Raw genomic sequence first — 52,325 nt, forward strand, 5'->3', positions numbered from 1 at the left:
TCACACTCACGGCATACCCATTTAGGGTAGATGTGACGCTCAATATAAAACTGCTTAGGGATAATGCCAAGTTTGTCTTGTTTATCCTCCCCAATTCGCATCATTTGACAGCCGCAGTCACAAACGGTGGTAAGTGGTTCATGAACCTGGGTTTTCACCTCAAGGTTGTCAGGAATCACTGTGTATTTGGCACGCTTTGTTTTTTTAGGCTGATCAGTAGCTGAAGCTGGCAGCTCATCTGTGATCTCTTTGGCGGCTTTAAGCTCAGCCTCATCAATGAGGGTTTCTGCCTCAGTACGATCAATAGCAGGCAGCTTGGCAAGCTCCTCTTTGCTTAAGCCACTCCGGTAGTCATCTCGGATTTGTTCAAGCTGCGCTAAGTCCTCTTGCGCCGCCTCATAGTTTAAGTGGGTTTGTCTGGCAGTGATGCCTTCGCTTTTTTGTCCATAGAGCCGGTGAATAAGCTGCTTTTGTTTTTCGATGAGTTCAAGCACTTGTTCATATAGCTTGTGGTTTTCTTCAACCACTTGGTTAAAAAGCTGCTGTAGTTGATCGTGACTTGTGTTTGTTTGAACAAGCTGTTGTTGCAGGTGCTCATTACGCTGTTCAAGCAGGTGGATTTTCACCAGAAGCTCGGCGTAAGTGGGGTCTTTTGATAAGTCGGATAAGTTGGCAACAGTCATGGCGATATGTTGCCAGAGTTTTATTTGCCTGTCATCTGCTATTTATAGGATGGGGGTTAATTTATCTTTGCCCATGTTACGCCAAGGCAGTCCACTGATTAAGGCATTAAATTGTTCACGGTTGATGCTGATGCCAGTTTGAGTGGTGGCAAGCTGTTTGGTTAAGCCATGAAATTTATTGTCATCAAGCTGACGGCTACAAAGCCACACCCCAAGACCATCATGAATGAATACTTTTAGGCGTGTGCCTGCTTTGTTGTAAAACAGGTAGGCACAGTGAGGACGAATGCTTTGGTGTTCGGTGATGATGTGGGCCAGTAGTTTGCCACTACCACATCGCATGTCCATGGGCGTGGTGGATAGCCAGATGTGAGTGATGGGTATCATTGCAGCCCTCGTAGTAGGTCAATCAAGCTTTGAGTGTCTATTTGGCTAATGTTGAGGTTTATCGTCCCAGATGCTCGAGCTGTGATTTGCAGTTTGATGTTTTGTATGACGGAGGCTGAGCGTAAATGCGCACCTTCAGGCTCAAGATGGATTGGGATAAAGTGCGGGTTTGTTGGATCATCTGGTCTGCTTATAGCGCCAGGTAATGTATCAGCTTGAGCATGTGCCCGCTGATACTGGCGTTTCCAGTTATGTAGAAGGTTTTGGTTGATGCCATGCTCTCGAGCGATACTGGCAATTGATCGACCTGAGTCTGTCGCTTCTTTTACTAAAAGCGCTTTAAACTCGGCGCTGTAAGTTCTTCGTTTGGGTGTATTAGGGGGTTGTGTTGTCATGTTAGTGTCCACGATTATTTGTTCATGGACACTATCTCGCATTTTTTAATAGAAAAAAAGATGGGATGGTCGGATGCTTACGGTGGTTTTACGGCGACTGGTGATAAAAATCCCGCCAAACTATTGGCGGGATTTTTTATGGGTCTAGCCAGCCTTTCTTTATCGCATACTGCAACTGCTCAGGGGTGTCAATATCGAGACTTAGCTTAATATTATCAACCACGCTCAGATCCTTACTGGATAAGCCTCGAATTAAGTGCCGCAGCCCCTTATCGCCGTTAAGTAATGGCTGCCATTGAGTCAATAACTGGTAATCAATATTGATAGGCAGACCGATAATCCGTTTCTCATTATCTGAAATATCAGTATTTGAAGTTTCAGTTATTAGACGTTCAATATGGGATAATTCGTTTTCAAAAATCTTGTATGAACTAGAATAACTACTAGCGATAACTTTCTTGCAACCGCTAGCTTTAGCGTAGCCGGACTGCTCTGTCTTTTTATCCGCATTAAAACCGGCCAACAAATTACTTAGATGATTAATGTGGAGTAAGACTTGATCAACCCCCAGTATTATTACCCGCTGTATCGCTAAACCATTAGCTACTTTACGGTTTAACTGAGTAATCGCCAAACTTAAACTGTGCGCCATACCTTGTTCAGGCTGGGTATTTATAACAGGCGTCACCACATCATGCTGTGCCGCTAAGGTCTGGCTTAATTGGATAGTTTCACTCTGTGAACTAGCGATAACCAATAAAATGGCACTGGGGTTAATGGTCAAGGCTAGGTTTGTCATTACCTCAAGCAGAGGTCGAGACTGCTTCTTTAATAGTTGCTTAGGCTGACCTAAACGCTGACTTAATCCGCTAGCCAGTATAATCACAGCATGAGATTGTTGCAGTAATTTTAGGTCTTTATTGCCAACGTTCTGCTTTATCATTAATTAAACACTTCAAATCGTGTGTTAGCCACATGAGGTGAATCACCTTGTGAGCGATGCGCAGGCTGTTTGCTAATTATATTGCCTGAGTTTACAGGGCTTAGGTCTACCTCGTGCATAACTGCATTTATTTCTGCCATAATACCTAACGCCAGAGCTTCTGGCCCCTCGCCGCCAAGCTTATAACCAATTGGATAATGTAACTGCTCAATACCGGCCCGAAGCTCATCGACATTACCGTCATACGCTTCGGTAATCTCATCAATCAAACGTTCAGTACGGTATTTTGGTCCCAATTGACCCAGATAAGCAGGGGGATGTGCAAACAACACTTTAAGTCGGGCTCTATCTTGAGTCAGACTATGAGACATCACTGCCACCGCGGCATTACGACTAAGCTCAATAAGAGTTTCACTGTCCTCTAATGGCAAACACATTACTTTGTCGGCCTGCATAAACCGAGAGCGAGTAGCATAATGACTGCGGCTATCAATAACGGTAACGTGCCAATCTTGCATTTTGGCCATCGTGACTAAAGGCGTTACATCATTACCTGCTCCACAAATCAGCAACTTAATCTGGGGTTGTAAACGGCGTACCAACCACTGGGTCTGTACCCGCTGCTGTAATGAATTATCGACTGTGCCTAATAGTGTGACGAATTGCGCCGGCTTCTGTTGATATTGTTCTAAACACAACGTGTTTATAGCTTGGCTCAGTATAGGATCATGTATCGAATCATTGAGGCTTGGTGCACTGAAGTCATTTACCCCCATGCTGTCTTTATTTAGCGCAAACTTATCTAAATTGACGTGTAGACCAATGGGGTGATCAGATGACTCAGAACGGACTAAAGTGGCCACCGTCATAGGCTCACCACTAAGGCGCACCTGCTTAATACACTTAAGTAACTGCGCCGCAGAAGCCAATCGTTCAAACAGCACGTGCACTCGGCCATTGCAACCTAAACCAAAATTAAGCTCAAGCTCGCTGTCCATGCTATTTTCAATATCATGTTCATCACTATAACTTTTAGTATTACTCTCATCTTTATCGACAATACCCTCACCCGTTTGATAGACCTGAACCACCGAACCTTGACGAGTAAGCCAAAACGCTTTTTTGATAATGTGGGGCTCCAAGCAGCCCCCACTAATCATACCTGCGAATCGGCCATCAGCGCAGATCAACATCATTGCTCCAGCTTTACGATAGGCAGAACCTTCGGTATGCACCACAGTTGCCAAAACCGCCTCAATCTGCTCGCTTTGAGCTTGGTCAGCAAGTTTTAAAATGTCGGAGACGTTATTCATAAAGGGGCCTTATATTAATCTGGCAATTGGTCAATAAGCTTATCTAAGGTAATAGGGAAATCGTAAATTCTTACCCCTACTGCATTATAGATAGCATTGGCAATGGCAGCAGCAGCTCCTGAGATAGCAGTCTCACCGATACCTTTGATGTGCATAGGATTGGTATAAGGATCATCTTCTTCCACCAAAATCACCTCAAGTTGAGGCACATCAGCATTCACCGGAAGATGATATTCTGCTAAATCATGATTACACAGTCTACCGTCACGTTTATCATGTATGACCTCTTCCATTAATGCAGCACCAATACCAAATACCATACCGCCATAACACTGAGAGGTGGCTAAGTTATGGTTAAGAATACGTCCAGCAGTGAAAGCACCGGTCATATTTTTCACTCGGACTTCACCAGTGACACGATGAACCGCAACCTCAGCAAAGTTGGCCCCATAACAAGCTTGACGATGCGACTTACCATTTTTACCTGGGGCAATCTGTCCTTTAGCGCTTAACTTTTTATCCTCTAGTTGGCTGATAATATCTGCCAAAGGATAAGTTGCAGAGTCACTAAAGTCATATTGCTCAGGATCAATATTGTTAGAGCCTTTCATTGAAACTGATAAGCCTACTTTTTCAGTGGCATCCTCTACTTTATCTACTAAGGCATCTAAAGCCTTTTTGCCAGCTTCTACTGCACGTTCAGCCACGCCAGCCTGATGTTCACCGGTTTTGGATACTTGACCTTCACCCAATTGAATCGTATCGGCATGTAAGCCCACTCGTTTAGCGATCTGCTCTCTAAGCTCGGCACAAGCCAGATAAATACTACTTCCGGCACTGGCCGCCCCAAAGCTACCGCCTGATCCAGGGCTTGAGGGAAAACGACTATCACCAAGTTGCATATCAATATGATCAATTGGCAGGCCTAATAGATCGGCAGCCACTTGCGAGAACACGGTATAAGAACCGGTACCAATATCAGTCATATCTGATTCGATGACTGCTTTTACCCCTAAGGTTTTGCTAGGGTCTAATTGTAAGGTAGCCCGTGCTTCTGATGGCATAAGTTGGTTGCCTCTTGAAGCCACAGCCATACCAGTACCAATCCACCAATCGCCTTCTAGATAGCTGGCAGGTTCGCTACTGTGTTTTTCTTCCCATCCAAAAGCTTTCGATCCTTGCTCCAAACAAGCCAATAACTGTCTGGTTGAAAAAGGAATTTGTTGTGAAGGATCTTCTTCAGGTTCATTACGGCGACGCAGCTCGATAGGATCCATACCCAGCTGGCATGCCAGTTCATCCATGGCACATTCTAAGGCAATTTGCCCAACCGCCTCACCAGGAGCCCGCATAGAACCTGATAGCGTCCAGTTCATATCGACCTGCTCGTAGTTGACCCTACGATTCTCACCGCGATATAAGTAATGGGTAGACAGGCCAGCCGGTTCAAAGAAACTCTCATTAGGCAAGTTACTCGATATGGTGTCATGAATAATAGTGTTCAACACCCCATTTTCATCACAGCCTAAAGCTATGCGCTGACGGGTATTAGAGCGACGAACGGTCGACTCCATCACTTGAGGACGAGTCATCATTACCAGCACCGGTCTGTCCAGCTCTTTGGCTGCAATGGCAGCAGCTATTGATTCAGGAGAAATTCCTAACTTACTACCAAAACCGCCTCCCACATAGCGAGAGATAACGTTGACGTTGTCATTGTCGATCTCTAACGCGTCGGCAATTTGCTTTTGGCTAAAGGCAACCATCTGATTTGAGGTATAAATAGTCAGTTTATCGCCTTCCCAATATGCCAAACTGCTATGCGGCTCCATTGGGGAATTGCTTTGACTCGGGGTGGTATAGACTCGGTCTAAAGTCACTGCAGATTGCTGCAACCCTTTTTCAGGATCACCGTGTTCGCTATTTTTATCAGAACCTTCCTTCTCATTGACTTCATGAGCGTTTTTCAGCTCTTGTTTGAAGTCTAAAGCCGCTTCATCGGTCTCATCTTCATAGCTCACCACTAAGGCTTTAGCGCCTTCCGTAGCCGCCTCAAAAGTTTCCCCGACAACTATTGCTATGGGTTGGCCATGATAAGCAATGTCTATTGCCCCTTGGGTCGGCGCTTTCATCTTGCCGCCCTGCTGTGAGTTACGTAAGAAATGCTTAGCATCGGTAACCACTTTGATCACCCCTGGGATATCAGCCACTGACTCGGTATCAATGTTGGTCACTTTACCGTTGCTAATAGTCGCCCCGGCTAACACACCGTAGACCCTATTGTCTTTATAGAATTCTGCAGAATAAGGGGCTTGGCCACTAACCTTGAGCGAGCCATCCACTCGGGTAACGGGCTTACCAACCAGTTTGCTTGAAGTCTTATCAAAAAGGGTGTCAACAGGCCCATTCATCATCATTCTTTTGGTGGGTTCAGAGCCCAAAATATCTGTATCAAAAGCAGCCATGTTTATGCATCCTCAGCGTTTACAGCACGCTCAATAATTTGTTTTAGTAATCGACGGGTTAAGGCAATTTTAAAGTCATTCTGACCCTGTCCTTGGGCGTCTGCTAATAAGATATTTGCCGCTTTAACGATATCAGGCACACTGCCTTTACTACCCTCAAGACTGGCTTCAACTACTTCATTGCGCCAAGGCTGAGAGCCGATACCGCCAAATGCCAATCTTACGCTGCTTAACGTACCTTCATCATCGACATCAATAACGGCAGCGGCTGATACCAAAGCGAAGGCATATGAGGCACGGTCACGAATCTTATCGTAAGTGTGCATGCCTTTGATCGGTGGTGGTAATACCACGTGAGTAATCATTTCACCTTGCTCCAATACCGTTTCAATATGTGGAGTGTCACCAGGCAGCTGATAAAAGTCTTTAATTCCGATACTACGGGTAGAGCCATCTGCTTTTTGGGTTTGTAATGTGGCATCTAATAATCTCATGGCTACTGCCATGTCTGAGGGATGCTGAGCGATACAATGCTCGCTAGTACCTAAGATAGCCAATCCCCGATTTTCACCGCCGATAGCAGGACAGCCACTGCCTGGCTCACGCTTATTACAAACGCTATCAGGCTGATAGAAATAAAAGCAGCGGGTACGCTGTAAGAAGTTACCGCCAGTAGTCGCTTTGTTACGCAGCTGACCAGAGGCTCCAGCTAAGATTGCTCGGGATAGCACGGGATAATTGTTAATGACTTTAGAATGAGCGGCCAAATCACTGTTGGTTACTAAAGCCCCTATGCGTAGGCCGCCTTCAGGGGTTGATTCGATTTGTTTTAATTCAAGCTGAGTAATATCGACCAGCTTAATAGGCGTCTCAATTTCAAACTTCATTAAATCAATTAAGTTGGTACCACCGCCGATAAATGACGCCCCTTCGCTACTGGCTGCCACACAAGCAGGCTTTAACTCATTGGCACGGACATATTCAAATCGTTTCATGAGTTTACTCCTGTTGATTGTGGGCGATTGGCAGTATTAGGGTTGGCAGTATTAGAATGTTGATCAGTTTTGGCGGGCGGAGATTTTAACTGGGCTTCACTAGGGGGTGGTGACCATATTCCTGTCACTGCTGAAGACAATGCCTCGTTCGAGGAATCGACCTGGTTCTGCGGTTGCTGATTCTGTGGTATTTGTTTTTCAAGAACTTCAGTAATCGCTTTAATAATATTGGGGTAAGCTGAGCAGCGACAAATATTGCCACTCATACGCTCAGCGATTTCATGAGCCATCAACGCATTGGGCTGAGTTAAGTCTTCGGTGACATAGCTGGGCCAGTTTTGTTTCACCTCTTCGATAAGAGCTGTGGCTGAACAGATTTGGCCTGGGGTGCAATACCCACACTGAAAGGCATCATTGCTTAAAAACGCTTTTTGCAAATCAGAAAGAGTCTCAGGCAAACCAATGCCTTCAATGGTAGTAATCTCGTCCCCTTCATGCATCACTGCTAGAGTAAGACAAGAGTTAACCCGCTGACCATTAATTAAAATAGTACAGGCCCCGCATTGACCATGGTCACAGCCTTTTTTAGGACCAGTAATTTGTAACTGATGGCGACACAGATCGAGTAAGGTGGTTCGAGGATCAAGGTCTTCGAATTGATAACTTTTATTATTAATACTGAGCGTTAAGTTTGTCATGCTGGCGTCCGCTGGCAGGTGGGTTTGAGTGAAATCTTATAAAACTTTTAAATAAATAGTTATTCTACTTTGCTATCTATCCTAATGAAAAATCAAAAGTTTTTTTATTATCTCGTGTTGTTTAACTGTGCTTTTTGGTAAACAGAAAGACTGTTTTGTTTTAGATGGCTTAATAAACGGTTCTGCACAAGCGCTAAACCTTTGTTTAATTTAGGGTAAATAAAAACCCCTAGCCTAGAGAACACTGAACACAAAAAACCCCACTCATAAAAAAACTGAGCATTAAAATATAGTCGTAGACAAATTAAAGAGCTACAGCGTTAACCTTACTAAGCCCGTTCTAGTAGTACTTGAGGTAGGTTGCCTCGTATCTCATTTGGTTGGCTATGACTATATCAAGCATAAAAAAGACCCTCACTACTTAAGGTGGTGAGGGTCTTTGCTTTAACATTTGCTTTTTTATATAACAAACACTATTTATACTAGGTTAATAAGCCACCGTCCACATTGATACAAGCGCCCGTGGTATAGCTTGAAGCATCAGACACCAAGTATAATACGGTGCCTGCCATCTCGGAGGGCTGTGCCACCCGCTTTAACGGTATCATTGCCAGTGCCATGTTAAGTACTTTGTCATTTGAGGTGAGCGCTGAGGCAAACTTGGTATCGGTTAGTCCTGGCAGTAACGCATTGACTCGAATATTATAAGGGCCACACTCTTTGGCAAAAGCTTTGGTCATACTGATGACTGCCGCTTTGGTAATAGAATAAATGCCTTGTTTATCGCCTGGGCTTACTCCGTTGACTGAAGCAGTGTTTAAAATAACCCCACCGCCCTGCTCGCGCATCATCTTGCCAGCCGCTGTCGACATAAAGAAATAACCCCGAATATTTACGTCAACCGTCTTATCGAACGCAGCCAGATCGGTGTCCAAGATATGACCATAATAAGGATTGGCAGCGGCATTGTTGACTAAGATATCAATACGACCAAACTCATTTTTGATGTGCTCAAATATGGCCTCAATTTGAGACATTTCACCAACATGACACGCGTAAGCTGTGGCTTTACCGCCCTCTGCTACGATACTGTCGGCCACGGCCTGACACGCGTCTATTTTACGGCTAGAAACAATGACTTCTGCGCCATAAGTAGCTAGTAAACGGGCGATAGCCTCACCAATACCGCGACTGGCGCCAGTGACTAGTGCTACTTTCCCTGTTAAATCAAATAAATCTTTCATAACTATTCCTTTAGTATACTTTATTGGCTATATTTTGATTTTGACATTAGTGTTGATTGATAAAAAAACTATAAATAATAAGCTAATTATTAGGGTTAGAACCACTGTGGCTGCATATCGCTACACACTGAATTGTTATTGGTTAATAGTCCAATATCGCGTTGAATAAGCGGTAACTCCCAATCAATGAAGTATTTTGCAGACTGTATTTTGCCGTGGTAAAAGTTTTGTTTATCGCTATCTTCAGTGAAGGCCAATAATTGCTCGGCCTTGCTGGCCTGACGGATCCAAATCCAACTTATGATAATAGTGGCAAATACATTCATCAGCGCTTGGGCGTTGGCAGTTAATGTGGTCACCTGCGGTGTGGTTAGGGTTTGACCCACATGTTGCAATAGAGGTTGCAACTGTTCAATATAAACCTTTAATTTTTTGGCAAGTTTGGCGGTTTGTGGGGTTGAGATGGCTGTTAAATCACGAGTTATTTCTTGCTGTAAAACCTTTAATCCCAGACCTTGTTGTTGCCATAATTTACGAAAGGTTAGGTCTAAGGCTTGAATGCCATTAGTGCCTTCATGAATGGGATTTAAACGGTTGTCACGCCAAAACTGCTCTGCTTGATATTCTCGGGTGTAACCTGCCCCGCCCAAGACCTGAATACCCAAGTCATTGGCTTTAGGCCCATATTCAGAAGGCCACGCTTTTAAGACGGGAGTTAATAAATCTAATAGTTCAGACAGCTCTTGCTTCTGGGTTTCATCACCACAAGTATTGATCCGGTCAATTAAGTTTGAGCCATACAGGCACAATGAAATACCACCCTCACTATAAGCTTTTTGGGCCAGTAGCATACGCTTGACATCACCATGCTCAATAATGGCTGCTGCTGGATCTTCTGGCTTTAGGTTGGGGGCGACTCGACCCTGCAGACGATCTTTGGCATAAGCCAGCGAGTACTGATAGCCACGATAGCCAATCATAGCTGCCCCAAAGCCTACGGCAATTCGTGCTTCGTTCATCATCTTAAACATATAACGCAGGCCAAAATGCTCCTCGCCAATAAGATAGCCCACACAATCATTGGCATCGCCAAAGCTAAGCGCCGTTGAAGTTGTGCCACGATAGCCTAACTTGTGTATCAATCCTGCCAAATGCACATCATTACGTTCGGCCACTTCCCCATTGGCATCTAAGCGGTATTTAGGCACTGCAAATAGTGAAATACCTTTCACGCCAGCAGGTCCTCCTGGCACTTTAGCCAATACCAGATGTACGATATTTCCAGACAATTCATGGTCACCGCCAGAGATATAAATCTTGCTACCACGGATTCGATAAGTTCCGTCTTCATGAGGGATGGCGGTAGTTTTAATATCGGCAAGAGATGAGCCTGCGTGTGGCTCGGTTAATGCCATAGTACCCGTAAACTCACCGGTTAGCATTCGGGGGACAAACGCTTGTTTGATCTCATCACTAGCAAAGTGTATCAGCACATTAATCGCCGCTGAGGTTAAAAAAGGATAGGCGGTGGTGGCCGGGTTAGCTGCCATAAAATAACCGCTTAAGGCAGTCATTACTGTCTCTGGAAGCTGCATGCCTCCGTCTTCAAAGCTATAACGCCCAGCAATAAAGCCAGAGTTTCTAAAGGCATCGAAGGCTACCTTCACCTCCTCTATCATGCTGACGTTTTGACCATCAAACTTAGGCTCATCTTTATCAGCAGTCGCGTTGTGAGGCAAAAACAAATCAGTAGCTATCTTTTTTGCTGTCTCTATCGTGGCATCAAAGGTCTGTCTTGAATGCTCAGAGAATCTATCATGCTCACACAGTTGCTCAGTATCTAGTACGTCATAAAGCTGAAACGGTAATTCAAACTCATTAATTAAGGTATTTGCGTCCATGCCACTCTCTTTATTGATTTAAGAATTGGTTTTTAAAGCATTGTCTAGAAACACTGCTTTAGCGGTTTTTTAATATTAGTCTACTTTTAGGCTTCTCCCTATTGTCATTTATGACATAATTAAGGTCATAAGTGACAAAGCCTGGCTTTACAGATACCGCTTTAGTAGATAAAAATCCAAATCAATAATGGAGACCCCATGACTCACACCGAACCATTTAATGTCATCATTGTAGGATTTGATGGGGTGCTTGGCAGTGCCCTTACTGGAGCTTTAGACTTATTTTCATTTGCAGGTGTCAGTTGGCAGCGCTTTTTAGATCAAGATATTGAGCCTAGATTTAAGGTACAAATTGCCAGTTTGAACGGAGATCCAATTCGCTGTAGCAATAGATTAATTATGCAGCCCCATTGTGATATCGCCGATGTGACGCAGTGTGATTTACTGCTTATTCCAACCATTGGGGATTCAATCGAAAAAGTACTGTCTAGCAATCATGAGCTGATTACTCACCTACAACGCTTGGCTCAGACGCAGACCGACATTGCCAGTAATTGTAGTGGTGCATTTTTATTAGCAGAAGCGGGATTATTAAAAGACAAAACGGCGACAACCCATTGGGGCTATGCCAGCAAATTCAGGCAAGACTATCCCGATGTGGATTTACAAGCCAAGCAGTTCGTTACTCAATCGGATAATATATTTTGTGCTGCAGGAGGCAGTGCTTTTTATGATTTAGCGTTACTGTTAATAGAGCGCTATTGTGGTCGCGAGTTATCGGCTCAGGTTGCCAAAACTCAGGTCATTGATAAAAAAATAGGCGATCAAAGCAGCTATACCAATGTCACTTTACACAGTCCCCACTCCGACCCTTTGGTAATGCGAATACAGCAGTTTATTGAACAAAACTATGCCCAGCCGCTCCAAGTAAGCGAGCTGGCTGACAGAGCTAATGTGACACCACGCACCCTAAACAGACGCTTTCAAGCCTGTCTGTCTATGCGCCCTATTGAGTATATTCAAGCGGTGAGAATTGAACAGGCCAAGCGGCTGCTAGAGTCTGGTGATGTCAGTATCAAAACTTTGGCCTATCAAGTGGGCTATCATGATTTATCCTCGTTTAGCCGACTGTTTAAAAGGACAACAAATTTAACGCCTAAGGCTTATCAACAAAAATTTAGTCGCAGCTTAATCTAAAACCGCCTATTAAAAACGGTCCAAGGACTTCAGTTCAAGCTCAAATTTAATTTAATTTAATTTCGCTCAATATCGAGTAACAACCGCTTTTTATCTAAGCCTCCGGTATAGCCACCTAAGCTGCCATCACTGGCCACTACCCGATGACAAGGAATGATAATGCTAAAGGGATTTTTGCCATTGGCGTTGGCTACCGCTCGGTAAGCTGTGGGTTTGCTAATGTTTTGTGCCAATTGAGCATAACTGATGGTCTGGCCATAAGGGATCTGCTGCAGCGCTCGCCACACGCTTTGCTGAAATGGAGTACCTAACGACCAATCAAGAGTCATATCGAACTGCTGACGCTCGCCGGCAAGATATTGGTCGAGCTGAGTGATAGTAGTTAATAAAAGAGCGTCAACTGGTTTTTCTTTGCTTAGGCTATTTTTATTAATAAACTTAAAATCCTCGTCACAAAGGTTATGACACTTTTTTAACGGGGCCAGTGACTTTGATTCATACCAAACTTCTCCCTCAGCCAGCCAGTCTAAGCTAACCAATTTGGCCTCTTGAGAGACAGCAGACGCAATTAGTAGCAATTTGTACTGGGCAAAAGAGGTGGTGGTAACAATCATCATCGCAGGCCTCAACATAGGTCTCAAACAAAAAAATGGCACCTTATGATGCCATTTTTTTGATATTAAAAGGTACTGTTTTATTCATCCGTTTCAAATAAAGCAGCCACAAACTGCTTCGGACTAAAGGCGCGCAGGTCATCAATAGACTCCCCTACGCCAATATAGCGAATAGGAATGTCAGTGGTATTGGCAATGTTAAACACCACCCCACCCTTGGCAGTTCCGTCCAGCTTGGTAATGGTAATACCGGTTAACGGCACCACATCATTAAATAGTTTCACCTGGCTGATGGCGTTCTGACCCGTACCAGCATCCAGAACAATCATACCTTCGTGCGGCGCAGTTGGATCAGACTTACGCATGATACGCACCACTTTTTCAAGCTCGGCCATCAAGTGAGTTTTATTCTGCAAGCGACCTGCGGTATCGGCAATCAACACATCGATGTTTTTGGCTTTAGCTGACTGCATCGCATCAAACCCTACTGAGGCACTGTCAGCACCGTGACCTTGAGCCACAACTGGGATATTATTGCGCTCTCCCCATACTTGCAGCTGCTCGGTCGCCGCGGCTCTAAAGGTGTCACCGGCCGCCAACATAACTGACTTACCTTCTGCCTGTAAGCGCTTGGCCAACTTACCAATGGTAGTGGTTTTACCCACACCATTTACACCTACTACTAAGATAACAAAGGGCTTCTTGGTGGTATCAATAATTAATGGCTCAACCTTAGGCTCTAAGATTTCAACCAACTCTTTTTGTAGTGCCTTATATAAAGAGTGTGAGTAAATCAAATCACCACGGGCAGTCTGTTCGGTTAAGCTCTTGATAATCTTATCAGTAGCTTCTACCCCAATATCTGCAACCAAAAGTTGGTCTTCTACTTCTTCAAGCAGCTCATCATCAATCTCTTTACCACCGATTAGAATGTTGGCCACACCTTCAGCTAGGTTCTTACGAGACTTGGTAAGGCCTGACTTCATACGTGAGAACCAGCTGCCACGCTTTCTACCAGACTCTTCGGTTTCCTGCTGTTGTGCAGTTGCTTGAGGCTTAGTCTCTTCAGGCACTGCTGGCGTAACAGCAGGCGTGCTAGGCTGCGGCGTCGGCTCTGTACTTAAAGCTGGAATAATTTCTTCAGGCTCTTCTTCTACTTCAACCCGCGGGGTTTCAATAATAGGAATGTCCGGCGTACTGGCCAAATCCGGGAGAGTAATGTCGTCGTCATCTAGCTCATCTAGGCTACCATCAAGGTCAATGACTACGCGAGTCGGATTGTTTGCATTATTCATGGGGCATCTCTTTATTTATAAGGGTTTTAATAATAGTTAAATAAGGATAAAAAGCAGTATTCATTAAATTATTTTATTGTGGCTTAGTTTACCATAATTGCCCCAAAGCTTGATAACCCCCTCACCTAACTCCTAAAAATCAATGAAACCCTATTTTTCAGTGGCCTAAAATTTTTAGAGATCTGATTTAAATTTATCCTTTTGGTTACTTTTATAACTTTCATTTGCATCCTTTTATCTTCACTTTTCTCACCCTGACTCGATATTCATTACCCCTACTTTGCCTTATTCCTCACACTTTACTGACTTCAAAAATCAAGTGCAACTCCCCTATTAGCTTGTGTTTTAGGGCTTATTACTCACTGGCACCCCTATCAAAATTCAGTCTTGGCATAAATTTATGACGTTGACAGCTAAGGGTTCTATCTCTACCATACGCCAACTAATAGACCAGTTGTTATAATTTTAACAAAGGATGTAGACATGAGTAAAAAACCCAAAGCAAAAGACGTTTTAATTGATACGGCATCACGCCTATTTATGGTACGCGGTTATTGCGGCGTGGGTCTAAACGACATTATTGAAGAAAGCGGCATACCTAAAGGCTCGCTGTATTACTACTTCCCTGAAGGTAAGGAGCAGTTAGCTATTGCCGCCATTGAAAATACCAAACGCTTGGTCATGGAGGACATTCAACGAGTCTTTACCGACAAGGAAAATCTGATACAAGCGCTGCAAGCTTATGTCTATACCCTAGCCCAGATGTTTGGTGAAGGCGGAAAACCCATCGGCTCTCCGATTGGCACCATTGCTGGTGAAAAGCACTCTACCAGTGAGCCTATTCGCTTGGCCTGTGAGTCTACCTTTAAGGACTGGCAAACCGTTTATGCCGAGAAATTTATAGCCGCTGGCTATGATGAGCAGCAAGCCAACAGTTTGGCCACCGTGTTTCATGCGCTAACTGAAGGCGGCATCCTTTTGGCCTTCACCATGAAAAGTGGTCAGCCTTTAGAGCAAATAGCAGAACAGATCCCGTCCCTATTTGCTGAAAAACCCGTCGAGAAATAATCTTTTTTATCCTTACTTTTTAACCTATAAACTCAATTAGCAATAAGAGAGTAAAATGTCCCACACCACTATAGATCAAAATCAGAACGTCGTTAGAGCCGTTCCAATTTTAATCTCCTTTTTGATTGCCGGCTTTATTGGACTATTTAGCGAAACCGCATTAAACATGGCTCTTGGTAATTTAATGCAAGAGTTTGATGTGGTTTCTTCCACCGTACAGTGGATTACCACCGGTTACCTATTAACAATGGGTATCCTTATTCCGGTTACTGCTTTATTAATCCAATGGCTAACGACACGCCAACTGTTTATCACATCTGTATTATTTTCAATCGCAGGTGTCGTTTTATCTGGCATGGCTCCAACCTTTAATGTTTTATTATTAGGACGAATCGTTCAAGCAATCGGCACAGGCTTGCTGATTCCACTGATGTTCCATACCGTACTCATTATCTTCCCTATTGAGAAACGAGGGCTGATTATGGGCGCTGTGGGCTTGGTAATGATGTCTGCACCCGCAGTTGGTCCAGCCGCTTCTGGACTAATTATTGAGGTATTAAGCTGGAACTGGATCTTATGGTTCATCTTGCCATTTTTGTTATTTACTTTGGTCTACGGCTATATTTATGTCCAAAACGTGACCGTATTAAGCAAACCTAAGATTGACGTACTATCCATTATTTTATCGACGCTAGGCTTTGGTGGTATCGTCTATGGCTTTAGTGTTGCCGGTCATCAAGGCTGGGCAAGCCCTATTGTAATTGCTGCACTAGTAATTGGCCTTAGCTCATTAATTGTATTTTCTATCAGACAATTTAAAATCGACAATCCCATGCTCGATTTGCGCACACTGCAATTTCCTATGTTTACCTTAGCGCTATTAAGTGTCATGGCAACCTTTATGATTATTCTATCGACCATGATCTTATTGCCGTTATACTTACAGATTGGACTGGGTTTAACCGCATTGACAGCAGGCCTTGTATTGATGCCTGGCGGTGCTATTAATGGTATTTTGTCACCCGTTGCAGGTCGAGCTTATGATATGTATGGCCCTAAGGTTCTATTAACCCCTGGCTTCTTGATCATGCTATTTATGTTGTGGAATTTGTCTCATGTCACCACAGATACCTCGATGTACACCGTAGTGCTATTGCACTCGGGGCTGATGGTTGGCGTAACCTTCGTTATGATGCCCTTGCAAACCCATGGCTTAAACGCTCTACCAGCCAACTTGTATCCAGATGGAACAGCTTTAATTAATACTTTGCTGCAGGTCTCTGGCTCTATTGGTACGGCGCTCGCCATTACCATTATGTCGGCTTCTCAAAACAGCTTCCTTAAAGGCGTAAGTAATCCATCAGACCCTGCTATGGAAAGTATTTCATTGACTGCGGGTGTTCAAACAGCCTTTATATTGGGTATTGTACTGGCAATTCTTGGGGTAATTATGTCGCTATTTATGAACAAGCCTACCCCTAAAGAACAACCTCAAACTCAATAAGAGCAAAAAAGTTAAAAATATATTTGACACACAGAAAATAGTGTATATAATACCCACCTACATTCAGAGGACATAGTAATCAAGCTAAGTTCTTTAATGTAGAGTAAAACTCAGGGTGATTAGCTCAGTTGGTAGAGCGTCTGCCTTACACGCAGAATGTCGGCAGTTCGAGCCTGTCATCACCCACCACTATTTTTAGAGAGTGGTTAAATATTCTAAAGCGACCTAAGCAGCGGTAGTTCAGTTGGTTAGAATACCGGCCTGTCACGCCGGGGGTCGCGGGTTCGAGTCCCGTCCGCTGCGCCATATTTTAAAACTTAGTTTTAGAACAAAGTTTCAACCTCAAGTATTTAATGCTTGAGGTTTTTTTGTGCCTGTTGGTTTTATACTTACCCCTTCTCATCCCTTTATTCATATAGCTTCATCGCAGTGTTAAAACTTCAGATAAGCCCTTCCCGATTTTAATTTAGTAAGCACTAGCTTGGAGCTGATTTAAAGAGAGATTGTTAACTAATACTAGTTAGTGGTTAAGCCAATCTATGGTGACTAATTACATGGTGGCTAAATAGTGACCATTTTGTGACCTAGCCTCTTATCGATATATCAAGTATGTTCATAGTAAAAAACAGCTTTTTTCACTTCTGAACTAATAACTCTGCAACTTATTGTACTCAATTTATCCTAAGCTATCTCTGCAACCATCACAAACTTTCGCGACACTCTGTGTCGTTTATTTTTTTCATATTAAAAAATCCTAAAGCCTAGGTAATATAGTAAAGTAGGCAAACACGCCCATAGTTCAGTTAAGCGAGTTTGTTGTGTTACAGCACAATCTAATGCAGAGTCGCTTTCCATTTGATTTAAAAGCCACGACATTCTTTGAAGATTTGCTAATATATTTGATTATATTTAGAGGATATATAATGATAGCTCAACCACTGAAGTATGGATGCAAGAACTTTGGGATTGGGCTGATAAACACAATATTAGAAGCCTACTACATGACGCCCAACCTTTACTTGAGGCTACAGAGATTCCAATTTATTTTGGATATAAGATAAAAGAGATTCCGGAGAGTATTGGCAAGCTTAGCAACCTACATGAAACGAGATGGTTGATCTTTTGGCTAGTAAGCTGCAAGTAGCTGAACAGGCTTCTTCATAGTTTCTAGCTAATAACCTCATACAACATTGACTATAAGCGCTTCAGACTTGTGCTTACTAAACAGTTTTATTAGGTGAGTGTTTGCAGTTTGGGGTATGAGCATAAACTGTTACATCAGATAAAGCCATATCGATACTTATTATTATACCCACCAACATCATATCGATATGGACTATTACATGAATCAAAGCTAGTCAACCCAAGGGGCCTCCACTGCTATTTGTCTAGATGTGAAAGACCCTAATATAAGTTATTTATAAGCTTAACTATTACTTCATTACTTATGGTCTGTAATACTTATATTTTCTGACCTATATCCTCATACAGCCTAGACCATGAGACTTTCAATCTTATACTTGATAAACAATTTTATCAGGTGGGTGTTTGAATGTTGAGGTTTGAGGATTTATAAGTTTCAATCCTCCGGCAGTACTATACCGAAAGATTCTGGCGGTTTCTCAAATAAACTTAAGAACCTCATTAAATCCATCTTGCTCCCGTCAATAGTCAACTCGTCAGTAAATAGTATTTTTTTAACCCCTGCTTCACCGATCAACATGTCAATAAACAAAGGATGCGTAAGACTGAGCGTAGCATTGACTTCATGTTGTAATGGAACCTTGTTATCTAATAACCGATGATGTAGAACAGCATTCTCTACCCATAATAAATAGCTTTCATTCAAATCAGTAAAATTAATCTTGATACGCCAGTCTTTATCAGTAGCGTTCTCAGATTTTAGACGAACTGCTAGGGTATCAAAGAAATTCGATACGGGTGTTTGCTCGAAAACACCTTTCATAGAAGCCATATCAATGCCTTTATTAGGAGTGCCTTGACGAAGCTCTTGCGCTGCTGTCAAATAAACATCACGCCAAGGTCCCGACTCTGCTTGATATCCAAGCTGATCGTAACTGCTAGCAAGTAGTTTTCGGGCAGCCATATTATTTGGTTCAGCAAATACCAGGTGGTTCAATAATTCAGCACTCCATCTATAGTCTCCTTTATCAAACGCAGTCTGAGACTGTGCTAGCATCTTTTCACTACCAATCATCGCTACATAAGCACTCGCTCGTTGAGAGTCAGGCAACGGATCTAGATGCGCAGGATTGGCATCATACCAACCAAGATAGTTCTGATAGACAGCGCGTGCATTATGTTTGACCGTGCCATAATACTCACGATTAGAGAATACTTTAGCTAAGCTAGGCGGTAATTTTATATCTTCCGCAATTTCACCAGGTGTCATACCCTTATTCATTCGACGTACGGTTTGGTCATGAATGAATTTATACGTATCGCGCTGTTGGGTTAAAAAGGTTTGAATTTTTTCTTGACCCCACATAGGCCAATGATGACTAGCAAAGTAAATATCAGCGTCGTCAAACAAATTTCGTGCCTCTTCAATGTAATTGCTCCATTTCAGCGCATCACGAACTTTCGCACCTCGTAACGTATAGAGATTATGCATATTGCGTGAAACTAGCTCAGCTCCGCCAAAAGCCTTGTATTTAGGCAAATAAAAGGTCAGCTCCGCGGGTGCTTCTGATTCTGGGGTATATTGAAAATTAAAATCTACCCCGTCTACTTTTAGGTTCGTAGGTGTAGCATTAACAAGTTGAGTAGGTTTAATAACACTAAACTGACCAAAGGCTGGTCCTTTACCTAAACCTGTATCAACATGACCATATTCATCTCGTGCTAAATCTTTACCATACATATAAACGGCGCGACGACTCATCGCGGTACCAGCAATAATGTTTTCACTCGTCGCTTCTTCCATAAATCCATCAGGAGCAATAATTGGAATATTCTGTTTAGCAATATCTTCTTGACTGATGATACCTAATACCCCACCGAAATGGTCAATATGACTATGGGTAAAAATAATAGCGCTAATGTTCGTCATATTTGAATAACGCGTAGCCAGATGTTTCATGGCAAAATCAAACGCGTACTTTGCCGTTTCTTTTGAAGTCATCGTATCGATTACAATCCATCCACTATCTCCTTTGATCAGGGTCATGTTAGACAAATCGAAACCACGCAACTGGTAAATACCAGGAGTCACTTCGAATAATCCCTGAATATTATTAAGCTTAGCTTGTCGCCATAGACTGGGATTAACTGTGTCTGGAGCATCGCCTTTAATAAAGTCATAAGCAGCCATATCCCAAACGTTTTTGGTAGCATCAGATGAAGATGGTATTTGCATACCGTCTATACTAGCAATTAGGCCACGACGCGCATCTTCGAAGTCCTGCTGATCCGCTATATTGAGCTCATTAGCGATTTGGCGATTGGCCTCAATAGTACTGGCTGTTGCAGCACGTTCGCCATCACTAACTGCTATTTTAGTTGTTGATGAATCATTACAGGCTACTAGCAGCATGCTACTACAAAGTAGTAGCAGTCGACTTGGTCTCAAAATACTAGAACGAGTGCTCTTTAAGAAGATGATGTTTACCATTAAAAACTCCTTTTTTTAGTAAACTTTATTAGTTTAAATTTTAATGACACAATGGTTTAAAGTTTGGAAATATTTTCTCTATTAGTTAAGCGCATAGATAAACGAGAATTAATATGCAAGACAAAAAATTTACTGTTCATAAAAGCATGGTGCTTTCTAATAGAAAGGCGCTAGCTTTATATTTATTTAAGATTAATCGTGCTGAAGATATTCCTAAGATCATGGCACTATCTGTAGATTTAGATACTTTTAGAGGTGATCGTGTTCCCTTGGAAATTGTCACCCGTGAAATTGATTTAGCCGTACAACTCCTTCAAGAAGACTACATAGGGTTAAAAATAATGGAGCTCACTGATGTAAAAGCACTACCTTTGTATAAAGGTATAAAACTGTGTATTAACCCTTTACTAGAAGCTGAAATAGAGATCCCATTTATTGTGCTTTGCCGTTTAGTTAGCCGTTACTTCAAAATTATCACCGAGTCCATACAAGTTACTTTAGTGATAGAAAAAAGCTTCTTACGGTTAGACTTTAATCCAAGTTTGCCAGACATAGCTAATAACCATCAAATTGATGGTGTCATACTCGCTGTACATAAAATCTTAGCCGAGTTCAGTACTCTACAGCCTGTAAGACTTACTATTGCGCACCGGAATTCAACACACGGCAGTGAACTATATAACAAACTTCTAGGTGTTCCAGCTGAGCTTTCTAGCAAAAGAAATAGTTTATATTATCCATTAATGAAAAATTATAACTCTCAATCAGATTTGAACTTATCGACAGGTGCTGACACATCAATTGAAAGAAGCTTTTTCATTGGGCCGTTGCACTATATGCTTGATAAAGAGTTTCCTGATTTGAGCTACGCTGAGCGCTGTCAACATATCTTGATGACTGTCATAGGAATTAGTGAAGCAACCCGTGAGACTGTAGCGCAAATTCTAAATATGAGCGTCAGTAGCTTGCAAAGACGGTTACGTGAAGAAAAAACCTCGTTTCAAAAATTACTACTACATACGAAAAAGGTAATGGCTGATGAATTCTTAGTGAAGCAGAACCTCTCAGCTACTGATGTGGCTTTCCTATTGGGGTATCAATCTCATAGTCAGTTCTTTCAAGCTTTTAAACGCTGGTATTCAATGACTCCGATGGCTTATCAAAAGTTACATCAGAGTCATGATAGATCAGAGTATTGAGCTGTAGCTACCTACCGAGATAAAGACTCATAAGCATTACACCCTAATGCCTCAAACTCGGCTTTAGTAAAGTACTCAACACTTGGTAAAAACTCTCCTAACACCTCTTTTTCGTCTCCAGGTACTGAAGTATTCTGGATAGCATTCTCAAAATCATCAGCAGGAAGCATATGTCTCATAAGTAATAGCCCATCCGTTTCATGATCTTGTCTACCAGGAACAATAGAAAAACCATCGCCTTTTTCTGACCAAGGTAGGAAGCCTACGCCACATTCATCAGTAGCATTAGCTGGACGATCTGAGGGCAAACTAGTAGCAATGGTATAGTAACCATCTGGATTAATAGTGACTTGCTCATCGTATAAACAACCCGTTACTAGCCTCGGGAGGGTTAGGATTTGGAGTAGCACCAATTGTATCTTCATTATCGTCACCACAAGCTGTCAACAATCCAAGGCTAACAATCATGGTACTGGTTAAGGTAAGTCTTTTAAGATTGAGCATAAGTACTCCTGTTCATCATAGTTACATCCTTGTTTAGCATTACACTAAATACCGACTACCGTAATGAATCTAACAGGATTATTACTTATTCAATAGATGCATTCGAGTCAATTAAATGTAGCTACTATGTCTATTCGGGTCATATGTTAATTACTGCATATTAGTTGTTAAAAAAGCCATCTAACCAATAGGTAGATGGCTTGCTTTATATTAGATATCTTTATTTATAGTTTTAGTATCAATCTACTTTGTAATCTCTCTCACTAGCCGCATCATCTTTACCTGTCTAAGGATGAGCTCAATCGTAACGATCATATTTTTCACTGACCATCTCGTAAGTTGTAGAGGCACCAAAACTAGTATAATGATTAATATCATTGATCGTCGGACCGAGCTGCTTGACCAACCCTACTTGCAATACGTTGCTATTGATATACTTATCAATATTACTATGCTTAACGCCCATTCCCTTAGGCTTTGGCTACTCCAGTTTTGCCACCTACTTATGACAATGCCTATATCGAATCTGAAGGCGACGCTATGGATGTAGATGGTGGGGTTTATGAAAATGGTACTATCAATATGTATAACGTCGGCAACAATTACTCTGTAACCCGCTATACCCTTAACACCCAAGGCAAGGTAATTAAAAAGAAAGTCTTCTCAGACTGGTATGAAGCACAAGAAGATCTTTATCGTTAAGGCCACGCTCTATCTACTTTCATGCAAATGCGCGTTTTGCTTATGATGCTTGACCATATATTTGCCAAGCAGTGGTAAGCAAAACGCCGGTAATTGAAACGCACCCAGTAAAGGCAGGAACATGGCGCCCATAAACGGAACGGTAATGGTATAAGCCAGTAATACATTACGCCCACCACATACTATGGCTGCGACAATGGCATTTTCATAACCAAAACGACGATAAATAAAGTAAGCGCTGAAATAAAAGAACAATGCCAATACAGAGCTAAGCGCTAATAATGACAGCGCTTGCCATATATCTTGATCAAAGGTCTCACGAAACCCTGCCATGAGCCCTAGGGGAAATAAAAGCAGCAGTAAAATATTAAACTGTGCAACTTTTGGATAATAACGAGAGAGAACATCAGGGGCAATGAAGCAACGTGCGGCAACGGCTAAAACCATTGGCATAATTATATATATCACTAAACGTTTGATATAAGTCGCCAAATCTAAATGGGCATTTTTATCACCAAACAGCCACAATACACCCAATAAAGTACAAGGCATAACCAGCGTTGCAGCGATGGTTTTTGCCATGGCCAGCTGCGCATCAAACCCTACCGCATTGACCAGAGCTCCACTCCCAAACAAAGGCGCTGTGGCACCAAGCCCCGCAATTGCCAGTAATAAGTCACCACGCACACCAAAGGCATAACTGATTAACACTAAAACCAGGCTCATGCCCGCACTTTGCAACACTGCAAAGCCCCACACATACTTTGTCACAATGCGCTTTAATAGTGCATATTGATCAATACCCAGTAAAGTAAAGAACATTAAGAAGAACAGCACTTCGGGTAAATACGCCAATACGGCATTGGATAAGTCTGGAAAAACAAAGCCCACAACTGCGCAAAGTGGCATGATTAAGGTGCTATGACGCGCAATAAAACGAAGCATGGCCTTTCCTAAAACTTATTTTGATCAACGCTTATTTAGCCTAATAACTGTGTCTTGAGAAGCAAAACAGCCATAGCGTCTAAATAACCCTTATTTTTCAAACGCTATGTTATACCGTTATTCTCGATGAGTTACAAATATTATAGTACCCGCTAGTCTATTTAAGGGGTTAAACGGGATAGACTCTGCCTATATTCTTACTCTTAGATAAAAATTGAAAAATATATTTGACACATAGGAAATTATGTATATAATACGCATCTACATTCAGAGGACATAGTGATGAAGCTAAGTTCTTTAATGTAGAGCAAAAGAGTAAGCTCATAGAATTTTCGGTATATGAAAATTCTCTTGCACTCGGATGAAGCAGTGCTTCATTTATTCCTCGCTCAGGGTGATTAGCTCAGTTGGTAGAGCGTCTGCCTTACACGCAGAATGTCGGCAGTTCGAGCCTGTCATCACCCACCACTACTTTAGAAAGTGGTTAAATATTCTAAAGCGACCTAAGCAGCGGTAGTTCAGTTGGTTAGAATACCGGCCTGTCACGCCGGGGGTCGCGGGTTCGAGTCCCGTCCGCTGCGCCATATTTTAAAACTTAGTTTTAGAACAAAGTTTCAACCTCAAGTATTTAATGCTTGAGGTTTTTTTGTGCCTGTTGGTTTTATACTTACCCCTTCTCATCCCTTTATTCATATAGCTTCATCGCAGTGTTAAAACTTCAGATAAGCCCTTCCCGATTTTAATTTAGTAAGCACTTGCTTGTACCTAGTCTAGAGAATTGTTATTAATCAATTCTAATTACTAGTTAAGACAATCTACGGTGACCAATTGCATTGTGACCAAATGGTGACCATTTTGTGACCTTATTAATATACAAGGGAAGATGAATCCACTAGCCAAGATTTAGTCTCATTCTTTCCCTAGGTCTATATTTTTACGAAACATAGAGTTATCTTATTTTCACACTTTACACTCTTGCTTTTTTTCCATAAATTAGAAACGTCATTAAGTGTCGCTTACAACCAATACCACTATTGTATTATTTCTTAGTTCAAGTAATATTAACTTTGTTGAAATCTATATTAACAAGAAGATGCAAACAAAGATGTGTCCAAGATAATATCGTTTTCTCCAACTTAAAAATATATACAAGGAGAATCATCATGATTGAAATTAGTATCGACGGTAATGCAGCAGAAGGTACTGCAGGTAGAATCAAATATGAAGCCTACAAATACTTCAAAGACAATAAAATTAGTATGAAGGATTATGCGCATCAAATTGAAAATGATTCCTGGCTTTCTGAAGAAGAAAAAATAGTAATACCTGAAGAGTTTGACTTCGGTGCAGATGGTCTACATGAGTGTTATGATCTATGGAGCTACGGTGGTCCACGCCTTGATGATGAAAGCTATATGACAGTGCTGGATGATGATTCGGAAACTCTATGGGAAAGCAATTTAGATCTTGAAGTACTAAAAAATGCTGGCGTTACTCTTATCAAAAAAAAATCATCTGATGATGTTTTAGCAAGTCTTGAGCCTGGTGAAGCCGCTGTCTATGGTTCGAGGTATGAAGAAGGAAATGTTTTTAAAGCAGAAGTAGAAGAAGCCATTGATTTCGACCCTTCAAAACTGACTATCTATTATCATGAGGATGATGAGGGTGTATGTTATGCATCAGAGATTATCTATGAAGACTTCGATGTAAGTAATGACTGGGGTGGCGGAACAGTTTGGGGAAGCTTTTACTCACTTTTTGCTAATGAAGCCGATGAAACGAATAAAACAGATGACTCATCTACCTCGACTGCTTTAGATAATGAAAACTCTGTTGAAATTACCGAACCTTCCATGGTTATTCGTATCAGCCAAGCTTATCGCGAAGATGTGACTCCTCAAGAGCTTTATGACGTAACACGTAGTGCTTGGAAAGTTAACTTAGACCGAGCCAATACTATCGATTATGCTTTTGCTGTATATAAGGGCGAAATTAAAGAAGTCTATAAAGTAGCGGGATGGCACGAAGCAGGCACAACTTTTGTACCCGTACGAGAAGATATTATTGGTTCTGGTCGCTTTGAGTTCGTTGGGACAGTTGCTGAAGACGCTATTAGAGACAAATATCTTAATAAGTCAGTCAAACACATGTTCAAGAAAGGTGCGGTTATTCCTACCATGTATGTTAACTGCTAGAAATAAGACAGTTAAAGTCTGAAAGCACTCAACATTGGATGAGTGCTTTCTATGCTGAAAATAACATAGACTATATAAAAGGTGATGAAATAATGACTAATAATAAAAACGCTGAACCTTGGATGCAAGAGCTTTGGAACCTAGCTGATAAATTCCAAATATCTGATGATGTTATTCCTCGCGATGCAGTAGCTTTAGAACAACTAAATGAGTTAAAACTAGAAGATCTAGACGCTGAGGCCTTTGAACTAATTAAGTTAATCTCAAAACTACCCAATCTAAAAATTCTCGACTTAAGTGGTTATAGAGGCGAATATCTACCAGATGAGATTGCGGAACTAACCTCTCTCGAACAGCTAATATTAAAATATTCGTCACTAGAGAGCCTACCTAATAAAATCTACGAGCTAAAAAATTTATCCGTTCTGAGTTTAACCGAAAACTATGAACTTGATTCTCTGCCTGAGGGTATCTCTAGGCTTAAGAGTCTTAAGTCCATAGATCTATCTGCGTGTGATGAGCTTCAAGGTTTTCCAGACGGTTTTTTTCAACTTACGCAGTTAGAGGAGCTACTACTTGATAGTACTGAGCTTTACTCAGATGAAATAGGTTCATTAAAGAAATTGAAAAAGCTATCTCTTTCAGGAGATCTATACGAAATTCCTGTCTGGATATTCGATTTAAAAGAACTTACTGAGCTGTGTTTAAATGAGGTAGCCCTATCAGAGATACCTTCAGAAATTGGTGAGCTCACAAAGTTAGAGTATTTAGACTTAGGATTCAACGAACGTATAACTAAGCTACCTGACAGCTTCGGTAACTTAACCAATCTAAAGCACCTCTCGCTAACTTGCTGTAGCTTACAAAGCCTCCCAGAAAGCTTTGTTAATTTAACCCAGTTAGAAAAGCTAGAGCTAGGTCCTAGCGACATGAACACCTTAGAACACCTATCACCAGAGGTCAGTAAATTCCTAACTCAGCTGGGTGATGTGGTTACTGGATGGGAACCTAGTACCGATGAGCAACATAATACCAAAGCTGATGATAATCAGCCTCAGGTACCCGATGATGTCAAAGATTATGTTGACCTAAATGACATAGATAGTGACGCGCTAGTACAACAGGTAATAGATACTTTAGATCAAATTATAGATAGTAATAAAGCACGCATACAGGAAGGAGACTTCGAAGTAAGACCAGGCTATGGTTATGATAAATTTTATTTAGACTGGATCGATGGGTCTTATGATATGAGCCTTCAAAGCCTGATTCATTATATTATGTATGAAGATGGTATCTATAATAAGATATTAAACACCAGTCAATATACAAGAATTTTGCACCTCATTGATGACAATCCTGAGGCGATTTTTAGTGCTGATGAATCTCTCGATGACAACTACAGCCTATTACAGTACGAATTCTTAGATAATCTCTTCTATAACCCCATTCAGTTTGTAGGCAAAAGGCTGAGCGAATTAGGTTGTGATGTATCACAAGCATTTGCTGATTACCTAGAAGATGACTTTTACGATGAAGACTACGAATCAGAAACTGAAGATGACTCATCCAATATAGCTACTTATGACTCTTTTGAAATAACGGAACCTGCGCTGATTATTCGTATCAATCTAGAAGACTCAGACAATATTAGTGCGCAAGACCTGTACAACACTACTCGCAGTGCATGGAGAATTAATCTAGAGCGTGCGAATAACGTAGAGTATGTATTATCAGTTCACCAAGGTATTGTAAAGGAGGTCTATAAAGTATCTGGGTGGTATGATGCGGGAACTACTTTTATGCCAAAACGTGAAGACATTATAGGTTCTGGGCGCTATGAATTCGTTGGGACAGTAGCTGAAGATGCTATTAGAGATAAGTATCTGAATGCATCGGTTAAGCATTTGTTTAAAAAAGGAAATGCCCAGCCTGTCATGTACTTTAACTGCTAGGCTAGCAAATCCACTGTTTACACTCAAAAAAAGGAGGTTTCTATGTCTAGTCTTTTTTCAAAAATTGCGGGCATCTTTGGCAAGTCAGAACCTAAAGAGGAGTCTAGCCAACACACAGCGCCAGAAGCTACCACAGCCAATGATGCTGTAAAAGCTGAGCCACTAACTGCATCGGACAATATTGATGATACTGATGATGTGAATATTGAAAATAGCGGCGACTCGGAAAATATAGATAATTTAGATATCACAGAGCCTGCTCTACTGATTCGTATTAGCCGTGCTTATGATACAAATATGACTGAGCAAGAGCTATACGACATTACTCGTAGTAGCTGGAAGGTAAATTACGATCGTGTAAAAAATGTAGAGTACGCATTTTCGATCTATCAAGGTCAGATATTAGAAGTATATAAGGTTGCAGGCTGGTATGGTGCAGGCACCACCTTCGCTGAACGTAATGAAGACGCCTTAGCCTCTGGTCGATTTGAATTTGTTGGTACTATTGCTGAGGATAGTGTGAGAGATAAGTACATTAATAAGTCAGCAAAACACCTGTTCAAGCCAGGTAACGCATCCCCCGTTATGTATTTGAACTGCTAAACGCTTATACCTTCATAGGTTTAAAAAATTAGCGTATGACTTGTTAAAACTAAAGCCCCACATAATTAGATGTGGGGCTTTAGTTTTTATAAATTGGCAACCTGCATAACAGCATTATATAAATTAACCTTTCTCAACTGCTCTACACTGTTAGCCGCAGTGTCTCCTAAATCAGGCGAGCCAACCACTATAGCTAGTATCTGCGCTCGGGATAGTGCGACATTCAATCGGTTTTTATTAAATAAAAAATCAATGCCACGAGGCGATTCATTAGCATCACTTGCACACATACTTAAAAAGACAATTGGCGCTTCTTGACCTTGAAACTTATCAACACTTCCTACCCTAGCATCTGGTCCCAATGCAGCTTTTAATTTACTGACTTGATGGTTATATGGAGCGACAAATAGCATATCGCTCCAACCAATTGAACGTATGACTGGCAAACCTTCTGCTGTCATTTCACCTGTAGCAAATTGTCTAGCCAGCATCTTATTAGCCATGTCTACAATTACCGCAACCTCTTCATCAGAGGCTTGTGTGTTGCCTTGATGCTCTACAGGCATAAAGACTATACCGGCATGAATATGATCAATATCGGCTAATCTATCATTAGTCCGCTGAGTGGGTGGCAGAAGGTATCTATTATCATTATCAGCATTTGATCTTAGTTTGCCTGCATAGATATTCGAGCTTATGAAGTCATTTACCTTGCTGTGCATACGGTAGGTCGTATCTAAAAAGACACCCATATCTGCATCAATTGTTGGTGTGTCATGCAACATATAATCAAGTACAGACAAACCGCTTTCAGCAGGGTGCGTACCTTGCGAGGGCTGTCCTAATTGCATCTGGTCGCCCATCAATACTAAGTTTTTAGCACATCTGCTCATCGCTACTAGGTTAGCTGTAGATACCTGCCCTGCCTCATCAATAAATAGATAGTCAAAACCGCCACTTAGCTCATCACGGCAAAAGCCCCATGCGGTCGTACCAAATACGCAAGGGCCCACTAGGCTATCAAAAATCTGATTATTTTCTATTTGATTAATATCGAAGCGTTTAAACTCATCATCCGTCTCTCTAGAGCAATAAAAGCTTGCGACAATCCCTTGTTGCTGACAATACTTGGCGGTACTTAGTAATAAGTTGTTAATGGCTTTATGGCTATTGCTTGAAATGCCAACCTTTGAGCCATCTCTTAATAGCTCTGCAATCACTCGTGAGCCTGTGTAAGTTTTACCTGCCCCAGGTGGACCTTGAATCGTAAGGTAGCTGTTATCGAGCCGCTTAACGATATCTATTACCTGATTTAGCCGAATCTCTGGATTATCTGCTGTAATAAGATCTCCGCCGCTATGACCTTTGATACGAGGGTGGCTCCGTAGTAGAAAGTCTATTACTGCACTCTTTCGAGTAGACAGCCTACCTTGCTCATAATCACTGATTATCTGAGCCAAAGCCTGCTCTACTACTTTAGTTGGTACAAACTCGTCGGGTATCAAGGTGATAAGTCTTGGTGGCTCTACTCCTGATTTGACAACGATAATCCCATTATCTAAATCGCTGTCTTTAGCATCCAACTCCACCTTGACAGGACTGCCCTGATCACACACCACACCTAATAGATAGAAACTCCCGTTTGAACCTTTGAATTCTTGTTGTGTATTAAACCGATATTCATAACTAAGATTTCTTGCTCTTGGCGTTGATTTAAAAGGCTCACGTTCTGTACGCTCGCATAATGCCAAACAGTCCAAATCATCAAAAAGCTCTGTTTCATCTGCTCCTAAGCGATCAAACAGTCGCCAATACATAGGTTTTAACTCACGGCGATGAAACTCCAGCATCCACGCTAAGTTTTCAGTGAGTCTTGCTTTTGCTTCATCCTGCGTCTTTTGTTTAGATGCTTGCTCTAGCAACCTATCTCGCAGCTTAATAAGCTCTGTAACTTCTTCTGAGGGCTCAGGCTCAACCGTATCAGTATCAGTTTTGCCTAAATAGCTGATGTTATGCGCTGCTTGCTGTTCTCGCAACCAGTCTACGAGCTCTTGTGTGGAATTACAGTCATCAATGTTATAGTCGCGAATGCTATTTAAAATCTCGGACGTCTGCCATGTATCACCCTCGTCTCCAGTGCTATTTAAGGAGCGCCAGTTTTCATACACCACAATGGAGTCACCACCAGAGCCTACTTCTGTATCTCGTTTATCACGATACAGTAGCTCCACATTTTTTATAGAGTATCGCGGCTCTCCAATTCTTATACCACCTTTCACAACCTTGTATAGGTCGACAAACACTTCATTTCTAAGCAGTTGATCGACTTCATGTTCACATACCCCATAACGACCCATCAATTTACGGCACGCAGTAATCTCATAGCTGGCATAATGGTAGATATGCATACTCGGATCTTGTAACCACCGAGCATATACCCAGTTTATAAAGTCCTGAAAACACTGTTTTTCTTGTTCTGGGTTATGTGCCCAAAAGTCTTTAAACTGTCTATTTCCTTGCTCATCAAAATAGGTATTGCCCCATAAGTATTCTAGCCCGCCCTCATCAAGCGGATACCCCTCTATATCAAAGAACACGTCCATCGGTGAATGCGGCGGTAATAATGCAAGCCCTATCTTTTCACCTTCCTCATGCCTCAGTACTTCAAACTCAGGTCTTACACTTATCTGCGAAGACTCTTTGTTTTGTGTAGCTTGCTCAAGCTTCTCTCGGCTTTTTAGCTGTATCGAGGCTTGCTGCTTTAGTCTGTCTAGAACACTTGGCTGAATATCTTTGATATGGGTTAATTGTGTTTGCGCTAGTTGCTTGAGCGTATATACCCCTGCATTATTGAGCTTTTTGATCTGCGATCTTGTGATATTAGCGACTTGGAATAAGTGGTCTTTCTCAAGCAATAGCTGCTGTGCATAACCAGACCAATTGCCCCAACTGCTTGAATCAGCCGGATCTGGTTGGTTATTGGGATTGAAGCTCTGGTGGAAGTCTAAAAACTTACGTTTTAGATTTAGGTAGTAGCAATAGAACTCATTAACTCTAAAATGTTCTATCTGCCCATTACCCAAAGCGACTTTAATATAGGTAGGCAGCACGCCCTGTATCGACTCAAGCATTTGGGCATAGCAGCACAGCTGTACAATGAATGTTGGCTTAACCTGACTTGCCAGCTTGGTATCCCAAATCTCATAATGCCAATTTCCTAAGCGACTTGGCGCCTCGCCAGCTTGATGCTCTACTTTGACCAAGAAATCGGCATAACCTGCAAACTGATCCTTCTCAAGCCTTGCCTGAAAAATAACCTCAAAGCCCTCCTGCATAGCAGCAATCGTTTGAGCGTACCTCTCATGTTGACTTGCAGTATCATCAATAACCTTTAAATGTTTACCTTGATCAATAAAGAACTGCTTGAGTTTATCTTCATGAGCATAGCCTTTGTTTTGTAAAAAGGTACTTAGCTCATCATCCTCATCTTGCGCAGGCGCTTTGTCGGGGTACTCAAGCTTAAATCGATTCATCCAGGATGCAAAAGGACTTTGCATGAACGTCATCAAATCAGACGGAGAAAACTGTATCTGGTTACCATTTCTTCTCATAACAATTCCTTTTTACCTTTCTAAAGGGTCCTACCGGTTTTCTGTTATATTTTTATTAGGGATTAATTCGGATTATAACCATTACACTATTAACGATTAACTTGTAGCCACTCCGGTACATCCTGTTTATCAAAATCATAACGCCACAAACAAAGCTGTTTTTCCAACGTCTCTCTTATCCATTGACTTGCTTCATCAGCAACTTCTTTGGACTCAGCTGTCACACCTACCCATAACCTGATGTCTTCAACATCTAAAAAACCTACTCGATGAACCGCGACCACATCCTCTATGGCATACCGCCTCTTAGCTTCGGCTATCACGCCCCAACCTTGATGCGTTACAAAGGTCGGATATCCATAATAATAGGCAATCTCATTAGGCGGGCAGGATTCAGGCTTAATACTCAGGCTATGAGTTGAGAACGCTTTATCTCCGTGCTTGCCAACCAAGTTTTGAATAACAGCCGGTTCTATACTCTGCTCTATTAATGCAAACCCAAGCTCTTTAATATGCTGATAAGCCATATCTAAATCATACGGCATAGCATTAGGATGTAAATCTGGCTGTGGTGAAGCATCACGTGCAAAGTCAGGCTGGAATGTGAATGTTGGCATGTGGCTACTATACTCAATAAGCTTGGGTAATTAACTGGCTATGACTGATTATTACTTATTTAATAGATTATTAGAACAGCTTCATAAAAATTTACGACAGTTAATGTCGCGCACCCCTTTTCATATCTGCTAATATTGGTGATAATTGTAATAGGCTCGTATTACGTCTATCCTTTTTTGATATAGATGCAGAGATTGAAAGTATTAAAAAACAGGCTAGTGAAAACCAGAGCCATTAAACAAAGCATGATGCAACAGCTATTAACCGTAAAGTGCGGTTAGTGGATTAATTTTATAAGGAATAGTATGCAAGACAATCAATTGGTGATGAAACCAATAAGCGATTTATTAGATAATCAGTTTTTTATACCAGCTTATCAGAGGGGCTACCGCTGGACTAAACGTCAAGTAATCGACCTGCTAAATGACCTAAAAGAGTTTCAACAAAAAGCTAAAAAGCCCGAGTTCTATTGCCTACAACCAATAGTCGTCAAAAAAAATGATGATAAATGGGAGGTTGTAGATGGTCAACAACGTTTAACCACAATTTATATTATTTTACATTATCTAGGAGAATTATTTCCTAAGATAATTAAGTCATGCTATCAGTTAAGCTATGAGACAAGAGCAGATTCTGAAGCTTTTTTAAAAAACTTAGATGATAATCTTGCAGAAGATAATATTGATTATTTCCATATTAGTAATGCAAAAACAACTATTGAACAATGGTTTGACAATGAAGATCCTATGCTACCCTTCAAACTCACTCAAACATTGTTGAATAGTGATGATACAGAAGATCCTAAAGTCAAGTTTATCTGGTATGAGCTGGGCGAACATGAAAATGCTACCGATGTGTTTACTCGTTTAAACATGGGTAAAATCCCATTGGTTAATGCAGAACTTGTCAAAGCATTATTCCTAAAATCCAGTAACTTCGAACACAACGTTAATGAGAGTAATGAGAACAAAAGCATCATTGCTGATTTAGAACAAGTAAGGATATCGCAAGAATGGGATTCAATCGAAAAGAGTCTACAAAATGACGCTTTTTGGTATTTCTTAAGCAAAGATGATAAGAAAGACAATCGTATAGAGTTTGTCTTAGATCTTAGAGCCACACAGCTTGGTTCCGATCATAATATTATCGCTAGTGACAAGCTTAGAACCTTTTTACAATTCAGTTCATGGCTTGAAAATCACAATGTTAATGTCAGTGATGAATGGCTTGAAATTAAAAAAGTATTTATGGTTCTCGAAGAGTGGTTTAACGATCGCTCACTTTATCATTTGATTGGCTATTTGATCCATCAAGGCCACGATATCAAAGATATATTCAAAACTAGAGATGACAGTGTCAGTAAAAGTGATTTTAAAACCAAACTCCTTGATAAAATAATCCAACTAGTGTTTTTTGACTCTAAAAATCCCACTCAACCTTTTGAAGAACTTGAAAATAGTATCGAGACACTCCTATCCTCTCTCAGTTATGAGACTATTAAACAGCATAATCAGATACGTGGCGTCCTATTGCTTTTTAATATAGTTAGTTTACTGAACAATCCTAAATCAAATGCGAGATTTCAGTTTGAGCGCTACAAATTAGATAAATGGGATATTGAGCATATTAGGTCAGTTGCTTCTGATATGCCAAAAACTCAAGATACGCAAAAAAAATGGCTTGAACAAGTTGCTGCTTATATTTCAGACGGCGATGTTATTGAACAAGAAAAGCACTTATCAGATGAACAGCTTACCGAAGCACAGCTCATCAAAGAACAAGCGACTAGCCTGAATAGAACTTCGTTCAAGTACTCTCAGTTTGAAGAGTTATATCAGCGTGTCACCCAGTTTTATAACCCTAATAGTAATGATGAAGTAGATAACTCTATAGGTAATTTAACTTTGCTTGATAGCGGTACCAATCGTAGCTATAAGAATGCTATTTTCCCTATTAAAAGAAAAAGCATTATTCAGCTCGATAAACAAGCCACCTATGTCCCTTTATGCACTAAGAATGTGTTCTTAAAGTATTACAGCAAAAACGTAGATAAAATGCTGTTTTGGGAAAGCAAAGATAGTTCAGACTATCAACAGGCAATGATAGACACATTTATTGATTTTTTCTGTATCAAGGGAGCTTAATTATGGATAAGGGTAAAAAAATAACTTTTAGTGAATTATTTCAAAGAGTCGAGCGTGTCGAAATCCCAATTATCCAACGTGACTACGCTCAAGGCAGAGAAGATCAACATGAAGTTAGAAACATGTTTTTAGACGCCCTCTTTACTGCACTCACAACAAATCGTGCCATATCGGATCAATCTTTAGACTTAGATTTCATCTATGGAAGTGTAGAGTCTGATAAGTCCTTTTCAGTACTTGATGGGCAACAAAGATTAACGACTTTGTTTTTACTGCATTGGTTTTTGGCAGTAAAAGAAAGCTATACGTCTGAGTTCAGGAAGCAATTTACACTTAACAACAAGTCTAGATTTAGTTATAAAACCCGCCCAAGCTCAACAGAGTTTTTTGATGCTTTGACCTCGGATACAGATTTTGAAGAAAAATTCAATCAATCCAAAAGTTCAAATAATTCAAATAATTCAAAGATAAGTGCGCTCATCAGCGATTGTAAATGGTTCTTTTCTTCCTGGAAACTAGATCCTACCGTTCAAGCTTGCTTAAATATGCTAGATGCCATTCAAGATAAGTTCTCAAGCTATGATGATGGGCTATATCAAAGACTCACTGAGACAAAAACGCCTTATATAACCTTTCAGTTTCTACAGTTAGAATCATTCGGTTTAACTGATGATCTATACATTAAAATGAATGCTCGAGGTAAGCCTCTTACTGCGTTCGAGCATTTTAAAGCCAAGCTTGAGCAAATTATAAAGTCCTATAAAACCGATTGGCCTATCTATCAATTAGATATTAAAGGCTTTAATAACACACCGGTAGATGGTTATAGCTACTTCGTTCATAAGATTGATACTGATTGGGCAGACCTATTTTGGCCATATCGAAACTTAGCTTCAGAAGATAATACTTATGATGATGAGCTAATGAATTTCATTCGTTTGATCATCTTGTATCAATATTTGTTAGATAATAAAGAGGTTAGCAAAGATAACTTATCATTATTGATGGGGAGTGGCTCTAAGCTTCTTCCTAGCACAATTTCTCAATATGAAAGCCTGAATTGCTTAAATCAAAACCTCATTATACGTCTGATTAATCTATTTGATTTACTGCATAACTCTGATGCTGGTCAAGGTATTAGAATATATTGGGGTGAGAATAAATACTTTAACGAATCAGATATTTTCAAAAAGATTTTAATTAATGACACCAGCTATATTGATAAGCTCAGGTTCTTCGCTTTTTATTCTTATTTATCCAAACACTCATCTGATTTGGATAGCGACAAGCTATTTCACTGGTCGCGCGTAATATATAATCTGACTGAGAATACAATCGTAGATAGTACAGATGACTTCCATCGTGCATTAACTTCCATTGAGTCCCTCATTCATACCAACGACTCAATCTTAGATATTCTTATTTCTCCTATTAATATTACTGGCTTTTTAGGAGATCAAATCCTTGAAGAAAAGATTAAAGCCCACCTTATATTGAAATCAGATGACTGGAAAAACACAATCCTACATGCTGAAAACCATCCCTTCTTTAAGGGTCAAATAGGTTGTCTACTCAACTTCTCTGATATTCTTGAGTATTATCGCAATAATAATGATTGCAATTGGGACACCTCTCAAGATAATGACTTAATGGATAACTTTAAAAAATACGATCGATCTCTAGGTTCTGTCTTTAACCAAATATCTACTAGCTCTGCAGCCATAGACTATTTATGGGAGAGAGCAACCCTGACTAAAGGTATCTATTTTACTAAAAAGACATGGTATGACCGTTACAACTTACTCAGTACGCGACTATTCAAAAACAATATCAATCGTGATCATAGCTGGAAAAGATTGTTACGGATTGGCTCTGAAACAATGGAGACAAGACAATCTCACGTAAAAGCTGTTCTAGATGATGCCAATTTTGATGCTGATAATATTAGAGCATCACTACAGAATATTTGTGATGTGGCTTTGGCTAATAATGAATTTGATAAATGGCGTGAATATCTCATACGATATCCTCAGATTTTTGAATACTGCGAGCAAGGGTTTATTGAAATTCATAAGATTGAAGCTAATAAGATAGAAGTCTTATTATTATCACAGTCTCAGCGTAATCATTATCATAGCGAGCTTTACACATTCGTATTAAAGATTCAGCTAAAAGATAAGCTTAAAGAACTTCTACCCTTCTCTGATTTAAAATATCAAGAAGTTAAGTCCACTCATGAGCAAGCCTCTCTCAAGATAACAGGTTGGCATTATGCAGGTAATGATTACTCGTTTGAAACTATCAAGTCTCCAGGCAACTTCATAGTCCGGTTTAAGAATGACTCCTCAAACGATTACCCTCAAAAAGTTGCGGATGTGCTTGAGAGCAATGGGTTTCAGCTTCAACACGCACCTACCCAGGACAAAGATACCAGAGACGAATATACAGACGATGAAACAACGCACTACGAGAATAAGTCATTAACATCGGTAGATGACGTGATTAGTCAACTCACTCGAACTTGTCATTCATTAAGGGATCTATCACATGAGTAACAGCATCTGCATCGAACGACTCACGCAAAAATCGTGTCGTACGTTTGTTCCGACACACTAGGTTATCGGTATTTAGGTGACTTTAAAGATAGCGTCAATAACAACAGCATCAAAGCATGAAATCATTAAAGCGCGTCTGTTGGTAGTAATTAAAAACGCAGCATCATCTGAGCTTAGCTTAGCGGAGTCAGATACAGCAAAGGCCCTTATTCACAATGTGTGGGAGGCCTGCTCCAATATGAACCAATACGTGCAGTATGGTTTCAATACTACACTACGTAAAAAAATATTCTCAGAAGATCTTACTTGCTTAGTGCCTCAAAACTTTGATGATCTACTATCAGTCTATGAACATCACAACCGCTATAAAAGTGAGGAGCATAGCAATGATAACAAGCCAGCCCCTACTCTGCATAACATACTATTTGATAGCTATTACGATAATCCAATCAACCCTTATGAAACAGCAGACAGTAGGTCAGCAGACGAAAATAGCGATGGGGAAGCCTACTACAGCTTAATCAACTTCTCTAACTTCTTGCTTCATGTGTTAAGAATTATGATTAATGAGCAGTCCTCAAGCCGGCAAGATATTGCGCTTGATGATAAGCAACTGCTGGTTCAGTTTGAAGACCACATCCTAACTGAGACCAATTTCGATAATGGCAAGCACTTCTCTGTATTATCCCAAGTCAAAGCTTTTATATACTGTTTGCTAAAAATGAAGTTTGTTTTTGATCACTTCATCATTAAGCGAAATGCTCAAGACAGCAAAGAGCATTGGACTATTAAAAAGCTGACCATGAGCAAAAGCAGTCATTCAGCCTACTACAAAAACAGCTTTGAGCAAGACAACGATAGCTTAGTCATGCTGCAAAGTGCTTTTCACGTTTCCACTCCAACTATGAACTACAAACACTGGCTCAATGCTGCTTTATCTTATTTATATACGCACTACAACAACAGTGACTATGAGACAGGGCTAGATAGTCTGTCTTATCTAAAGCATTTAGAAGCTATTGCTCGTGCCTTCATGCTAAGACGATATTTGACAGATAATCCTGATGAATACCACCAAATTATCTATCAGACATCAAATCTAAACTCTCTATCTCTAAAACAAGATAAGCACAATGTGTACTCAAACGACATGCGCTCACAGATAGAGCATTACCTACGATATGGAAATATTCGTAATATCTTTGTGTTTAACTACTTAGATTATTTGCTATGGATACGAAACAATAAGCCCAGTTTTACCTTTACGTCTCGTAGTTCAATAGAGCATTTTTACCCTCAAAACAAAAGAGATAAAGACATCTTAATTAATGAAAAAGACTCACCTGACACATTGCTTCACTCATTTGGCAACTTATGTTTAATCAGTCATAGTCTTAATTCTCGTGTAACTAACGATATGCCTACTGTGAAAGTAAAATATTTCTTAGATGCCAAACAGATAGACAGCCTGAAGCTCTTTAAAATGATTGATTATATACATGACACAGGTATCAAGTGGGATAAGGACACAATCAGACAGCATGGAAACGAGATGGTTGATCTTTTAGTTAATAATTTACAGATAGCTGAACAGGTTTCTTCATAGTTTCTAACTTTGAAAACTTCTAATATAAGTTATTTTTAAGCTGCACTTTTACTTCATTACTTCAATCTCAGATACGTATTTTTATAAATAGCTATCTGAGGTTTTTTTGTATTTGTTGATTTCATACTCACAATCAAAGCATTTCCCTACCTCAAAAGAAAACAGCCATTACCTAACTCACAGCTATCTCTTAAGCTCACTATATATTACAATCGTCAGATAACACGGATTGCCACCAACACTTAGCCTAATCTCTCTTGCCTAGAGCTTGATGAGTGCTTGGTAATTTAAAGGAATGACAAGTTGACTCAATACACCGCAAAATCAGCATACCCCATACTCAATAACACTTGGATTGGCATAGCCCAGGTCATTCTGGCCGCCATCTGCTGGGGTACATTAGGTATCTTCTCGACCTATCTAAATCGATTCGGCTTTACAGGTTGGCAACTGACCATACTGCGAGTGGTCACCTCTGGAGTGGTGTTGCTAGCACTGCTGCCTTTTTTATGGCGATATCTTAAAGCTTTAACCCTCAGACAGTGGGCAGCATTGGCCATACAGTCTTTAATCGGCGTGCTGGGCATGTCGGTTTTTTACTTCATGGCCGTTGTCAGCTTAGGCGCTGGTCCAGCGGTAGCACTACTCTACACCGCTCCCGTATTCAGCTTAGGGTTCTCAGCGTTGCTGTTAAATGAGCACATTACCAAACAAGCGGGAATGCTGGCCTTACTAGCTGTGATCGGCGTTGGCCTAACTATGCTTGGTGAGGAAGCCAAGCTTAACTGGGGGATATTGGCCGGCTTAATGTCAGGGGTGTGTTATTCGCTATACGGTGTCTTGGGGAAACGAGCCATGGGCGATACCCACCCTGCTCCCTTAGTGTTCTTTACCTCAGTATCCTTTAGTGCAGCGGTACTGATGTTTATGCCAACCACTTATGAGACTTATCATCAATTAGCCGCTCTACCCTTGCCTACGTGGGGCTATGTCGTCGGACTATCGATGATTGGAACCATAATTCCATTTGCTCTTTATATGAAAGCTTTAGAGAAGCTTCCTGCCACCCGTGCCTCAGTTTTTACCACCTTTGAGCCTTTAACAGCCATCTTACTGGCGGCTGTTTTATTAAATCAATCTTTGGCTCCCATTCAGTATCTGGGCATATCTTTTATTTTGATTGCTTCTATTTTAAATAGCTTACTTAAGTCTCATGCCAATGAAGCTTCTACTTAACTTGTACGATTATATTGTTACCGATATGTAACCAGAATTTGACATACATTAAGGGTTTGTTAGGATAATCGGCCTATTTTTTTGCCAAATAGAGTCGATTAGTCGTCTCTATAACTACTATCTTTTTTTTATACATCTCCATTTATTGGTGTGGTGACAGGGATTATGACGCTTGTTGCCTATCAATAAATACGTCTAACTCTATTTTTAGACTTCTTTATTCAGTTCAATATTAGCGGTCATGGTAGTAACCTGTGCTAAGGAACCATAAAGCCTCTTCTATGACTTAAAGCTACTCTAATATTGATAAAGGTAGTAAATATCAGCAAGACTTTTTGCTCGAATTTTATCAACTTTACATAGGACAATATTATGAGTATTAATCCTGACAAAATCCCAAAATCATTAATTGACCGTTTCCGTAAACGGCTCTATACCAATGACCATGAGGTGGGTGAAAATAATGTGCAGGTCATGGGTATGGACATACATAACCCAGTTTTTGGTGTTACTGCCCTACTGGTTTTGACCTTCGTGGTCTTTACCTTAGCCATGCCAGAGCTTGCTAACACTTGGCTAAATGGTGCTAAGGGCTGGGTGGTTAACACCTTTGACTGGTTTATGGTCAGTGCTAGCAACCTGTTTGTTTTATTCTGTCTACTCCTTATCCTCTCTCCTTACGGCAGTATCCGTATTGGGGGTATTAAAGCAACCCCTGACTTTAGCCGAATGTCTTGGCTATCGATGCTATTTGCAGCCGGTATGGGGATCGGCCTTATGTTTTGGTCGGTCGCCGAACCTTTGGGTTATGCCACTGGGTGGGCAGGCACGCCTCTAGGTATTGAGCCTGGCACGCCTGAAGCTTATAAAGCGGCCATGGGTGCTACTATGTATCACTGGGGTCTTCACCCTTGGGCCATCTATGCCACCGTGGGTCTGTCTTTGGCATTGTTTGCCTTCAACTTCCGCTTTCCTTTGACCTTACGCTCTGTGTTTTACCCTATATTTAAAGAAAAAACTTGGGGTCTGCCAGGTCACATCATTGATATCCTAGCAGTACTAGCGACTATTTTTGGTTTGGCAACTTCGTTAGGTCTGGGAGCTCAGCAAGCGGCTGGTGGTCTCAAATACTTATTCGGTATTGATCTGGGCGTGAACGTCGTTGAGATGATCATCATTGCTGTGGTGACTATGTTGGCCACTTTATCGGTCTATCGTGGTCTAGATGGCGGGGTTAAGATTCTGTCTAACTTCAACATGCTGGTCGCCTTATTATTATTGTTATTCATCTTTATCGTCTCAAACCCCTTAGAGCTTATTGGACAAATGTTTGGCACTGGTATATCTTATGCCACCCACATTCTACCTTTGTCTAACCCTGTCGGCCGTACCGATACTGACTTTTATCATGGCTGGACTTTATTTTACTGGGCCTGGTGGATAAGCTGGTCACCATTTGTAGGGATATTTATCGCTCGTATTTCAAAAGGCCGTACGGTACGTGAGTTCCTTACCGCAGTTATGGTAGTGCCTACTTTAGTGACCATTATTTGGATGACTGTATTTGGTGAGACGGGTTTAAGTCAGTATAAAAACCAAGTCGGTGAACTTGCCAATGGCGTGGGCGATGCCTCATTAACTTTATTTGAGATGCTAAACAATCTGCCACTTGCTACGATCACCTCCTTGATTGCAATTGTTTTGGTATTGGTGTTTTTTATCACCTCATCAGACTCAGGCTCTCTAGTGATTGATACCATTACTGCCGGTGGTAAGCTTGAAGCACCTGTGTTACAGCGTATCTTCTGGGCCATTGCTCAAGGTATGATTGCTATTGCCCTACTATATGGCGGTGGTGAAGCAGCTCTGACCTCTTTACAGTCTGGCTCTGTCAGTACAGGATTGCCGTTCACATTTGTATTGATAGTTATGTGCTTTAGCTTGTTCTTAGGGCTAAGACGTATTTACAAGGCTCGTGAATGGTTATTTGATGAGCTTGAAAAGTATTAATCTATTATAATTAGCGGTAACAGGCCAGGTATTCCCGATACCTGGCTTTTTACTTCAGACTGCTCTAGTTGTCCCTCTCTTATCGCTTACTTTTGACTTATTAATTTTAACTGCTTTGTCTTTATAGGCCGTTATCATTAATGAGTCCTTTTAATTATTAGACCTTATGATAAATAATTATGAAGCAGAGCCTGTCTCTCGCCGAACCCAATATATTCAAGTTATCTTAATGGGCATCAGTGCTTTTGTGATGAACACCACTGAGTTCGTCCCGGTTGCCCTATTAAGTGATATTGCTCAAGACTTCTCCATCACCACCGCTGAGACCGGTTGGATGCTGACCTTGTACGCATGGATTGTGGCCGCCATGTCACTGCCCCTGATGCTGCTTACCAGTAAGTTTGAGCGCAAACGATTGCTGCTGGGTATATTTGCCTTATTTATCGTAAGTCATGTGCTATCCGTGGTCGCTTGGAGCTTTAATGTCTTATTGATTAGTCGGGTCGGTATCGCTTTTTCTCATGCCATATTTTGGTCGATTACCGCTGCCATCGCCATTCGTATTGCTCCTGAGGGCAAAAAGGCATTTGCTTTAAGTGTGGTAGCCACAGGCACCTCACTGGCTATGGTGCTTGGCGTGCCTTTAGGGCGTATCATCGGTCAGCTCTATGGTTGGCGCACCACTTTTGGCGGTATTGGCTTTGTGGCTCTGGTGGTATTTGTGTTGCAGGCAAGGCTATTGCCGACATTACCCAGTATGTTTAAAGGCTCATTTAGAAAAGTCCCTGAGCTGTTAAAGAACCCTTTATTGGTTTGTTTATACTTACTAATTTTCACCGTATTTACCGCCCACTATACTGCTTACTCGTACATCGAGCCTTTTATGCGTGAGATTGGAGCCATTAGTGAAAACTACGCTACCTTCATCTTATTGCTATTTGGCGGTGCAGGGATTATCGGCAGTGTGTTATTTAGCCGCTGGGGGGACAGACACAGCACCCTACTGATGCTGGCTTCTATTATTATCATGTTGGTATCGATGACGACTTTATTAGTTACGGTAAATTCGATTTGGGTACTTAGCCTGAATGCGACTTTATGGGGAACCGCATTAATGCTGCTTATCATCTCGATGCAGGCTAAAGTGCTGATGGTAGATCTACACGCCCAAGACATGCTGATGTCTATGTTCTCAGGCATTATTAACTTAGGCATAGGAACCGGTGCTTTATTTGGTGGCTATGCCGTGACTCACATCTCGTTATCTAGTGTGGGCTATGTTGGGGCAGCGATTAGCTTAATGGCCTTACTGCTGATGCTATTTATGATAAAACGATTCCCTGTTCTACGTGCTTAATCATAAATACGTGCTTAATCATAAAAAAGCCCTACTAAGCTTAGCCTAGTAGGGTTATTTTTTTATCTTAAACTTATCTTATTATCTGGCAATGACTTCTATATTTTACTCACTAATAAAAGCAATTTTTGTCATTTCAGCTTCACTAGCCAGTGCTAGCACTTGAGCCACAGTATCATAACGGGCTTCTTTATCCGCACGCAGATGAATAGAGACATCGGATTGACTCTGTGATTCTTCGACCAAACGGGCCTGCAACTGCGGCAGCGTTAGTGGCTCCTCATCCCAAAAAATCCCTGCATCTTTATCAATACTAATTTGGATCACTTTAGGTTCTACTGGCTGTACCGCGGCACTGGTCTGTGGTAAATCTAAAGGTACTGAAGGATTGAGCACCGAAGCCGTTACTAGAAATATAACCATCAACACCAACATGATATCAATTAAGGGAATGAGGTTGATCTCATTCATTGCTTGCATATCATCATCGCCTAATTGAAAAGCCATGTCGTACTCCTATCTGGGAATTTCGTTCTGGTTTTCTGATTTTGCGGTAGCACCCAACAGGCCGTAAGCGGTGTCATTGGCGATAAACAAGGTCTTACGGTTAATACGCATCGCAATGTTGTAGAAGATAACAGCAGGAATGGCCACGGCTAATCCTAAGCCCGTCATAATTAAAGCCTCACCCACAGGACCTGCCACTTGACTCAAGCCTGCCTGCCCTGTCTCACCGATACTGTGCAAGGCATGAAATATTCCCCAGACTGTACCAAATAGACCAATAAAAGGAGCAATAGCTGCCGTTGTGCCTAATATCGCCAACCCTTTTTCACCCTCAAAACGATAGCGACCAATCTCTTTTAACAAGATTTGCTCTACCACAGTTTTTCGCTCTGAGCTATCCAAGTCGACTATACTCTTAGATTCACTGCTAACCGCCTGTTGCAAATCAGTCGAAACGGTTTGTTTTAGCTTACTGCTTTGATAAAGACGCAATACTCCCGTTATCCAAGACGCTATCGACAAGGCCAATAGGCTAAAAAACAAAAACTTGGTAACAACATCGGTATATTGCCAATAAGCTGCAAAATCCATGTTCAATCCTTAATGATAGATAGGGTGTTTTTTATAAATTAGGGCCAATCAAGAAGTATTTATCAGCCCACGGATATCTCTTGTATCGCTTTAGCTAAGCTCAGTTATTCAACTATATACTCAATAGGCAGGTTTATTAGCCCCACTACGGGCGCTTTGTCTTGCTCAAAAGGATGCAGCTTACTTTTTTTAACCTGACTAATAGCCGCCTTATCTACGACTGTATTTCCCGAGGATTTAGTCACTTTCACATCAGCGACATGGCCTTGTTTATCTACGGTCACCGCCAATATCACGAGATACACATCTCCTGAGTTTGATTTTCTAGCGACCTGCGGTGGCACCTCAAGTCTAGGCTTACGCTTCCAGCGGGCTTGGTTGGCTGAGAAGCTTTTGGGCTCATTACTGGCTGCAGCTTGTTCTCTTGCAGCTTGTTCTCTTGCAGCTTGTTCTCTTGCAGCTTGTTCTCTTGCAGCTTGTTCTCTTGCAGCTTGTTCCCTTGCGACTTGTTCCCTTGCGACTTGTTCCCTTGCGACTTGTTCCCTTGCGACTTGTTCCCTTGCGACTTGTTCCCTTGCGGCTTGTTCCCTTGCAGCTTGTTCTCTTGCAGCTTGTTCTCTTGCAGCTTGCTCAATCAAACGCTGATGCTCATTAGCATCAAAATTTGGCTTAGTAGATACTTCAGGCTGTACGTCTTGGTGAATGGTCTGTTGAGAAGTTTGCTGAGTGCTTTTCTGATTATTCAGCGCTTCTGCAGTCTTAGTTTCAACCTTAGCCTCTGACTTACTCTGCACTTTCTGGATAGGTTCAGGCTCATTTTTTTCGACTGGCTTAGGTTTAGGTTGAATTTCAGGCTCAGGCTTCACGGATTCTGTTGGTTTTGACGCAGGCTTAGGCTGTGACTGAACTTTCGTCACCTGCTCCTGAGTTACTTGAGGGGTATTTTGTTTGGTTTGGACAGCAGTCGGAGGCTCTACTGCTTCTTGCAGGGACAGCATCTGAATCTCAATGGGCTTAACCTCTTCTGGCTCTTTGATTACTGGCTTTGGTCCTTGCATGTGTACCAAAGCAGCCGCTATCCCTACATGCATCGCCAGCACCGCAATAGCCGTTGCGGCATTAACTTTAATTAGATTTGATTTGTCGCTTGTTTTTTTCATCATAAGAAGTAAAGCCAGGTTTTAGATCCCTGTTAATTAAAGTTGTTTTTTACTCATTTATTTTTAGTGCATAATATATGAAATCGTTTTATATGTAAATAAGAATTATTATCATTTAGGATATTTTTCTACTCTCATCAGCTCATTATCTCTTAATGCTAAGTATTATTTTAGTAGATACACTTAACAAAGAGTCACAATTGATAACCTGTGAACACAAACCTTAAGTGCAGCAACATGGTAGAATACGCAGCTTTAGCCTCTGATATCCCTGTTAGATCAATATTTTACTCGGATTATTTAATTATTGGATTTCACCATGACCACTGCCAAGATTACTCAATCAACTAAGACCTTAAGCAGGACCACTTAAGCAGGACCATAAGCTGTGCTTTATTACTGTTATCACCGCTTGTCGCGACCGCTGCGACCCCGCAAAAATGGCAAATTAACCCTCAAAAGACCAACGTAAACTTTGAGGTGTCTTATCTAAAGAAGTCTATGATTAAAGGCACATTTAACAAGGTTGACGGCACCATTAATTATGATGAAAATAAACCGCAAAACACAACTGTGCGTTTTACGGTTTATACAGATAGCGTGGATACTGACCTAAAGCCGCGCGACTATTTTATTCGTCGCAAAGAGCTATTAAACACTAAGCAGTACCCCACCATTAAATTTACCTCTTCAGGTGCCAAATTAAAAAACCCAAGAGAAGGTCATGTCACTGGCAAGTTTAATGCTTTAGGTCAAAGCAAGCCCATGACGGTAAAAGTGACCCTGACTGACGTTTATACCCAGTCAAAAACTGAGCCAAGTGCCTTAAAATTCAAGGCCACAGCCCTGGTTAATCGTCATGACTTTGGGGTGACAGCCTTCCCAGGTATCTTTGGCACGACTATTCCTATTGTTATCACCGGCGAGCTGATGCCTGCCAAATAACATTTTTAATTTAAGCAAAAAATATCGTTCAATTAAGCAAAAAAGCTTAGGATTAAAACGAAGATCCTGGCTGAGTTAGAAACTCTATCTCCTCTGGGGTAGACTGACGACCCAAAATCTCATTACGATGAGGATAACGGCCAAAGCGATCAATAATCACTTTATGTCTAATCTCAAAGCCGTAGACGGTCTCATCTGTATATTGCTTAAATAACTGTTCTGCTTGCTCATGGATGAGCTTCGACTCACTGTGCATATAAGGCATTAGAAGCAATTGACGCGCCGCCACACTATCTAATTCTTGTAACACGCCAGCAGCTACTGCTTCTTGAGCCAAGACCAAGGCCATCGTATCTTGAGCAAACGCCTTTGCTGTATCACGATAGATATTTCGAGAAAACTGATCCAGTACAATAATCTCAGCCAAACGCCCTTCTGGGCACTCTCGCCAACCAAATAACTCTGCTGCGGCAGCTCGCTGTAACGTTGACTCAAAGCGCTGAGTCAGTAGCTCATCGAAATCCTTATCTTTTTCAAAGAACTTCTGGGTGCCTACTTCATTAAAACAAAACTCTATGATGTCTTGATACATATTCTACCTTATGTGATTGATAGTTAATGGGAGGGTTGATTATTTTTGATAATAATTTTTGACTTTAATTCTGAACAAACTTCAATTGCAGCGGCTTAACATAATAGTCTGCCCTTTATGAGCTCATACTAAGCCTACCTTTCATACTATACCTACTTATAGTAACAATAAGCTGTCATTGCTAGCAAAAGTTCACTGACGGCTCACTATTCAAAACATTGTAAGACTCTAGCCTTGCTATAATTATCAGACTATCAATTTTGGAGTTATTATTATGAATAAACATAATTTAGATAATCGTACTGCCCCTATTAACCCTAAAGCATCAAAAGCTAAACTGTTAGGGGTTGCCGCCTTGTGTTCTTCTGCTTTAGCCTTTACTGCTTGCCAACCTGCTGCAGAAGAAACTACCAATGAAGTAGATACTGAAGTGACCACAGATAATATGGAGACGCATGATACCACTATGGATCATGACGAGCATGATATGGACTCTGATATGGCAGAGCATGCAACCACTACTGACTTTGGTAAAGAGTATATGGACAGCATGAATGACATGCATGAAGATATGATGGAAGGCATGCAAGCCAATGATGCGGATGTCGCCTTTGCTAAAGGTATGCTGCCACACCATGAAGGTGCCGTAGATATGGCGGAGATTCAGCTGAAATATGGTAAAGATGACACCATGCGTAAGCTTGCAGAAGACGTCATTGCCGCTCAAGAAGCTGAAATTAAGCAGATGGAAGACTGGTTAGAGGCCAATCCAGATACTGAAGAGCAGCCTAACACCATTGAGATGCGTCAAGCTTATGATGCGAGCATGAAATCAATGCACGATGACATGATGCAAGGTATCTTAAGTGAAGATGCTGACATGGCATTTGCTAAAGGTATGTTACCTCACCACGAAGGTGCTGTGGCCATGGCAGAAGTACAGTTAAAATATGGTAAAAATGAAGAGATGAGAAAGCTGGCTCAAGAAATCATTGATGCCCAAAAAGCTGAAATTGATTTAATGCAAAACTGGATCAATGAACATTCTTAATTTAAGCCATTAATCCACGCCATCCGGTGTTTCAAGATACAAGCTGCTAATCAAGTAACATTGAAACTTAAGTAACTAAGTATCATTGAAACTTGAGCAACATTGAAACACTGATAATTAGAGGTCTGATAAAAATCAGGCCTCTTTTTTTTTGACTAATTTTTAGTGGCTATTTTTATTTTAAACTAAAATTTCCTTTAAATTCAATATCAATCTCCCCCCTTTATTTATAACCCAAAGTTTAATAATTTTCCTTGTATTCTTATAACTTACTGTTAATATACCCCCCAAAATTCGTTATCAGTTAACTAGAACATCAGGGTTAATTTTAATAAATTGCTGTTTAGCAACCAGTTTTAATAGGGATATAAAAGTATGAGTAGCTCGATTTTGAAGGCCATTAGCTATGCTGGGGTATATGTGGGCGCCGTTATTGGGGCAGGCTATGCCAGTGGTCAAGAAGTTTTACAGTTTTTTGCAGGCTACGGCTTGGTAGGGATCATTGGTGCTATTATCACCACCCTTATGTTTATCTGGTATGGCTCAGTATTTATGGAGCTAGGCAATAGACTACAAACCTGCAGTCATAGAGACGTACTCAATTATTTATGTGGCAATAAATTGGGCTTTATCGGCGACTATGTGTTGCTATTTTTTATGTTCGGCTGTGTGAGTATCATGTTCTCAGGTGGGGGGGCAGCCATTAATGAATACTGGGGCCTATCCGTGATGACTGGTAAGTTAATTATTGCTGGCATGACTTTGGCGACTGTAATCTTTGGATTTTCGTCCTCGGTTCGTGCTTTGGGCATTGTCTCCCCTATTATTATCTTTAGTGTAATCGCCATCTCTTTAGTTACTTTAAGTTCAAACTTTGATCAATTATCGACAGTTGATGAAAGCCTAAAAAACCTGACTCCGACTTTGGCTACCCCTTTTTGGTGGACCTCCGCTGTTGTCTACGTGTCTTATAACGTTAGTTTGGCTACCTCCACTCTAACCGCCATGGGCGGTAAAGAGTCGAGCTTAAAGACCCTTAGAATTGCTGGGGTTATGGGGGGCTTCTTCTTAGGTCTATGTTTGTTATTTATTACTTTGGCTTTGCTATCAGATTTGACCAATGTTATTGAATATCAAATTCCTTTTCTACAAATTGCCAATAACATCAGTCCAATGGTAGGCATCTTATTTAGCATCGTATTGGTAATTGCTGTCTTCACTACGGCGGTGACTAACCTGTATGGCTGTGTGATTCGTTTTTATGACTCACAGAAAAACCCGATGCAATTCCGTACTTTAACCATTAGTCTCGTAGTATTGTCTTTATTGGCGTCTTTATTCCCATTTAGTACCCTAATTAACGTGCTTTATCCTGCCTTAGGCCTATTGGGTATGGTAATTATGGTATGTGCTTTATATAAAACCGTAACCGGTCAAGTCTTCTTAAAAGATGATGCCAAACTATAATGGATAATTAAAAACAGCCAGAGCTAGCAATAAAAATCCCGCTATTTTAAAGATAGCGAGCGGGATTTTTATTTGCAGATAGTGCTAATTGGTTAATTAGAACTGGTAGGTTAGAGAGGCTTTGATATTACGACCTGGTTCAAAGTCAGTCGTTGCCTCGCTTTCACTTAGACGTGAAGAATGATTGGCATAGGTTTCATCAAAAATATTATACACACCAAGCGTGGCTTTTATATCTTGAAACTGACGAGGCGCATAACTCATATAAACATCATGGACATCATAGCTTGGCTTACTAATGCCGTTTTTATCCGTGATTGAATCCACATAGGTACTACGCCAACCTAGACCCAGCTCGCTAGTAGGATCATAATTTAAGTTGACCATGTAACGATCACCTGAATCGGCACTGCCTCCACTAACCGAAGGAATGCTATTGCCTGTCTTATCACCCTCACTACGAGCGCGTGAGTAGCTTAAACCCATACCAAAGTTATTGGTGGTATAGTTAGCTGCTAACTCTACCCCTTTGATTTCATAGTCTTCATCGCTGTTTATCATACCCTGGCAATCTTGCAAGTTACCTGCCGAACCGCGTGCTCCAGTAGTACAGTTTAGACCATAGCGACCAGCGCTATTCCCTGTTCTAATAAACTGCTGATAGTTTTCAATATTCGACTTAAAGTATTTGGCACTTAACTGCAAAGCATCGTTGGCTGTGGTCAAATCACGTAGCGTGGTAGAAATACCTATTTCAGAGTTATAACCTTCCTCTGGCTTTAAATCTTTATTGACATACATACCTTCACCATTGCTATTAAAAATAGCCTGTCCCAAATCAGGCCCATTAAATAGCTCGGTATAACTGGCAAAAATCTGCGTACGCGGTGCAATCTCATAGCTCGCTGCTAGGGCACCCACTACATTATTATAAATTTTGCCATCTGATACAAATCTGGGTGACTCATAACGATCATAACGAACACCAGGTGTTAAGGTAAGTTTATCCAAGCGCCACTGGTCTTCTAAATATACTGAAGTATTTTTGGCCTCATCACTGCTTGCCTTAGCAAAGTCTCGGCTCATTGCTGATTCTTTTTTGTAATGCTCCACACCAGCGATTAGCTTGTGATTACCAACACTGCTCTCAATCATACTGATATTTTCAATTTTAGCCCCAGTCGTTTTTACTTCAGCATCAAACTCATAACCAGCTTCGCCATCTGAATCACGTAAAATTTGGGTCTTAGTTTGGTAAGCATTGGCAGAAACATCAATGAGGGGGTTGGCAGGATCAAAACCATAATCTACATTATAAGTGTCGCGCTTAACTTGCTGCGGGATAGGGTCTTCAGGTCTTGAAGGAAAATCTGGACGAAATGGGAAAACCCCTTTCTTTTCAGTACGACTAAAGCTAGCCCCAATACGATGATCGTCAGCAATAGTAGCGCCCGCTTTTAATAAAATATTCTCTCCCTTACTGTCCTCAAATAGCTCGCGGCCCTCGCCATCTTCACCAGATTCCACATTGCGCTTACCATAATAAGCCAGTAAATCTACATTTTCAGCTGGAGCAGCAAAGACAGTCGCTGAAGTTAATACTTCATCGTTATTGCTGGCATAACCTGCATGCAGTTTGGCACCGATTTTTTGACCTGGCTTTAGTAAATCAGCGGCATCTACTGTTTTAAAGGCTACTGCGCCGCCTAAGGCATCATTACCCAAGGTTACTGAGTTATTACCCACAGCTACCTCGGTTTGCTTTAACAGGTCTGGATCAATGGTCACATCACCCATGTGGTAAAACAAAGCCCCCTCTTGGCGAGCCCCATCAATAGATACTTTTAGATTGGTATCATCCAAGCCACGTACGCGAATACGCTGGTTGACAGACGAGGTACCGCCGATACTCACCCCAGGCACAACTTCTAAAAAGTCACTTAAATGAGAGGCCTGCTGAGCGGGGGTGTAATCTTCATTATACACTTCGTCTTGTTGTACGCTTTCACGTACTGAGCTATCGGAGGTGACAGTTATTTTTTGCATGGTCATGGTGGGCATATCTGCCTCAGCACTCGCCGCTTGTACAACAAGGATAGAGGTAATAGCAAGAAATAGAGGGGATAAATTATTAAGACTGGTTTTACGCATAATATTCACTCTGCTGATTTAGCAATAGGTAAGTTTCAGGTGATCAAATTCTTATCAAACAAATGCAAATGATAATAAGAATAGTTATCATTTGCATTGATGGGGAATATTACTGGATAATTACAGAAATTACAATACCCACTTAATCAGCATATATTTTTACCTTTTATTCACCCTAAAAAAGTAATCAAGCAACATATGGATTTATTTTTTTTCTTCGCTAAGGCCTTAAATTAACGGGTTTAGCATAAAAAATACTGATAAAGGGAAAACATGTATTAACAT

At 41.1% G+C, this 52,325-nt stretch carries 40 protein-coding genes and 4 tRNA genes; 21 read left to right on the forward strand and 23 right to left on the reverse strand.

Annotation, left to right across the window (positions count from 1 at the left end):
* From A1019T_RS11000 to A1019T_RS11045, 10 genes are all read right to left on the reverse strand, one after another.
* Window positions 1–683: IS66 family transposase zinc-finger binding domain-containing protein (locus A1019T_RS11000; protein ID WP_208608070.1), on the reverse strand; the 683-nt coding region annotated here is incomplete at its 3' end.
* Window positions 684–725: 42 nt separating this feature from the next.
* On the reverse strand, window positions 726–1,070 hold the full coding sequence (gene tnpB, locus A1019T_RS11005) for an IS66 family insertion sequence element accessory protein TnpB (RefSeq protein WP_077451670.1): 345 nt from the start codon (window positions 1,068–1,070) through the stop codon (window positions 726–728).
* Window positions 1,067–1,465, reverse strand: a complete 399-nt coding sequence (locus A1019T_RS11010) for a transposase (protein ID WP_208608071.1) — start codon at window positions 1,463–1,465, stop codon at window positions 1,067–1,069. Before A1019T_RS11010 ends, tnpB begins: the two co-directional genes overlap by 4 nt.
* Window positions 1,466–1,601: 136 nt before the next feature.
* On the reverse strand, window positions 1,602–2,408 hold the full coding sequence (locus A1019T_RS11015; protein ID WP_077451672.1) for an NTP transferase domain-containing protein: 807 nt from the start codon (window positions 2,406–2,408) through the stop codon (window positions 1,602–1,604).
* The gene (locus tag A1019T_RS11020; RefSeq protein ID WP_077448043.1) at window positions 2,408–3,721 is read right to left on the reverse strand and encodes an XdhC family protein; all 1,314 of its coding nucleotides are present in this window, start codon (window positions 3,719–3,721) and stop codon (window positions 2,408–2,410) included. Before A1019T_RS11020 ends, A1019T_RS11015 begins: the two co-directional genes overlap by 1 nt.
* A 14-nt stretch (window positions 3,722–3,735) precedes the next feature.
* On the reverse strand, window positions 3,736–6,186 hold the full coding sequence (locus tag A1019T_RS11025; RefSeq protein WP_077448042.1) for a xanthine dehydrogenase family protein molybdopterin-binding subunit: 2,451 nt from the start codon (window positions 6,184–6,186) through the stop codon (window positions 3,736–3,738).
* A 2-nt stretch (window positions 6,187–6,188) separates the two neighbouring features.
* Window positions 6,189–7,181: an FAD binding domain-containing protein gene (locus tag A1019T_RS11030; RefSeq protein WP_077451673.1), complete on the reverse strand. Its 993-nt coding sequence runs from the start codon at window positions 7,179–7,181 to the stop codon at window positions 6,189–6,191.
* Window positions 7,178–7,879, reverse strand: a complete 702-nt coding sequence (locus A1019T_RS11035; RefSeq protein WP_077451674.1) for a 2Fe-2S iron-sulfur cluster-binding protein — start codon at window positions 7,877–7,879, stop codon at window positions 7,178–7,180. Before A1019T_RS11035 ends, A1019T_RS11030 begins: the two co-directional genes overlap by 4 nt.
* Before the next feature lie 482 nt (window positions 7,880–8,361).
* Window positions 8,362–9,123: an SDR family oxidoreductase gene (locus A1019T_RS11040; protein ID WP_077451675.1), complete on the reverse strand. Its 762-nt coding sequence runs from the start codon at window positions 9,121–9,123 to the stop codon at window positions 8,362–8,364.
* 95 nt (window positions 9,124–9,218) lie between these two features.
* A complete protein-coding gene (locus A1019T_RS11045) occupies window positions 9,219–11,024 on the reverse strand; it encodes an acyl-CoA dehydrogenase (protein ID WP_077451676.1) in 1,806 nt (601 codons plus the stop codon).
* 198 nt (window positions 11,025–11,222) lie between these two features.
* Between A1019T_RS11045 and A1019T_RS11050 the strand changes: the two genes are divergently transcribed.
* Entirely contained in the window at window positions 11,223–12,221 is a 999-nt protein-coding gene (locus tag A1019T_RS11050) for a GlxA family transcriptional regulator (RefSeq protein ID WP_077451677.1), read from the forward strand.
* A 56-nt stretch (window positions 12,222–12,277) separates the two neighbouring features.
* On the opposite strand, the gene A1019T_RS11055 is transcribed toward A1019T_RS11050, so the two are convergent.
* Both A1019T_RS11055 and ftsY read right to left on the reverse strand, forming a co-directional pair.
* Window positions 12,278–12,835 (reverse strand): methylated-DNA--[protein]-cysteine S-methyltransferase, encoded by a 558-nt coding sequence (locus A1019T_RS11055; RefSeq protein WP_077451678.1) that lies wholly within the window; start codon window positions 12,833–12,835, stop codon window positions 12,278–12,280.
* Window positions 12,836–12,915: 80 nt separating this feature from the next.
* Entirely contained in the window at window positions 12,916–14,130 is a 1,215-nt protein-coding gene (gene ftsY, locus A1019T_RS11060; RefSeq protein WP_077451679.1) for a signal recognition particle-docking protein FtsY, read from the reverse strand.
* A gap of 483 nt (window positions 14,131–14,613) precedes the next feature.
* Between ftsY and A1019T_RS11065 the strand changes: the two genes are divergently transcribed.
* From A1019T_RS11065 to A1019T_RS11080, 4 genes are all read left to right on the forward strand, one after another.
* On the forward strand, window positions 14,614–15,198 hold the full coding sequence (locus A1019T_RS11065; protein WP_077451680.1) for a TetR/AcrR family transcriptional regulator: 585 nt from the start codon (window positions 14,614–14,616) through the stop codon (window positions 15,196–15,198).
* Between the two features lie 55 nt (window positions 15,199–15,253).
* Complete coding sequence (locus A1019T_RS11070) at window positions 15,254–16,702, forward strand: MDR family MFS transporter (protein ID WP_077451681.1); 1,449 nt, start codon at window positions 15,254–15,256, stop codon at window positions 16,700–16,702.
* Between the two features lie 113 nt (window positions 16,703–16,815).
* A tRNA-Val gene (locus A1019T_RS11075) sits at window positions 16,816–16,891 on the forward strand.
* A gap of 40 nt (window positions 16,892–16,931) precedes the next feature.
* A tRNA-Asp gene (locus A1019T_RS11080) sits at window positions 16,932–17,008 on the forward strand.
* A 1,273-nt stretch (window positions 17,009–18,281) separates the two neighbouring features.
* Here the strand turns inward: A1019T_RS11080 and A1019T_RS11085 are convergent.
* Window positions 18,282–20,336 (reverse strand): alkyl/aryl-sulfatase, encoded by a 2,055-nt coding sequence (locus A1019T_RS11085; protein ID WP_077451683.1) that lies wholly within the window; start codon window positions 20,334–20,336, stop codon window positions 18,282–18,284.
* 113 nt (window positions 20,337–20,449) lie between these two features.
* On the opposite strand from A1019T_RS11085, the gene A1019T_RS11090 reads away from it, so the two are divergent.
* Complete coding sequence (locus A1019T_RS11090; RefSeq protein WP_077451684.1) at window positions 20,450–21,535, forward strand: AraC family transcriptional regulator; 1,086 nt, start codon at window positions 20,450–20,452, stop codon at window positions 21,533–21,535.
* An 11-nt stretch (window positions 21,536–21,546) separates the two neighbouring features.
* Here the strand turns inward: A1019T_RS11090 and A1019T_RS11095 are convergent, their stop codons facing one another.
* Together A1019T_RS11095 and A1019T_RS13280 are read right to left on the reverse strand one after the other, a co-directional pair.
* On the reverse strand, window positions 21,547–21,960 hold the full coding sequence (locus A1019T_RS11095; RefSeq protein WP_077451685.1) for a hypothetical protein: 414 nt from the start codon (window positions 21,958–21,960) through the stop codon (window positions 21,547–21,549).
* Window positions 21,961–22,337: 377 nt separating this feature from the next.
* The gene (locus A1019T_RS13280) at window positions 22,338–22,505 is read right to left on the reverse strand and encodes a hypothetical protein (protein ID WP_167366867.1); all 168 of its coding nucleotides are present in this window, start codon (window positions 22,503–22,505) and stop codon (window positions 22,338–22,340) included.
* 11 nt (window positions 22,506–22,516) lie between these two features.
* Between A1019T_RS13280 and A1019T_RS11100 the strand changes: the two genes are divergently transcribed.
* Window positions 22,517–22,741 (forward strand): hypothetical protein, encoded by a 225-nt coding sequence (locus A1019T_RS11100; protein ID WP_244156647.1) that lies wholly within the window; start codon window positions 22,517–22,519, stop codon window positions 22,739–22,741.
* A 9-nt stretch (window positions 22,742–22,750) separates the two neighbouring features.
* Here A1019T_RS11100 and A1019T_RS11105 read toward each other — a convergent pair whose 3' ends face one another.
* The gene (locus tag A1019T_RS11105; protein WP_077451686.1) at window positions 22,751–23,686 is read right to left on the reverse strand and encodes a lantibiotic ABC transporter permease; all 936 of its coding nucleotides are present in this window, start codon (window positions 23,684–23,686) and stop codon (window positions 22,751–22,753) included.
* Window positions 23,687–24,078: 392 nt separating this feature from the next.
* Here A1019T_RS11105 and A1019T_RS11110 point away from each other — a divergent pair.
* From A1019T_RS11110 to A1019T_RS11130, 5 genes are all read left to right on the forward strand, one after another.
* Window positions 24,079–24,154, forward strand: a tRNA-Val gene (locus A1019T_RS11110).
* Between the two features lie 39 nt (window positions 24,155–24,193).
* Window positions 24,194–24,270, forward strand: a tRNA-Asp gene (locus A1019T_RS11115).
* A gap of 579 nt (window positions 24,271–24,849) precedes the next feature.
* Window positions 24,850–25,881, forward strand: coding sequence for a hypothetical protein (locus A1019T_RS13430; RefSeq protein ID WP_208608072.1), 1,032 nt, complete (start codon window positions 24,850–24,852; stop codon window positions 25,879–25,881).
* A gap of 92 nt (window positions 25,882–25,973) precedes the next feature.
* Window positions 25,974–27,836 carry a leucine-rich repeat domain-containing protein gene (locus A1019T_RS11125; RefSeq protein WP_167366868.1) on the forward strand — a complete coding sequence of 621 codons (1,863 nt, stop codon included), beginning with the start codon at window positions 25,974–25,976 and terminating at the stop codon, window positions 27,834–27,836.
* 42 nt (window positions 27,837–27,878) lie between these two features.
* A complete protein-coding gene (locus A1019T_RS11130; RefSeq protein WP_077451688.1) occupies window positions 27,879–28,439 on the forward strand; it encodes a hypothetical protein in 561 nt (186 codons plus the stop codon).
* Between the two features lie 86 nt (window positions 28,440–28,525).
* Here the strand turns inward: A1019T_RS11130 and A1019T_RS11135 are convergent, their stop codons facing one another.
* Together A1019T_RS11135 and A1019T_RS11140 are read right to left on the reverse strand one after the other, a co-directional pair.
* On the reverse strand, window positions 28,526–32,050 hold the full coding sequence (locus A1019T_RS11135; protein WP_077451689.1) for a TM0106 family RecB-like putative nuclease: 3,525 nt from the start codon (window positions 32,048–32,050) through the stop codon (window positions 28,526–28,528).
* A gap of 89 nt (window positions 32,051–32,139) precedes the next feature.
* Window positions 32,140–32,667: a molybdenum cofactor biosynthesis protein MoaE gene (locus A1019T_RS11140; RefSeq protein ID WP_077451690.1), complete on the reverse strand. Its 528-nt coding sequence runs from the start codon at window positions 32,665–32,667 to the stop codon at window positions 32,140–32,142.
* 306 nt (window positions 32,668–32,973) lie between these two features.
* Here A1019T_RS11140 and A1019T_RS11145 point away from each other — a divergent pair, with 306 nt between their 5' ends.
* The 6 genes from A1019T_RS11145 to A1019T_RS11170 all read left to right on the forward strand — a co-directional run bounded on the left by A1019T_RS11145 (window position 32,974) and on the right by A1019T_RS11170 (window position 43,576).
* The gene (locus tag A1019T_RS11145) at window positions 32,974–34,812 is read left to right on the forward strand and encodes a DUF262 domain-containing protein (RefSeq protein ID WP_077451691.1); all 1,839 of its coding nucleotides are present in this window, start codon (window positions 32,974–32,976) and stop codon (window positions 34,810–34,812) included.
* 2 nt (window positions 34,813–34,814) lie between these two features.
* The gene (locus A1019T_RS11150; RefSeq protein WP_077451692.1) at window positions 34,815–37,367 is read left to right on the forward strand and encodes a DUF262 domain-containing protein; all 2,553 of its coding nucleotides are present in this window, start codon (window positions 34,815–34,817) and stop codon (window positions 37,365–37,367) included.
* Window positions 37,368–37,443: 76 nt separating this feature from the next.
* Window positions 37,444–38,973 carry an HNH endonuclease family protein gene (locus A1019T_RS11155; protein ID WP_143514117.1) on the forward strand — a complete coding sequence of 510 codons (1,530 nt, stop codon included), beginning with the start codon at window positions 37,444–37,446 and terminating at the stop codon, window positions 38,971–38,973.
* 303 nt (window positions 38,974–39,276) lie between these two features.
* Window positions 39,277–40,209 (forward strand): DMT family transporter, encoded by a 933-nt coding sequence (locus A1019T_RS11160; protein ID WP_244156648.1) that lies wholly within the window; start codon window positions 39,277–39,279, stop codon window positions 40,207–40,209.
* Between the two features lie 372 nt (window positions 40,210–40,581).
* Window positions 40,582–42,219 (forward strand): BCCT family transporter, encoded by a 1,638-nt coding sequence (locus tag A1019T_RS11165; protein ID WP_077451694.1) that lies wholly within the window; start codon window positions 40,582–40,584, stop codon window positions 42,217–42,219.
* A 166-nt stretch (window positions 42,220–42,385) separates the two neighbouring features.
* Window positions 42,386–43,576: a sugar transporter gene (locus A1019T_RS11170; RefSeq protein ID WP_077451695.1), complete on the forward strand. Its 1,191-nt coding sequence runs from the start codon at window positions 42,386–42,388 to the stop codon at window positions 43,574–43,576.
* Window positions 43,577–43,681: 105 nt separating this feature from the next.
* Here A1019T_RS11170 and A1019T_RS11175 read toward each other — a convergent pair whose 3' ends face one another.
* The 3 genes from A1019T_RS11175 to A1019T_RS11185 all read right to left on the reverse strand — a co-directional run bounded on the left by A1019T_RS11175 (window position 43,682) and on the right by A1019T_RS11185 (window position 45,837).
* Window positions 43,682–44,083, reverse strand: coding sequence for an ExbD/TolR family protein (locus A1019T_RS11175; RefSeq protein ID WP_077451696.1), 402 nt, complete (start codon window positions 44,081–44,083; stop codon window positions 43,682–43,684).
* Window positions 44,084–44,092: 9 nt separating this feature from the next.
* Window positions 44,093–44,674 (reverse strand): MotA/TolQ/ExbB proton channel family protein, encoded by a 582-nt coding sequence (locus A1019T_RS11180; protein ID WP_077451697.1) that lies wholly within the window; start codon window positions 44,672–44,674, stop codon window positions 44,093–44,095.
* Window positions 44,675–44,778: 104 nt separating this feature from the next.
* Window positions 44,779–45,837, reverse strand: coding sequence for an energy transducer TonB (locus A1019T_RS11185; protein ID WP_143514118.1), 1,059 nt, complete (start codon window positions 45,835–45,837; stop codon window positions 44,779–44,781).
* A 444-nt stretch (window positions 45,838–46,281) separates the two neighbouring features.
* Between A1019T_RS11185 and A1019T_RS11190 the strand changes: the two genes are divergently transcribed.
* A complete protein-coding gene (locus A1019T_RS11190; RefSeq protein ID WP_279626186.1) occupies window positions 46,282–46,779 on the forward strand; it encodes a YceI family protein in 498 nt (165 codons plus the stop codon).
* 52 nt (window positions 46,780–46,831) lie between these two features.
* Here A1019T_RS11190 and A1019T_RS11195 read toward each other — a convergent pair whose 3' ends face one another.
* Window positions 46,832–47,371 carry a DUF924 family protein gene (locus A1019T_RS11195; RefSeq protein ID WP_077451700.1) on the reverse strand — a complete coding sequence of 180 codons (540 nt, stop codon included), beginning with the start codon at window positions 47,369–47,371 and terminating at the stop codon, window positions 46,832–46,834.
* Window positions 47,372–47,645: 274 nt separating this feature from the next.
* Between A1019T_RS11195 and copM the strand changes: the two genes are divergently transcribed.
* On the forward strand, window positions 47,646–48,422 hold the full coding sequence (copM, locus tag A1019T_RS11200) for a CopM family metallochaperone (protein WP_077451701.1): 777 nt from the start codon (window positions 47,646–47,648) through the stop codon (window positions 48,420–48,422).
* Window positions 48,423–48,797: 375 nt separating this feature from the next.
* Window positions 48,798–49,889 carry a YkvI family membrane protein gene (locus A1019T_RS11205; protein ID WP_077451702.1) on the forward strand — a complete coding sequence of 364 codons (1,092 nt, stop codon included), beginning with the start codon at window positions 48,798–48,800 and terminating at the stop codon, window positions 49,887–49,889.
* A 96-nt stretch (window positions 49,890–49,985) separates the two neighbouring features.
* On the opposite strand, the gene A1019T_RS11210 is transcribed toward A1019T_RS11205, so the two are convergent.
* The gene (locus A1019T_RS11210; protein WP_077451703.1) at window positions 49,986–52,040 is read right to left on the reverse strand and encodes a TonB-dependent receptor domain-containing protein; all 2,055 of its coding nucleotides are present in this window, start codon (window positions 52,038–52,040) and stop codon (window positions 49,986–49,988) included.
* Window positions 52,041–52,325: the final 285 nt, after the last annotated feature.

This window comes from Psychrobacter piechaudii (assembly GCF_900162825.1).
GTDB lineage: Bacteria > Pseudomonadota > Gammaproteobacteria > Pseudomonadales > Moraxellaceae > Psychrobacter > Psychrobacter piechaudii.

Bases quoted from the DNA above. Each gene is read 5' to 3' on its own strand.
- tnpB (WP_077451670.1), bottom strand. From the start codon at position 1,070: ATGATACCCATCACTCACATCTGGCTATCCACCACGCCCATGGACATG.
- A1019T_RS11010 (WP_208608071.1), bottom strand. From the start codon at position 1,465: ATGACAACACAACCCCCTAATACACCCAAACGAAGAACTTACAGCGCC.
- A1019T_RS11015 (WP_077451672.1), bottom strand. From the start codon at position 2,408: ATGATAAAGCAGAACGTTGGCAATAAAGACCTAAAATTACTGCAACAA.
- A1019T_RS11020 (WP_077448043.1), bottom strand. From the start codon at position 3,721: ATGAATAACGTCTCCGACATTTTAAAACTTGCTGACCAAGCTCAAAGC.
- A1019T_RS11025 (WP_077448042.1), bottom strand. From the start codon at position 6,186: ATGGCTGCTTTTGATACAGATATTTTGGGCTCTGAACCCACCAAAAGA.
- A1019T_RS11030 (WP_077451673.1), bottom strand. From the start codon at position 7,181: ATGAAACGATTTGAATATGTCCGTGCCAATGAGTTAAAGCCTGCTTGT.
- A1019T_RS11035 (WP_077451674.1), bottom strand. From the start codon at position 7,879: ATGACAAACTTAACGCTCAGTATTAATAATAAAAGTTATCAATTCGAA.
- A1019T_RS11040 (WP_077451675.1), bottom strand. From the start codon at position 9,123: ATGAAAGATTTATTTGATTTAACAGGGAAAGTAGCACTAGTCACTGGC.
- A1019T_RS11045 (WP_077451676.1), bottom strand. From the start codon at position 11,024: ATGGACGCAAATACCTTAATTAATGAGTTTGAATTACCGTTTCAGCTT.
- A1019T_RS11050 (WP_077451677.1), top strand. From the start codon at position 11,223: ATGACTCACACCGAACCATTTAATGTCATCATTGTAGGATTTGATGGG.
- A1019T_RS11055 (WP_077451678.1), bottom strand. From the start codon at position 12,835: ATGATTGTTACCACCACCTCTTTTGCCCAGTACAAATTGCTACTAATT.
- ftsY (WP_077451679.1), bottom strand. From the start codon at position 14,130: ATGAATAATGCAAACAATCCGACTCGCGTAGTCATTGACCTTGATGGT.
- A1019T_RS11065 (WP_077451680.1), top strand. From the start codon at position 14,614: ATGAGTAAAAAACCCAAAGCAAAAGACGTTTTAATTGATACGGCATCA.
- A1019T_RS11070 (WP_077451681.1), top strand. From the start codon at position 15,254: ATGTCCCACACCACTATAGATCAAAATCAGAACGTCGTTAGAGCCGTT.
- A1019T_RS11085 (WP_077451683.1), bottom strand. From the start codon at position 20,336: ATGGTAAACATCATCTTCTTAAAGAGCACTCGTTCTAGTATTTTGAGA.
- A1019T_RS11090 (WP_077451684.1), top strand. From the start codon at position 20,450: ATGCAAGACAAAAAATTTACTGTTCATAAAAGCATGGTGCTTTCTAAT.
- A1019T_RS11095 (WP_077451685.1), bottom strand. From the start codon at position 21,960: ATGAAGATACAATTGGTGCTACTCCAAATCCTAACCCTCCCGAGGCTA.
- A1019T_RS13280 (WP_167366867.1), bottom strand. From the start codon at position 22,505: ATGGGCGTTAAGCATAGTAATATTGATAAGTATATCAATAGCAACGTA.
- A1019T_RS11105 (WP_077451686.1), bottom strand. From the start codon at position 23,686: ATGCTTCGTTTTATTGCGCGTCATAGCACCTTAATCATGCCACTTTGC.
- A1019T_RS13430 (WP_208608072.1), top strand. From the start codon at position 24,850: ATGATTGAAATTAGTATCGACGGTAATGCAGCAGAAGGTACTGCAGGT.
- A1019T_RS11125 (WP_167366868.1), top strand. From the start codon at position 25,974: ATGACTAATAATAAAAACGCTGAACCTTGGATGCAAGAGCTTTGGAAC.
- A1019T_RS11130 (WP_077451688.1), top strand. From the start codon at position 27,879: ATGTCTAGTCTTTTTTCAAAAATTGCGGGCATCTTTGGCAAGTCAGAA.
- A1019T_RS11135 (WP_077451689.1), bottom strand. From the start codon at position 32,050: ATGAGAAGAAATGGTAACCAGATACAGTTTTCTCCGTCTGATTTGATG.
- A1019T_RS11140 (WP_077451690.1), bottom strand. From the start codon at position 32,667: ATGCCAACATTCACATTCCAGCCTGACTTTGCACGTGATGCTTCACCA.
- A1019T_RS11145 (WP_077451691.1), top strand. From the start codon at position 32,974: ATGCAAGACAATCAATTGGTGATGAAACCAATAAGCGATTTATTAGAT.
- A1019T_RS11150 (WP_077451692.1), top strand. From the start codon at position 34,815: ATGGATAAGGGTAAAAAAATAACTTTTAGTGAATTATTTCAAAGAGTC.
- A1019T_RS11165 (WP_077451694.1), top strand. From the start codon at position 40,582: ATGAGTATTAATCCTGACAAAATCCCAAAATCATTAATTGACCGTTTC.
- A1019T_RS11170 (WP_077451695.1), top strand. From the start codon at position 42,386: ATGATAAATAATTATGAAGCAGAGCCTGTCTCTCGCCGAACCCAATAT.
- A1019T_RS11175 (WP_077451696.1), bottom strand. From the start codon at position 44,083: ATGGCTTTTCAATTAGGCGATGATGATATGCAAGCAATGAATGAGATC.
- A1019T_RS11180 (WP_077451697.1), bottom strand. From the start codon at position 44,674: ATGGATTTTGCAGCTTATTGGCAATATACCGATGTTGTTACCAAGTTT.
- A1019T_RS11185 (WP_143514118.1), bottom strand. From the start codon at position 45,837: ATGATGAAAAAAACAAGCGACAAATCAAATCTAATTAAAGTTAATGCC.
- A1019T_RS11195 (WP_077451700.1), bottom strand. From the start codon at position 47,371: ATGTATCAAGACATCATAGAGTTTTGTTTTAATGAAGTAGGCACCCAG.
- copM (WP_077451701.1), top strand. From the start codon at position 47,646: ATGAATAAACATAATTTAGATAATCGTACTGCCCCTATTAACCCTAAA.
- A1019T_RS11205 (WP_077451702.1), top strand. From the start codon at position 48,798: ATGAGTAGCTCGATTTTGAAGGCCATTAGCTATGCTGGGGTATATGTG.
- A1019T_RS11210 (WP_077451703.1), bottom strand. From the start codon at position 52,040: ATGCGTAAAACCAGTCTTAATAATTTATCCCCTCTATTTCTTGCTATT.